The following is a 57,671-nucleotide window of genomic DNA, read 5'->3' on the forward strand; positions in this document are numbered from 1 at the left end:
AGAAATGGGTGGTTGCGCGCAGCGTTGGCCAGAAAGCGCTCGAACCCTTCGGTGCGCACAATAAAGCGGCTGGTGGCCTGGGCCGTGATCTCGCCGTTCTGAACGACAAGTGCATGGGCGACAAAGGTGCCGTTCGGTACCGCCGCAGGCAACACGACGCGGGCAGCAAATGTGGTGGGTGAAAGAAAGCTCACCCCGCGTGGATTATGGGTGAACAGGCCGGAATTTCTCATCAGACGCACCAGTTCGGGCGTGAACCGGCCGGCATTGCCTTGCTGCATGGCCTGATTGGCAATACCGGAAAGACTCATGCGTGGATCGGCAAGAATTTCGGGCTCGACAATCTCCTCGATCGGGCGGCTGGAGAGGACGGCGAAATAACCGGGTAGTCGCCGATACACTGCATAGGCGGTGTTGAGCATGATACCGAACTGGCGCTCCTGCACGCGCACAATGCGATCGGATGCTGGCCCACGCACCAGAACGATTACGTCCATAGGTGCGGCGGGATCTGCAATACCGCTGGGCTCGATGTTGCCAAACAGCGTCACGGCCTGGCCGGTGAAATTGGAATGTATCGTGACCAGTGGATCGGAATTGGCAAAGACCACGCCCTGAGCTGCGCCCTGCCCCGTGGCAAGCAGCAGGGTTGCCATCGCGATGAGAATTACCCGCAACAAACTCATAGCACTTCCCCAAAACCGATAATCGACATGGAGAATGGGTCGGCCGGGCTAAGCAGCAGCGTCAGGGCAAAGCGCGCGGCAACGCCAAGCACGATAATCGCGAGCAGTGCCCGCAACTGGTCACCGCGCAGATATTGGCCGGCAGAGGCACCAAACTGCGCCCCGGCAACGCTGCCGATCATCAGGCAGAAGGCCAACAAAATATCGACCGACTGGGTTTGTACGGCATGGAGCACGCAGGTGACGGCCATGACCGCAATAAGGTGCAGAAGCGAAGTGCCAACCACCACTGTGCCGGGCACACGCAGGATGTAAACGAGTGCCGGTACGAGGATGAAGCCCCCGCCGATGCCAAGCAAAGCGCCGATGATCCCGATGCAAAAGCCGATCCCCATGACGGGGATGATGGAAATATAGAGCTTTGATTTCTTGAACCGGGCCCGCAGGGGCAGAATCTGCACCCATGAATGCTGGCCGGGCAAATGGCGCGGCGCCGGTGGGCCTGCCTTGCGGGACTTGAGCAGCGAGCGGATCGATTCAGCCATCATCAGAATGCCGATAGCGCCCAGAAAGATCAGGTAGCCCAGCGAAATGAAAAGATCGAGTTGACCAAGACTGCGCAGGATGCCGAAAATCCAGACGCCGACAAAGGCACCGCAAATGCCCCCGGCCACAAGATACGCGCCGAGCTTGATATCGATCGCCCCGCGCCGCAGATATGACAATGCGCCCGAAGTCGATGAGGCAACGACTTGGCTTGTGACCGACGCAACAGCAACCGGTGCAGGAACACCGGAGAACAGCAGCAGCGGCGTCAAAAGGAAACCGCCGCCAACCCCGAACAGGCCGGATATAAAGCCGATGGCCGCGCCGATCCCGATAAGGAAAAACAGGTCGACCGACATTTCGGCTATGGGCAGGTAAATGGGCATGGGGCCAAGGCGTGCAAAGGGATTGATATGCCTGCAGCCCCATGACGGGACGGCAGATTAAAGCGGCAAACAATACCGCATTCGGAAAAACAAGCGTGGTCGTCGCATCAGGTCTCGCCGGTCGGTGGCAAGTCGTAAGCAACGCGGAACCCTGTGTTAGAGCCTGCGCTATCGGGCGACATCCCCATACGGGCCGCTATGCGATAACGATAACAATAGGAAATGTGACACAGGAACGAACCGCCCTTGAGCACCTTCTCGTTGTTCTGGAGGGCCTGACTGTTCCGGGCCTTGGCATGTTTGGCAACGGAGCGCACCCGAAACGCATCCCGGGTCCATTCCCAAACGTTGCCCGCCATATTGTACAACCCAAGCGCGTTGGGCTCATAGCTGCGCGCCGGGGCCGTGCGAAGGTAGCCGTCTTTTTGTGTATTGATGTCGGGAAATTGGCCCTGCCAGATGTTGCAAAAGATCGCCGCATCATCATCAGGCTCATCGTTTCCCCATGGGAAGCGGTTCCGAACAGCACCACCCCTTGCACCATGTTCCCATTCCGCCTCGGACGGTAGCCGACCCCCTGCCCAACGCGCAAATGCGTTGGCATCATTCCAGGAAACCTGAACGACCGGATGATCCATTCGATCCGCGATTGACGACGCAGGACCTTCCGGATGGCGCCAGCTTGCCTCTTCTATCCTGTGCCACCACGGCAGTTGCGCACCAACACGTGTTGCTGCTTGAAGGTGTTCCGCGTCGCCCAAAAAGACCGGCGACCAGCCGAAACGTTCTGCATCTGTAACAAAGCCAGTAGCCTCAACGAACTGAGCGAAGCGCGCATTGGTCACGGTTACTGCTTCAAGGCCAAAAGCAGAAAGAACGATGCCCCGTTCTGGCCCTTCGCCGTCAGCCGGGATCGCTGGCGAATTGGTGCCTACAAAACTCCGTCCGCCCGGCAGCCGTACGATGCTCTCACTCGACCCGCTTCCCGGATCAGGCTGCTCATTTGCGCGCCGAAGAGAATCTCCTTGCCCTCTTGAGGGCAAACAGCAGGTTTTGGACATCAGTCTACTGTTTCAAGCGCAGCTCGGCGCGCTTCTAGCGCACTGGCTGAGTCATGTTCTGGAATGTCGCCAATCTCTGCCATTTTTGTATCGAGCTTAGCGAGCATCTGGGCAAAGACATCAAAAAATCGCGGATCATCTGCAACGTTTTTCAACTCGTGCGGATCGTTTGCACAATCGAAGAGCTCCCATTCAGGTGGTTCGTCACCATCATGGGCGCCCGGTTGATCGAGAGCAGCATTGTACCAGTAGATAAGCTTGTAACGTGCGTCCCGGACGCCGTAATGCGCAAAGGCATTATGGAAATAATCCTTGTGCATCCAGTAACGATGATAGGCAACGTCCTGCCAGGTTTCATCGGTGGTTTGCTCAAGCAACGGCCGCAAGCTTGTTCCCTGCATATAGGTTGGGATCGACGTTTGCGCATAGTCGAGAAACGTAGGCGCGAAGTCGACATTTGTGGCAATGCGTTTCGAGACCGTTCCAGCTTCAATCGCGGCTGGATACCGAATGAGAAAGGGCATTTGTAGCGACTCCTCATACATGAAACGCTTGTCAAACCAACCGTGTTCACCAAGGAAGAATCCCTGATCGGATGTGTAGATCACGATCGTGTTTTCGGTCAGCTCGTTATCATCAAGGTAATCGAGCAACCGACCTACATTGTCATCGATGCCAGCGATGGTGCGCAAATATCGTTTGATATAGCGCTGGTACTTAAACATGTGCAGCTGACGTCGATCTTCGAATGTAAAGACTTCCCCTGTGTCGCGATCAATCAGGCGCAATTGGGTAACATCGTCCGGATCTGGAACCTTTCGGTCAATGGCCCCGTGTTCATTGCGCTGTTCTGGTCCACACTCACTCCCACCTTCAGGCTGCACCAACCCCAGGTCTTCATAGGTCATGTCCTGACGCACCCTCATGCGCGCTGCCTCGGCAGCCAAAGCACGATCCGAGTAATCGTCGTCATAGGTTGGAGGAACAGGTAAATCTTCGTTGGTAAAAAGCTCACGATAGCGTGGATGAGGCGCAAATGGGCGATGAGGTGCCTTGTGGTGGCACATAAGGAAAAACGGACGATCGCGATCGCGGTTATCGAGGAATTCTACACTTTGGTCGGTAATAATGTCGGTTGCATAGCCCGCCACACTTTTTGGCCCGTTCCGATCAATCATTATTGGATCAAAATAGTCGCCTTGACCTGGCAAAACACACCAATGTTCAAATCCGGTGGGTTGATGTGCGCTACCCTCACCCAGATGCCATTTCCCAAACATTGCTGTCTCGTACCCCGACGCGCGCAGATGTTTGGCCACATGAGGCAACCGATTGTCCATGTGCGTGGCCAGTGTGGTCACGCAGTTCACATGGTTATATGTGCCAGTCAGAATAGAGGCCCTGCTTGGGGTGCAAATGGAATTTGTCACATAACAGTGGTCAAGCCGCATGCCCTCGTTGGCAAGACGATCAATATTTGGCGTCGCGTTAAGACCCGATCCGTAACATGAAATCGCGTTCGCCGCATGATCGTCGGACATGATGAAAATGATATTGGGACGGGCAGTTGTCATAATGTCGACTTGCACTTTCTGAAAACACAGTGAGATCGGTCCGATGCGGAGCACGCATGGCCCCGCATCGGCGTGACCGGCCAGTCTTACTCGATATAAAAGTCGCCGAGATAAAACTCACTTGCGGGCACAGGATCTTCGATGCGCCCAAACTCTACATAAAGGTTCGCCAGTGTATCGAGCCAGCCGGCAACTGTTCCGTCGGCAGTTAGTTCTTCAAGCTCCTGGCTCGTCGGCAAATAGGCCTGAACCGCTTCTACTGCCAAAGGCTCCGCGGGCACGCCAAGGAAGTCGGCCGTTATCTGTACCGCTTCATTGGTGTTGGCCAAGCGGAAGTCCAGCGCCTCCTTGATTACGGCATTAACTTTCCGGATTGTTTCTTCATCATCGGCCCGCGCATCGCTTACGATAAATGAACTGGGAAACGCGATTTCTGGAAAGAAATCTTCATTGGCTGCCAGTTCGCCAAGTTCCGGCACGCGCTGGCGAATTGTCTCGACGAATGGATACCAGATGCCAGCTGCATCGACCTGGCCGGACGACATGGCAGCAACAATAGTGCTCGGGTCCATAAAGACGGGCTCAATATCATCAAGAGTCATGCCGGCTTCCTCTAGCGCCAGGCGCAAAAGCATGTCGCCCGATGTCCCTTCCGGGACCGCGACTCGGCGACCCCGAAGGTCTTCAATGGACTCGATGCCGGGTTGTGCAATAACGCGATCTGTATAACCAAGGGCATTGATCGCGATCACCTTGGCCTGGCCCGAGGCCGGCAACCAAAGAGCGCCAGGGCCGATATAGGCGAAATCAAGCGAGCCGGCGCCAAGGGCCTGAACCTGGATAGGCCCGTTTGTGAAAACATTCAGCGTCGCATCGAGGCCATGCTTTGACCAGAGGTCAAGCTCGGACGCTATCGCGACCATCGATGTGCCAAAGTAATCCGCGATGTAGCCCATGCGGATTTGGGTTGTATCCTGAGCCATAGCTGGCAGCGCGACAGCCGAGCTGAGTGCCACCCCAGCCATAATCTTCATCAATGTACGTTTCTTCATCATATTCACTCCTCCAGAGCTGGTTGTTGCTGGCCCGAGCGCGTGTAAACCGCGTGCCAGACCTTGTTGCGGATTTCCGCAAATTGTGGGGAAAGACGAAGCTCGTCGTTCCTGGGATAAGGGAGATTGACGTCGATAATTTCCTGCAGCCGACCGGGGCGTGCTGCCATGACAATCACACGGTTGGCCAGATAGACCGCTTCATCGACGTCATGGGTGATGAACATGACGGTACGCCGCTCTTTGGACCAGGTCTCCAAGAGCTGGTCCTGCATTCTAACTCGCGTCAAAGCGTCGAGAGCGCCAAAGGGCTCATCCATCAAAAGGACTTTGGGGTTGACGGCATAGGCACGTGCAATGGCGCAGCGCTGCTTCATACCACCCGACAGCATCTTCGGAAGGGCGTTGGCAAAATCAGTCAGCCCGACAAGTGCAATGTAATGATCGGCAATCTTGCGGCGCTCGGACTTTTCCTTGCCTTGAAGCTTGAGACCAAACTCCACGTTCTCGCGAACTGTGAGCCAGGGGAACAGAGCATATTGCTGGAATATAACGCCGCGATCGGGTCCCGGGCCCGTTACGATGTCACCATCAACGCGGCATTCACCTGCCGACACGCCCAAGAGCCCGGCAACGATGTTGAGCGCCGTGGATTTGCCGCAGCCGGATGGACCGACAACGGTTACAAACTCGCCATCGAAAATATCGAGGTTCAAGTGGTCGAGTGCGACGAAAGCAGAAGGACCATCCCCAAATACGCGACGGACGTTCTTGAACGCAATCTTGGTGTTGGGAGTGCCGGTCATCGTCATACTCTTTCCTGCCAAATTGTCAGTCTCTGTTCGGCCAGAACGACCAGGCGATCCATAATGAGACCCAGCACACCAATAGTGATCAAGGACACAAAGATGACCGGGAGATCGTAGTAGAGCTGGCCCTGCTGCATCCGGAAGCCAAGTCCGGATTGTGCGGCGATCAATTCGGCAGCAACAACGGTGGCCCAAGCAGAGCCAAGCCCAATTCGAAAGCCAACCAATATGAATGGTGTCGATGCTGGCACGACCACCTTGGTGAATATCACCCAGTCCTTTGCACCCAGAACCCTGGCGGCATTGATGAATGTTTTATCGACGCTCACAACACCCTGATAAGTGGCGACGACAGCGGAAAGAAATGCAGCAAGGAAGATGACAAAAATCTTGGGTGTTTCATCGATCCCCATTGTAACAATCGCAAGCGGAATGATGGCAAGTGGCGGTATGACACGGAAAAACTGGATCCATGGATCAATCAAACCACGCGCCACCCTATACCAGCCCATAAGAAAGCCGACGGGAACAGCAATGATCGATCCCAACAGGAAACCCGCAAGCACGCGGCCGATAGAAGCGCGTATATCTATCCAGAGCTGACCTGTCCCGATTGAACGCCCAAAGCGTTCGAGCACCTCGATCGGCCCAGGCAAGGGCGTGGCATTGGACGCTGACGCCAGCCACCAAAGTGAAATTCCCACGACAAAGGACAGTACACCAAGGCCGATACTTTTGAGATCGAACCTTAGCGCCATTGCCGATGACGCTGATTGCTCAGAGGCCATTCTTTTATCCTTCAAAAACGAACTTTTCGAGCCCGACGCACGCCGCACCAAGCGCGCCGGCGTCCGGTTGCAAGGTTGCGCGCGCGACTCTTACGCCCCGGAACTGCGGCATAAGCCGCTTAGGCAAATCAGCATTGAGAGCGTCGAGTAGCGCTGCAGGGGCTTCGCCTAAATGCCCACCAAGCAGGATCAGGTCAGGACCGAGCAGCGTTACGGTTGTGGAAAGTGCTTCCAGAAAGCGCGCGTAGGCAGGTTCCCAAACATCTGGTGAATCCATTGCGGCTGCAATCAGACCCGTGCTGGGCACTTGGCTAAGCGACATGGCCCTTAAGAGCGCTGCCTCGGAGAAAACCGTTTCGACACACCCCCTGCCGCCGCACTGGCAGGGTTGCCCATCAGGATCAATAACAATGTGGCCGATTTCTACTGGCCCGGGATGGACAAGTTCGCCATGGCGTGCGTGCACAAGTCCGGCACCAAGCCCTGCCCGCAAATACAGATGCAAAACAGTGCCGTAGCCGCGTCCCGCGCCATAAAACGCCTCTGCCAAGGCCATCGCGGTGGCATTGTGTTCAAGAACAACCGGCAGATCGAGCAACTGTTCAAGTTGATCTGCAAAGGGGATGTCATGCAGCCACTGCGTGAACTTTGAGCTGACATTGGACCGACCGGCACGGTCCACTTTGCCCGGAACGCCTACTCCCATGCCTTTGATTGCCTGCCGAGGTAGACCGCTCTTATCGATCAGCGCATTTATGGCTTTCGCGGTCTTGGCAATAATTTCATCGACGCCAACCGCATCGAAATCGAAAGTAAAGCTCTTGCGCGCGACCACGTTCAGCATCATGTCTGCGAGCACGACACCGACGCGCCCGGCACCAACATTCGCTCCAACGACATAGCAGGAAGACGGCCTGAGGTTAATCAACGTCCCCGGCCGCCCCAAACCAGACGACGAACTGCTATCGGCCTCTGCGATCAGACCGCGTTCGAGTTGCGAGCTTGCGATTTTCGTAAGTGCCGGTGCCGATACTCCGATCGCACGCGCAAGGTCAGCACGCGACATTGCTCCGTTGTCACGAAGCAGAGCCAGCAGTTGCCCGCCATTCTTGCGCACGAGTGTCCTCCCCGGCGTTTCAGTTGCCGTTCATTAATTAACTTGATTAATTAATTGAACATCGAGTGTCAATCGGATTCTGGTCAGTGCTGCGTGAAACAACGCAGCGGTGCTACCTTCTTCCTTGAAGTCAGCCCACTGCGCCGCGAGATCTCGGTGACGGTAAGTGTATTTTTCTCTGGCTTGGAACATTTTCACAAGATGACCCATCCAACGGCTTGTCCCTGCCTCTGGATTGCCGAGCCCTATTTCCCTGAGCCGGATGGCTTCCTCAACCTCTGGTTCCACGGCTACCTGCTGATCTGTCCTGAGGGCAATCCACTCATCCACACCATCGAGCACGAGCAAGATCACGATGCTATTGCCGAACTGGACGGTGTCTCACCGCAGCATCTCGCCCATGGGTATGAGGCGGAACAAGAATCGCAAAGATCCGACAACGCTTCGGGAGCACACTACTTGCTCATCGTGCGTCTCGCGGGCGCGTTGCTGCTCGAAACGAACGATGGTGGGCTGTCCAGCGCGCCCGCTATATGACACTTGAGACCATGAGCCAGATGAGCGATGATCCCCTCATCAGCCTGCCGCCCCTGGCAGGCTGGGAAATGCTTGGCGGCCCAAACCGGCCTACACCACGCGAGGGGGCACCATCCCATGGCGGCCAATATTGCAACGCGCGGTTCGCCATGTGGCCGGCGTTTTGGACGCTTTGAGTATGATGAGAGGGTCCCATTGTGGTTTCTGTCAGCAATGTAGGGCAGATTGTAAATGGCAACGCAACGTCCGTCGACCAGGCTTTCCTCAAGGCCTTTTTGCCCTCTATATCGCAATATGCGTCGGAATGTGAGTGGCTGTAACAGTGGCATCCACCGCCCATACTATCCGTGTCGTCCCTTAGAGCAAGTCAGGAAAAGTGAGAACCGGTTTTCCGTTAAGACTTGCGAGGAAACAGAGGGTTAGATCGGTTCAGCGATTCAAAGAAGAACTGAACCGATCTAGAAATCGGGGAGATCAAGGTGCTCGGGCGCCAGAGCTTCACACATATGGTTCCTGCCGTGAGATCGCCGGAGGTTCCGATCCACGCGCTGCCTGGCGGGGTGGAACGACTTGTGACAATTGCGTGCGATATTGTTTCATCGCCTTGGTCAAACGCGCTGGCAACAGCGCCCGATCGATACCGGTGCGGTGCTCCTCCCCTGCCCGCAGCATTTGCCGGACGAGGGCAAAGTCTACCGATTGCGTGTCGGATTTGGGCATCGGAAAGCCCGGGATTTGTTGAGAATCTGCGATAACGCCCCTGGCAAGCGGTCGCATTCGCTAGAGAAGGTGCGGAAACGGCTTTGACGCACCCGGTGGCATGTCGAATTACTCTGCCATTATCGGCAAAACGGACCTACGAGGCCCTGTGACCTCGGCGTTAACGCTCTGCGCTGTTCCGGTGTCACGATTGACAGTGCAACTTTGTTCTACTTCTTCAAATGCGAAATCAAATCGCATTTGCGCCGGGATATGCGGGCGCCCTGACATGATGAACCGCTGGGCTGAGTCGCGTATGTATGTCTGAGTTCGCGGTATAGCCGACCTGGCGGAATTTTGATCGATAAGGTCCCACATTGGGCTGGATCGAGGTAAATTGGTTTGGGCAGGTATGGGGCCGAAAGCTGTCTGTCGGGTTTTGCAGAGAACCCTTATAAGCTGCCTTTCTGCGGTCTTGTGCATCAAGCGCGCCAAACCTGACGACGCATTGCACCACATCCAGAAGTTATCGTATTTGCTGTTTAGCCGCGACTGGCATCAACTCGATCCTGCCATCCGCGTGGCGCAGATAAGCCTCACCTATTAGGTTTACCACGACGCACACATGGTTGGGGACAATCGTTATGCGTTCGCCGATCCGGGGATCCCACTGAGAAGCTGAAATATCAAGGATGCCATGCTCTTCCGACAACGCAACGATCTGGGCATCGGGTGCTTCCCGGATCAGTCCGAACCCCTCGAGCCCGAGCGTATCGGAACTCAACGCTTTCGATCCCGCATCGATTATCGCCCGACCTGGAGCGGGACGTGAGACCACCGTTGCGACAACGACCGCAGCACAGTCGGAAACCGAGCAGGCACCGCGCGCGATCAACGAGCGGTCGTTGAAAATGTAAGTGCCGGCGCGATGCTCGGTAGCGCTTGAGAAGGCACCCAGCTCGTCAAGATTTGGCGTACCCCCTGTCGAAACGACCGGCACCGGCAGACCCACTTCACCCAACTGATCAACCGCCGCCCGCAGCCAGCCATCGACCCGATCGGCGCCAACCATTGGGGGATAAGTCATCAGCCCGCCAAAGGTCAAACCGGGAAGGTCGGCAATTGCCGCCGCTAAAGCGGCCGCCTCTTGCGGGGTCCGCACCCCGCAGCGCCCCGCACCTGTGTCACATTCGACAAGCACCGTCAGCGGCATGCTCGCCTGGGCGAACCGTTGCGACAGTCCTTCGGCGACGGAGAGACTATCGCAGGTCACAGAGAGGCGGCATCGCTTGGCCAACGCGACCAGACGCTTCAGCTTCTCCTCGCCAACAATATTGTAGGTAATCAGGATATCGCCAATTCCGGCATCGGCCATGATTTCGGCCTCCCCGATCTTCTGACAGGTGATACCGATCGCACCGGCTTTGCATTGCAAGTGGGCGAAGTAAGGCATCTTGTGCGTCTTGACATGAGGACGCGTAGCCAACCCCGCTTTCTCTGCCAGCACCTGGAAACGCGCGATGTTTCGCTCGGCAACGCCAACATCGATCATCAGGCACGGAGTGTCCATGCGGGAACCTCTCTACACAGGCAAATCTCGGCGCGCAGAAAAATGCACCTATTGACTCGCCTAATACAACACGCTTACGCTTGATCCGCAACAACAGACTTCATTCCGCTATAACGGATTTATTGATTGCAGGGGAATGTCCCGTTTCAAAGGAGAGATGAGATGACAATTTTCAAACTGGCGACGCTCACCGCCGTCCTGGCGGCTTCGCTCAGCGCACCGGCCCAGGCCCAGACCTCGGACAAACTTCAAGAAGTACTTGAGCGCGGCTATCTGGTGTTTGGCACCGGCTCGACCAACCCACCCTGGCACTTTGTCGACGAGCAAAACGAACTCGTTGGCTTTGACGTCGATATGGGACGACTTGTCGCCAAAGCGCTGTTTGGCGATACCGAAGCGATTGAATTTGTGCAGCAGTCGGGCGATGCCCGCATCCCGAACCTGGCAACGGACCGGGTCGATCTGACATGCCAGTTCATGACCGTCACCGCCGAGCGCGCCCAACAGGTTGAGTTCACGGTCCCCTATTACCGCGAAGGCGTAGGCCTTTTGCTCATGGCCAACGGGCAATATGCTGATTATGCAGCGCTGCAGGAGGCTGGCTCGGATATCACTGTGGCGGTGCTCCAGAACGTCTATGCAGAAGAGATGGTTCACGCCGCCCTGCCTGAGGCGAGTGTGGATCAGTATGACAGCGTCGATCTGATGTATCAGGCGCTCAACTCAAACCGAGCACAGGCGGCCGCGACCGACCAGTCCGCTCTGCGTTGGCTCATGGTTCAAAATCCCGACCGCTATGTCGACGCAGGCTATGGCTGGAACCCGCAGACCTATTCGTGTGCCGTCCAGCCCGGCGATCAGCGTTGGCTGAACTTCGTCAACACCGTTCTGCGTGAAGGCATGACCGGGGTCGAGTTCCCATTCTACGCGGAAAGCTTCAAGCAGTGGTTCGGTGCCGAGCTTGAGTCGCCGCAGATCGGGTTTCCCGTAGAATTCAAATAACCGCAATCGGACCATTCCGGGGGTAGGATCGTGAACTACAACTTCAACTTCAACGTCGTCTGGCGCGATTGGGATTTACTCGCATCGGGATTGGCCCTTGGCCTTTTCCTGGCGGTCGTCTCCATCGCCATCGGCTGCGTGTTGGGTTTGATCTCTGCCTTCGGAATGGTCTCTCGGCACCGGCCTTTGCGCTGGCTCGCACTTGGATATGTTTCAGCCATACGAAACACACCCATTCTGGTGCTGATCCTCTTTACCTATTTTGCCCTGCCCCAGCTCGGGTTTGCGCTCGACAAGATCCAGTCCTTTATCTTCACGCTAGCGATTTATGCCGGGGCCTATCTGGCTGAAGTGTTCAGAGGCGGGTTGCTTGCCATCCCCAAGGGTCTGCGCGAGGGCGGGCTTTCGATCGGGCTCACTGAAACCCAGATCAAGGCTTACATCATCGTGCCGGTCATGATGCGCAACGTTCTGCCATCGCTCTCGAACAATTTCATTTCCCTGTTCAAGGACACATCGCTGGCCGCAGCGATTGCGGTGCCCGAACTGACCTTTTACGCCCGCAAGATCAACGTCGAGACGTTCCGGGTGATCGAGACCTGGATGGTGACCTCGCTCATCTACGTGTTCACCTGCTACCTGATTGCCAATCTCCTCCGCCGTCTTGAAACCAGAATCGCGCTTCCGCGCTGAGGGTAACGACCATGAATTTCACGCAAATGCTGACAAGCATCTGGAATGCACGGATGAGCCTTCTCGCAGGGCTTGAAAACACCCTGCTGATATCGCTGACCGCGATTGCCCTTGGCTCGATCCTCGGAATCGGTGTTGGCCTGGTCCTGACCTATGGCGGGATGATCTCACGCTTCTTTGTGCGAATTTACACCGATTTTCTGCGCGGTACGCCGGTCTTTGTGCTGATCCTCGCGGCTTATTACATGCTTTCGGTTTTCGGCTGGAATCTTTCCGCCTTTCAGGCAGGCGTGCTTGCACTCACCCTGTTCTGCTCCTCCCATGTGGGCGAAATCGTGCGTGGCGCGCTGAACGCCATCCCCCGAGGTCAGACCGAGGCGGCCAAATCGATCGGGTTGACCTTCAGCCAGACCTTTTTGTCGGTGTTACTGCCCCAGGCGCTCCGCCAGATGTTGCCCACCTGGGTCAACACGGCAACCGAAATCGTCAAGGCCTCCACCTTGCTCTCGATCATCGGCGTCACCGAGCTGCTCCTTGCCACACAGCAGATCATCTCGCGCACCTATCTCAGCCTCGAACTCTATCTGTTCGTCGGCGTAATCTACTTCGTTCTCAACTTCCTGATCGAGCAGGCCGGACGGGCCCTCGAGCGTCGCGTAGCAATTCCGTGAAAGGACCGGCAATGTCCCCTGTTCTTAAAATTTCCGGCCTCCACAAGAGCTTTGGCGATCTCGAAGTGCTCAAGGGCATCGACCTCGACATGGAAAAGGGCGACGTCGTCTCCCTGATCGGCTCGTCCGGATCAGGAAAAACGACGTTACTGCGATGCGTCAACATGCTTGAGGACTTCGAGGGTGGCACAATCGAGATCAGTGGCAAGCAGATCGGCTACCTCACCGAAAATGGCCAACGCCGCCGCCTGCCCGAACGCGAGATTGCCCGCCAGCGCGCCATGACTGGCATGGCTTTCCAGCAGTTCAATCTGTTCCCTCACATGACCGCGCTCAAAAACGTAACCCTTGGTCTCATCAAGACCAAGAAGTTCAGTAGGGACGAAGCCATATCCATTGCCGAGACCTGGCTCGAGCGCGTCGGCATGCGAGAGCGCAAGGACCACTATCCCGGTCAATTGTCAGGCGGCCAGCAACAACGCGTTGCCATTGCCCGCGCCATCGCGATGAACCCCGAGCTTATGCTGTTCGATGAAGTGACCTCCGCGCTCGATCCTGAGCTGGTCAAGGAGGTGCTTGCCGTAGTGCGCGACCTCGCCTCTGACGGCATGACCATGCTGCTGGTCACCCACGAAATGCGGTTTGCCCGCGATGTCTCCACCAAAGTGGTCTTCATGCATCACGGACGCATCCATGAACAAGGCCCGCCCGAACAGATATTCGGCGCGCCCCAGTCAGATCGACTTGTCGCCTTTCTGGCCGACTCAGACTAATTCCAGGAGATTATTTATGACGATTACCCGACATGGCGTAGGCCAGGCCAAAGGCAATGGACAAAAGGCACTCCCCTTTGCCAAGGCGACTGAAGCCGACGGATGGCTTTATGTTTCGGGCCAGACTCCCATGCGCGATGGCGAGGTCGTCGGCCGTGGCATAGTCGAGCAATCGGAAATCGCAATCGAGAACATGCTCAAGATCGCGGCTGATGCCGGGTACGGTCCGGAGGACATCGTACGCGTCGGTGTATGGCTTGACGATCCGCGCGATTTCTGGAGCTTTAACGGGGTGTTCGAGCGCTATTTCGGAGAGCATCCCCCTGCCCGAGCCTGCGTGCAATCCGCGATGGTTGTGGACTGCAAGGTAGAGGTTGACTGTATCGCCTATCGGCGCAAGTAAAGACGAGGGGTCCGAAAAGTCCCCGGCCATAAGGAGGGGTTCGTGAAGGACGAAACTGGGCGGCAGAGAGCACGCGGCATCGATCGCGCGTTCGACATTCTCGATTATCTGCGCGCGGCCCGTGTCCCCCAACGCCCGGCGGAAATCGCCTTGGCACTAGGCGCACCCAAATCCACGATCTACGATCTGATTTCGGTACTTTCCGAACATGGCATGATCGAACCGGTTGGGCCGGATGGACAGGTCTACCTCGGAAGGCGACTGTATTTTCTCGGCATCGCCTACCAGGAGCAGGCCGACATGATCCAGGCGGCAACGCGTGTGCTGGACGCTGTCACTGAACGCACCAAGGAAACGTCACAGTTCTGCATGCTCGACGGTGAAAAATACACCGTCGCCAAGCTGCGTGAAGGTAGCCGCCCATTTCGGATCAGCGCCAATGTCGGGGAGAGGACACCGATTCCCTGGACGGCGTCGGGACGTCTGCTTCTTGGCCATATGAGTGATACCGAGATCATCGATCTGATCCCGCCCGATGATTTCATTCTGCCGGACGGCAGCACCCTTTCACCGCAAAGCTTCATTGCGGAAATACGCAAGGCGTCCAGCGAGGGATTTTTCTCTTTCGACAGCATTGTCGATACCTTCACCCATTGCTTCGCCGCCCCAGTCACCGATCATCGCGGCGTGTGCGTGGCAACAGTCTGCATCGTAGCCCCGAAAGAAGACGCACAGAGCAATTATGAAGAGTATCGCCGCGTCCTGATCGAAGCTGGAAGCAAACTCAGCGACACGCCGCTTCCCAGGGCGCTGTCAGGTTGAGGGGCCCTTGTCAAAGTCGAACGCGACGATCTGACATGTTAATACTTGCCAGTGCCCCCAAATGGCCGGGTCGGGGGCTCGTTGCTGCCTGGCAAGTTGGGGCCGGTACCTGACGGTCCGGTTTTGGCGAAGAAACGGAGAAAGCCGACATTCTGCAGCAGACACTATTCAAGGTCCCACGTGAAGATCTATTGCTTCTTGAAAGCTGCCGGTTCCGCTGCGGGTCAGTGCGTGCCGACAACAATCAGGGGCTTGGCGAGCATCCAGACCGCCATCAGGATCATCATCAGGTTTTCGGTCAGCGAGACGAAGCCCAGCGGCACGTTGCTGTCCCCACCGACGCAGGCGCATTTGAGTTCGCGCTTGTCGATATAGACCGCCTTGAATACCGAAACAGCACCTAAAGTGCCGATAAATAGCGCAAGAGGCACCGAGAGCCACATCAGGGCGCCAGCCAGCATCAGAAGTCCGGCCAGCGTTTCCGCATAGGGGTAGATGTAACCATAAGGCACCCATTTGCGGGCCAGAAGGTCATAGTTGAGAAACATGGTCGAGAAGCTCTCGATATCGCGCAGCTTTTGCAGCCCCAGCAATACCATTGCTGACGCGATGAACCATTCGGCGGCACGGATCGGGTCTATGGTCCCCAGCGCAGCCCATGAAACCGAGAGCCCAATCAGCAGCGCAACCGAGAAAATGGCGATGACAGGGCGATAGGTCGTATCACCCTTGCGCAGCACCCTTTTGCCGAAGTGCTCACGCAATTCATCATAGCCACCAACCCGTTCGCCCTCGATAAAGGCCTGCGGCGTGGTGTCGACACCGTGCTTGGCCTTGAAAGCGTCGGTCTGCTCCCGAGTTGTCAGATGGTGGTCAACCACCGTGTATCCTCGCTGCTCAAGCAGCCATTTGGACTTGGTCCCGTAAGGACAGATATGCTCGGGCATTACCATTCTGAAAAGTTCGGCAGATTTGTGCGATGTTCGAGCGTTGCTGCTCATTGGCCATCTCCTGATACGATGCAGATCGACAGCCGCTCATGGAAAACCAAAAGCGGCTGCCGGCGTTGCGCGTCGAAAGTGTGGATTGGGCTCGGCCCTCTTTGCCGATCAATAGCCGCGTTCTGCGAGCCAGTCGCGCATCATCGTGATTTCCGCTTCCTGTGCGGCAATGACCTCCTCGGCCAGCGCGCGAACGTCCGGATCGCTGCCATACTCAAGAACGACGTTGGCCATGTCGATGGCGCCCTGATGGTGCGGGATCATGCCGCGCATGAAATCAACATCCGCATCGCCGGTGAATTCAATCGCCATGTCCGCATGCATCCGGTCGTTGGCCTCCTGATAGGCACGAATCACCGGATCGTCCGACAGTCCTGACGACATATGGGCTGCATGAGGGTCATGACCGGCGTGAGCATCGTGTCCTGCATCGCCTGTTTGGGCCTGAGCGAACGAAAGACCAGCGGCTACGATGAAAGCAGCGCCTATAAAAGTCGGGGTGAGCTTTTTCATGATTTTCTCCAGAAATCCAATAACGTAGATCAGGTTGCAGAAGTCACCGGATATCCGGCCTGCTCCAGACTGGCCGCAAACAGGCTGCTCGGCAGATCCGATAAGATCTCGACATTTCGTGTGCCGGGATCGGCTGTCACTTTCGCCGAAGGATCGACCGACTGGATTACTTTTGTGACGCTACCGGCACAGCCGTCGCACGTCATGTTTGCGATCCGCAATTGCATGAGAACCTCCTGTGTTGCGAACTCATGCACCGTTTCTAGGGCTTCCTGTCGCTGGAAGGTCAAGCGCAAGAAAATCCTGCACAGCTTGTTGACCTTCCCATGGCTGGAAACCCTACCGTCGTTCACGAATGGAAAATTCTGAACGGAGATGGGCAAGGAATGCATGGCTCCGTCGTCACACCCCTTAAGAAGGCAGAATCTCATGTTGACCATTTACACTTTCTCGTCCGAGTGCCCGGATTTCCGGGCACTCACCCAATGGCTTGCCTGGCAAGGCGTGGCCTACAACGAGCACGATCTGTCTGACCCAATGGTTATGAAACAGGTCCAGGCGCAGTATGGCGACCAGATTGCGCCAATAACGGTCAACGGTGAATGGTTCACGTCCGGCCCCTTCGAAGGTCAGAAACCGGACATCGAAGTCAGGCTTGGACAGGTCGGTTGCAGTGAGCCAATTGCCAGCGCACCAATGCAAAGCCCGTTGGTTCATTTGCCCCAAGCCGGACAGATCATCGAACTGGAACCCGGCCAGACGATCCTTGCGGGGGCTTTGGCAAAGGGTGTCCCCTTTCCGCACTGTTGCCGTTCCGGGCAATGTGGCCAATGCAAGTCGCGCCTGATCGAAGGTAAGGTTTTGCTTCTCGATCACACCGAATTTGCACTTTCGAGGGAAGAGAAGGCCGACGGGCAGATTCTGGCCTGCTGCGCGGTACCGCAAGGACCGGTAAGCGTGGAATGGCTTGATAAGCCCGATCATCCCAACCGAAAACTGCAATGCCGCGTTTCGGCCATCGAGGCGCTGACCCACGATATCGTTCGCATCCGGCTCGACCTCGGTGGCCAGCCTTTCAGTTTTTCTGCCGGCCAGCATGCCCGGATCTCGTTGGGTGGCCTTCCTGCACGCGACTATTCAATGGCCAACTGCCCTGATCAGAACGAACTTGAGTTCCATATTCGCCATGTTCCCGATGGCAAGACATCCAGTTTCATTCATTCGAAGTTGAACCCGGATGACTCTCTGACGCTCGAAGGTCCCTTCGGGACTTCCCATTTGCGCCAGGATCATTCCGGTCCGATCCTTGCGGTTGCCGGGGGCTCGGGACTTGCGCCCATCCACTCGATCGTGTCCACCGCCCTGGAATTGGGCATGGAGCAACCGATCCATGTATATTTCGGTGCGCGCGCTGAGCGTGACCTCTACATGCTGGATCGGTTCCAGTTGCTGACCGATAGGCACCCAAACCTCAGGTTTATGCCCGTTCTGTCAGAACAACCATCGGAGCACTTTCGCACCGGCATCGTCAGTGCCGCGATTGCCGAGGACCTGGATCGTCTCCAAGATTGGAAAGCCTATGTTTCCGGCCCCCCACCAATGGTCAAGGCAACGATGCTTGTGCTAGCTGCCGCCGGTCTGGAGTCACGCAATCTTCACGCCGATGTTTTCTCCACACCGGTGGAACGCTGACTACCGAGGGTGTAGCCTTGGCATAGTGCTCAGCTCTGCCCATGATCCCGGCATGCTGATCCCAGGGCCTATAAGGAGCCGATACCGAACTGACCGGTATAGGCGAGGAATTGGGTAAAACTGACGCTTGGCATCCGACCCCATCTTGGACGCTCCACATGTTGCAGCTGCGTTGATACCCTCAGAACGGCAAAATAATGGGCACCATCACCACGCACACACACAGCGCGATCAAGGCCAGCGGCGTGCCAATCTTGACGAAGTCGATAAAACGATAGCGCCCCGGCCCCACCACCAGCGTGTTGACCGGCGAGGACACCGGGGTCATGAACGCCGCCGATGCAGCCAACGCAACCGTCATCGCAAACGGATACGGCGAAGCGCCCAGCGCGTCGGCGACCCCAAGCGCCACCGGCGCCATAAGAACCGCGGTTGCGGTGTTGGAGACAAACAGTCCAAGCCCTGCGGTCACGACAAATATGCTCGCAAGGATCAGATGCGGGCCAGCCGCCCCGGCGGTATCGAGCAGCGCCTGGGCCGCGATGTCCACGCCCCCGGTGCGCTGTAGGGCAATCGAGAAGGGCAGCATGCCGACAATCAGCACCAGCGATTGCCAATGGATGGCCCGATAGGCGCTCTTGAAATCCACACAGCCGAACAGCCCCATCATCAGGCATGCGATCAGCGCGGCGGTGAGATTGGGCACGATACCCGTCACCATCATTACGATCATCAGCGCAAGCGCCGCAAGGGCAAAGGGCGCGCGGTCAGGCGCGGGCAACACCTCCGTACTTTCGCGCGGAAGATCCAGCACGATCAGATGGTTGAAATCGCCCTGAAGGCGCGTTACTGCCTTCCAGGGACCAACCACCAGCAATGTATCGCCCAGTGCCAGCTCGACATGGCCAAGACTGTCAGATATCGCATCCCGGCCGCGTTTGACCCCGATCACCGAAAGATCGTGATGCGTGCGAAACTGGCTTTCCACCAGCGACTTGCCGATCAGATCGGACCCGGCGGGCACCATGACCTCGGCCATGCCGATCTCCTGAGCATAGTCGGTGTAATAAGCGCCCGAAAGCGGCAGGTCGCGCAGCCCGAAGCGCCTCACGATGTCCCCGACATCGCCTTGGGGACCGAAATAATCGATCAGCAAAATGTCGCCCGATGCCAGTCGCTTATCGGCCCGTGGCTGGACAAGCTGGCGCCCCAAGCGCTGGCGGCGCTCAATGGCCAGAATCGTCAGCCCTTCGCTCGAGCGTAGGTCAAGTTCACCAAGGCTTTGCCCGATCATTGGCGATCCGGGCCGGATTTGCAGCCGATGTTCGCGCCCCGCCAGCGCGTACTGATCGATCCATGTGGAAAATTGCGGCCCGTTGGGCACATCGGCGGCTTTCTCTGATGTCAGGAACCGTCGGGCAAACAGCATGTACACAACGGCAAGCACCAGCATGGGAATGCCGAACGCTGTAAAGCTGAAAAATCCAAACCCCTCGAAACCACGTCGCTCGAGTTCACCGTGCACCACCAGATTGGGCGCGGTCGCCACCAACGTCATCATGCCCGAAATCAGCGCGGCGATGGAGAGCGGCATCATCAGCCGACCCGGATTGGTCCCGCTGCGCGCCGCAATCCGCAAGACTATGGGGATGAAGATCGCAACAACCCCGGTCGAACTCATTACCGACCCGACTCCTGCCACGATGATCATCAGCAGCACGATCATCCGCGCTTCGCTTTGCCCGGCAGTGGCCGCCAGCCAGTCGCCCATCCGCTGGGCAACCCCGGTGCGGACCAGCCCTTCCCCAATCACGAACAATGCTGCGATCAGAATGATATTGGGATCGGCAAACCCGGTCAGCGTCTCTTCGATGCTCACGATGCCGCTTAAAGGCAGGATGACGATCACCAGCAGCGCCACCCCATCCATGCGCGGGCGCCCGACGATGAACATCACGATTGCCGCACCGAGCAGCATCAGGACAAAACCGAGATCGGAATTCATGGAAAGGTATGCTTGCCCGTTGAGAAAACCCGGTTCGTGTTTTCACCCCAAACGTCCGCCAGTTCAATACCGTGCGGTCAGGTAGGCGTCATTCAGCCCTGTTCGCTCTTGCGCAAAGCCCCTTTCAGGGCCAGTGCGGTCACGCGCGTCTTGATATCTTTTGGCGCTACCAGATCCATGCGCTCCAGTGCCTCTTTCTCGCGGGCGGCGGGCTGGCCATTCATTCCGGCGAGCACCAGCTTGAAAAGCGCGGAGCGATGCGCGCTGGCGATCCGCAATTCGCCAAGCGGGGGGATCAGATATTGCTCGATGTCGGTGAAATCGGTACTGAACGGATAGTCCGGCAACCTGACTTGCCGATGAGGCGCAAGCCAACGTTCAAGCACTTCAGGCGTGTTGTTGCGGGCAGTATCGGGCAGTCGATAGTATTCGGACAGCTTGCCGGCCTTTTTCGCTTCGGCTTCCAGATCGCTTTGAAACCGGCTGTCGGCGATTTCCAGAAGCGCGGCAATCGTGTCCGCATCGCTTTTGCCGCGCAGATCGGCAATGCCGTATTCGGTCACCACGATATCGCGCATGTGGCGCGGGATCGTGACGTGTCCGTATGACCAGACGATGTTGGATTGCACGTTCCCCTTGCTTTCGCGGGTGGCCGAAAGCGTGATGATTGCACGGCCGTCTTCAAGCGCGAACGCCTGCTCGACGAAATTGAACTGTCCACCCACTCCGCTGACCACCTGCCCGTCGTCGGTGCCGTCGGAAACCGCCGCACCCAGCAGCGTCACCATCATGGCCGCATTGACGAAGCGTGCATCGCGCCGCGCAACTCGCTTTGCCTGTTCATCGCCATAAAGCGCATTGGTGAAGGAAACCGGCACCATTGCAATCCGTGCGCGTTCGCTCTCCGGAAGGGCGTTGAGCCGCTCATAAAAAGCACGGCTGTCGAGAAAGAACCCCGCATGGATGGCCGCACCGTCCACCTCGCGCTTGACAATGCCATTTTCGAACAGCGCCAGCAGGCCATCGACCAGCATCTCGGTGACCCCATACAGCCCGGTTTGGAACTGGTCGGCTTCCGAAAAACTGTCGCTGCGCGGGAATGGACAATCGTCCCAGATCGGGGCGATTGTCTCGCGCTCGCGCAAGAGCAGCGCATGGGCCACCGCATCCCCGATCTCTCCGATTCCGATCTGCAAGGTCCCGCCATCCTTGATCAGCCGCGAGACATGTAGCCCGATTGCGTGTTCGGGCAGGCCCACCGGGCGCTTGACCACCGAAAACAGATCATGGCTTGGGACGGAGTCGAGCACAACAGCGCATTCAGCCGGATCGACCTCGCCGGTCCCGGCCATGAACGGCAGGTCAGGGTGAACCTGCGCGATCAGTTTGAATTCGGTTTTGCCTTCCCCGCGCAACCTGATCAGGTCCGCTGTAATATCGGTGTTGCACGAGAGACTCAGTCGATCATCCTGTCCAGCAACAAGATGCAGGATCACATTGGGCTCGTGGGACAGTAGAAGGTCGAGCGCATGGGTGTAGTTGGCCGAAACATAGCTGTGCTGCATGGCGGGAACCCTAAGCCAGTTCGCGGCCTGCAGGAAAAATTCGGTGACCCGGATATTGTCGGGCAGCTTGCCCTCGTGCATCAGCCGCGCATACTCGATCTGCGGGTATTTGCCAAACAATCGGTCCAGTGCGGGACCAAGGAAACGCTCTTCCATATCCGAGGAAGGTTTGGGCCGCTCAAGCGTCAGCGCGGCAAAAATGTGCAGACGGATCGATGAGTCGTTAGAAGCGCGTTCGACCAGCGCATTGACAAGTTCGACCGGCTTGCCCAGCCCAAGCGGCATTGCCACACGCAAATCGCGTCCTACGTGCTGGAGAATCCAGTCAACGACTGCATCCTGCGACGAAAGCCGTTCAGTCATTTCTTCTGCTCGCTGTTAGGCGCTGCTGACACGAATGTCCTTTCCCGGTTCTTTGGGCCTGCCTCAATGTCCAACGTGACCGGGGTTGATTTTGTTGCGAAAAAATGCGCCGCTCAGCGGGACAGGCGACGCCACATGCCACCAAGAATGCCATAGCCCGCTAGACACAACGCCAGGAACAAAAGCGCAAGAGAAGGCGGCTTAGTTTGGATCGCTGCGCTGGTCCAGTCCCAGGGGCTCACTCCAATACCGCATCGTATTTCTGTCGCTTGAGATACGGCTTCAGATATTGCGCTGGCAGCAGCCGCACGTCGTGACCTCGAACAGTGAGTTCCCTCGCCCAATAGTGTGACGTGCTGCAGGCTTCGATCCCCACCAAGCACCGCGAAAGCTTCTCGAAAAACGCCAACACGCGGCCACAGGTCACTTTCCGGCGAACCACCACCTAACCCGCGGCATCCACACCATGCACCTGAAACACTGACTTTGCGATATCTAGACCAATCGTCGTAACATTGCCCATCATAGCTCTCCTCAGCTCTAGCCCTGCGATTATACCGCAAGAGGAAGGAGCGCCGTCCATCGCATCAATTCCGGACTGACCAGTTTCAGCGAGGAATTGCAAAAAACGGACATTCATAGTCAATCGGGAGGCGTCCGCATCTGGGTCGGCCACCAATACTTATCCCGATGCAAAGCGTCGTCCCGGGAGTGCACTCTTCCAGTTCACCGATGCACCTGGTGGAGTGCGCGGATATCGCCTCTAACCCCGGTGAAGCGTCCCGTTTTTGAAATGGGTCTGCCTGCGCCCAAGGCCATTGTCAGCGCGGCCGTCTTGCAGGAAGATGCGCCACATGATCGATAGCATATTCTATGAAATCGCCCTACTCGTTCTGATGGCCTCGGCGCTTGGTTTGCTCGGGCTGGTCTTGCGGCAGCCCCTCGTCGTTGCTTTCATAGCAGTTGGCTTGGTTGCAGGCCCGGACCTGCTGGGACTGGTATCATCTACAGATTTCATAGAGACGCTCAGCCAGATTTCGATCGCTGTGCTGCTCTTTCTGGTCGGGCTGAAACTGGATCTGACCCTGATCCGAAGCTTAGGAAGGTTGCTGTTGCTACCGGTCTTGGACAGGTGACCTTCACCGCCCTCTTCGGCTTCTTGTTGTGCCTACTCCTTGGGATCGACTGGCTGACCAGCCTGTATGTCGCAATTGCGCTGACTTTTTCATCGACGATCATCATCGTGAAGCTCCTGTCGGACAAGCAGGAGATAAGTGCACTGCACGGTAAGATCGCGTTGGGGTTCCTGATCGTTCAGGATCTGTTTGTCGTGCTCGCGATGGTACTTCTATCTGCGGTCGGAGTCGGCACCGGTGATAATGGAGGGACCTTCCAAGATATTGCTCTGGTTGTGGGTGGCGGCATAGGTCTTCTTGCTGGGGTCATCGTGTTCGCACGCTATGTCGCAACGCCACTTCTCAATCTGATGTCCAGGTCGCCGGAGCTTCTTGTGATATTCGCCGTTGGCTGGGCCGCCGGCCTCGCGGCGGCAGCTGATGCGTTCGGATTAGGAAAGGAACTTGGCGGACTGCTTGCCGGCGTATCACTGGCATCCACCCAATACCGCGACGCATAAACTCGCGACTGTCGAGCCTACGCGATTTCCTTTTGCTGTTCTTTTTCATCCATCTTGGCGCGTCTCTGTCTCTCGGTAGCTTGGGCGACCAAATCCTGCCGGCCGTGGTCCTTTCGCTGTTCGTACTTATCGGCAATCCGCTGATCGTGCTCGCGATCATGGGCGCCTTGGGCTACCGCAAACGCACCGGCTTTCTTGCGGGATTAACTGTGGCGCAAATATCTGAGTTTTCTTTGATATTTATGGCGATGGGACTAGCGCTCGGCCACGTGACTGAAGACGCGTTAGGATTGGTGACACTGGTTGGCCTCGTGACCATTGCCGTGTCCGTTTACATGATCACGTGGTCACACAGGCTCTATCAGCTTTTTGAGCCTTATCTCGGAATCTTCGAACGCCGAACGCCTTATCGTGAGAATGACAACGAGACAGTATCTATGGCCAAGCACGACTTTGTCGTGTTCGGATTGGGCCGGTACGGGAGTCGTATTGGCATACGTCTCAAGGAGCTCGGTTTTCGACCGCTGGGGGTGGATTTCGATCCTGAGGCGGTCGCTGCGTGGCGTCGATTGGGCCTTGATGCTGAATACGGTGATGCGACCGATCCCGATTTCCTGGCTCATCTGAATCTCGAGCAAGTTCGCGCCGTTGTCAGCGCTGTGCCGCGCGAACGTGGCGCACTTACGGAGGCTGATCCCCAATTGGCCCTGCTGCACGGACTGACATCGTCCGGGTATCAAGGGAAGATTTTCCTTTCCGTACAGACGATGGCTGAGACCGAGGATCTAATCAACCGAGGCGCGAGCGTCATCCTGCACCCCTTTGATGACGCAGCCGATTATGCGGTCAAGCAACTGACGACCGCATAACTCTTTGCGTCGGCTACTCAAACGCGAGTATTGCGAGCTCACACTGCCGTCGATTTCGGGGCCGGGAGCGGACTGTCCGATTCTGGCCGTGGTGTCAGATAAGCCGACGTTCGGCATCCGACTGCATTTCGGTCGTTCACGGTTGTGTAATCTGCGGGTGCTTTCGGGACATCTCGTATGCGTGATTATAGCCTTTCGCGAAGCGCCTCGTAAGGCGTTTTTCCGTTGAACGCGCCATGCGGCCTTGCGAAGTTATAAAAGCGTTCCCATTCGGCCAGTTTCTCCTCCAGATCCACGCCGCCTTTGTAGCTGAGCAATTGGTAGAATTCCTGCTGATCAGATCGATGCGAGCGTTCGACCTTTCCGTTTGGCTGCGAGGTGCCGCGCCTGACATAGGCGTGTCGGAAGCCCTGGTCCTCGGCATGCCAGTGGAACTTGGCCCGGAACTCATGTCCATAGCACGTTGGGAAAAAGCTCTGCCGATAGGTTATGGCCACGCGCGTAGCCCTCCACATAGCGCAGCGGGTGGCCATAACCGGTCTCAGGTCTCAACAGTGGTTCTGCACAACCACACCGCTGAGGAGACCAGCTATGACCGCCACCCATTCTATTGCGCCGAGCGTCCTGGTCGGGATGCCTGGCAAAACGCGCCGCCTAAACTGAAACAGAAATCGAACCAGAGCCTCCATTACGAAACTGCCTCAGTATTCTGAAAAATTCTGACGACGGACACGAACCATCGATGATGGCATGGCGCTATGCCGACAGTTCCGTCAAAACATGAAGGACTTTAGACCGTGTCAGAAACGATATGGGCAGCGTTGGGAGCGAGATTTACCCCCATGGTTTCTCCGACCTGAAACAGGCCCTCTGCGCCGGGGTTGGCTTGATCAACGATCACTTCGCCGATGCCTTCAACGTCAACCAGATATTCGGCGGTCGCACCCAAGAACATCGCTCGCAGAATTCTCCCGCGCAAAGCCGCAACGTCGCGGGTGAGGTGCAACGCTTCGGGCCGGATCAGAACGGTGACCCTCTCTCCTCTAGCCGCATCGCCGGGATATGGATTATCGAGATGCGCCGCCCCGATTTGCAACTTGCCGCCGTCGCCGACTATGGCTGGCAGAAAATTGGACCTACCGACGAAATCAGCAACGAACCGCGAAGCTGGCCGGGCATAGACCTCGGACGGAGTACCGATCTGCTCGATAATTCCTCCATTCATGACCACGATGCGATCCGAGATGCTCATCGCTTCGATCTGATCGTGGGTAACGTATAGGCTGGTTATGCCGACACGCTGCTGAAGGTCCCGGATCTCCACGCGCATCTGGTCGCGCAGCTTGGCATCCAGGTTTGACAAAGGCTCGTCGAAAAGCAGTACCTGGGGTTCCATAACGATGGCACGCGCCAACGCCACGCGCTGCTGCTGCCCGCCCGAAAGCTGACTGGGTGCCCGGCGGGCCATTCCGGTCAACCCGGTCAACTCCAGAACACGTTCGATCCTCTGGTTGGTCTCTGACCGTGAGATGGATTTAAGCTGCAAGCCGAATCCCACATTGTCGAATACGTCGAGATGCGGAAAAATCGCATAGGACTGAAACACCATAGTGGCATCGCGGCCATTGGCCGGTACGTTATTCATAAGGCGGTCGCCAAAATAAATCTCGCCCGAACTCGGCTCCTCGAACCCTGCAATCATGCGCAGCAAGGTTGTCTTGCCGCACCCCGACGGTCCTAATAGCGTGACCAATTCGCCCGGCTCAACGAACAAGTTCACATCGCGCACGGCATGAACCTCTGATCCCTTCTGATCCGCGGCGGGGAATACCTTATTCAGGCCTTTTATCTTTACTGGCTGACTCATATCAGAAACGCACCATGGAGCTATGCCGGGTCATGCGCCCGACGAAAAGACCGATCAGCCCGATTGCAGCCAGAACGATCACAATGACGAGAATGGAATAGGCTGCGGCAACGCCCAGCCGGCCCGAGCCTACCTGGTTGAGAATCTGAACCGTCATCAGATTCCAGTTTGCAGACACCAGGAAGATCGCCGCGCTGATAGCCGTCATAGCCCGCACAAAGGCATAGACAAGGCCGGTGAAGAAGGCCGGGGCAATCAGTGGCAGCGTTACCTTACGGAAGGTCTGGAGTGTGCTGGCCCCCAGATTTTGCGCCGCCTCTTCAATCGACGGGTCGATCTGGCGCAGGATCGCGATACCCGACTGGATGCCGACGGGCACATAGCGGAACACAAAGGCCAGCACCAGAATGATGAGTGTGCCAGTAAGGATGATCGGCGGTCCATTGAAAGCCAGGATATAGCCAATGCCTACCACCGTTCCGGGGACCGCGTAGCTGAGGATGGAGCCGAACTCCATCGCACTCTTGCCTGGAAACTGCCGCCGCACAATCAAGAACGCGATGATCATGCCGAGAAGGCCGCTCACCGGTGTAGATATGATCGCGATGATCAGCGTATCCGTCACCGTTTTGAAGCCGACTTGGAACACATAAGCAAAATGGTCGAGCGTGAACGTGTAATTGAAGCCCCAGACCTGGGTGAGTGCGCCCACGACAATCACGCCGTAAAACAGCACCACGATCAGGCCAAACAGCACCACAAAGGAGTAGAGAAGCCATTTCATGGCAGGGCTGACGATCTTGGACGTCGAGGTGCTAGGTTTGCCCGTCACGGTAATGTACTGGCGTTTCGACAAATAATAGCGTTGGATTGCAAACGCGGTCAGTGACGGCAGCAGAAGGATCACCGCCAAAGTGGCGCCACGCGAAAGGTTGAACGACCCTGTAATCTCCAGATACGCTTGGGGTGCCAGCATGGGAAAGGCAGCGCCAGCCAGTACCAACGGGTTCCCGAAATCCGCCATCGATTCGATGAACACAATCAGGAATGCGCTGGCAACGCCCGGCAGAGACAGGGGAAATGTCACCTTCCAGAAGGTCTGCCAGCGTGACGCACCCATGTTAAGTGCCGCGTCCTCAAGCGTCGGACTAATCGATGCCAACACGCCACGCAGCGACAGGTAGGCGATTGGGGCGAAGGTAAACACCTGACTCCACACAACGCCGTGAAACCCATAGATGTTGAAATCCTGCAAGCCCAGCATCTGTCGCGTAATCAGCCCGTTAAAGCCGAACAGGAACAGGATGGACACCGCCGACACGAAGGGCGGCGAGATGATCGGCAAAATCGTCAGGTAATGCAGCGTACGCCGGAACGGTACATCGAGGCGTGTCAACACAAACGCCGCCACATAGCCAATTACGACTCCCAAAATGCCGACCACTGCACCCACGCTCAGACTGTTCCAAAGTGCAGTGCGGTACAGCCGTCGCTCCACCATCAGCCCATAATTGTCGAGCGTCCAGTCTCCGCGAACCTGAAAACTGGCCAAGAAAACCATAACCAGTGGATAGACCACGAAAAGGGCAATCGACACAAAAATGACGAAGACGAGGGCAAGCAGGATCGGGTCGCGCGCAAGGATGCGCAACGACATTCGGGAGTCGCTTTTCACCGTAACTGGCTCCTTAGCTTACTGGCCGAGAACTTCGTCTGCCCAGCGATCCACCAGACGCTCGCGATTGTCCGAGGCGTAGGCTGGATCATAGGAGACCAGGTTGATCTCATCGAGTGTCGGGATACCTTCCCCGGCGCTGACATCGGCCCGTATCGGCAGAAAGTAAGTCCGGTTTGCTGTCAATTGCGTCTGTCCTTCGACGGAAGTGATCCAATCGACCAAAGACTGCGCATCGTCCAGATTTGCCGCACCCTCGAGGATTGAGACCGCAGCCACTTCATACCCTACGCCTTCAGAAGGAAAGATGACTTCAACCGGAAAACCCTCATCGGCAAGTTTGAGGAAACCGGGGGAAAACTGCAGGGCTATCGGCGTTTCACCAACGCCAAGTGCGCCGCTGGGGGCCGTACCGCTTTGCGTATATGTCTGAATGTTGGGGTTGAGATCGCGCATATATTCATATGCCCGGTCCTCGCCCCACAACTCGGCCAGTGTCAGAATAACGGCATAGGCTGTGCCGGAGGATTGGGGAGAAGGCATCTGAATCAGCCCGGCATAGGCTGGATTAAGCAGGTCTTCCCAACTTGCAGGAATTGGAGCGCCACGCTCTTCCAGAATATCGGTTCTCGCTCCCAGTGCCAGCGGATTGGTGTAAATCGCATGCCAGTATCCGTCAGGATCGCGGAACATCTCATCGAGATCGTCTGCATTAGCCGAAACATAGGCTTGGGTCAGCCCGCGTTCCTGAGCGAGAATATGGTTCTCGCTGGGCGCGCCAAACCAGACATCGGCCTGAGGGCGAGCAGACTCCGCTTCGATACGCGAGAGGGCTGGGCCCGAAGACAGGAAAACCATCTGTACGTCGATGCCGGTTGCCTCGGTAAACGCGCCCAGAATGCGCGTGGCATTCTCTTCGTCCACACTTGTGTAAACTACAAGTGCATGGGCCGGACTGGCCATCATGGTGCCGGCCATAAGAGCCGCGATTATCGCAATGTTCTTTTTCATTTTTTCCTCCCAGGGAACATATATGTGGAACCGATAGTATCGTCTTGGTGGAAATGACCATCAGTCCAATTATGACGATACATAACCGACCTAAAACGTCAATCGGTTCGCCGAGCGCCGAACGGGCGCAGTTGCTGGTCGCCATCTGAGGCGAAACGAGCAATTTAAGCGAATGGCTCCAGAGGCAGCGATGCCCACTGGAGCCAGGTTGAGTATTTAACGCGAGTTGACGATCCAGAAGTCTTGCCAATCCTGCAAACGGGCAAAATCGCTGTCAGCGGTTGCTGCATCAGCCATATGCAGTTGATCGACCAGGTTGATTACCCCCGAGCGTTCCATCTCCGGCATGTTGGCATCCGCGTTGGTGGAAATCTTGCCATCCTGCAATTGGGGCAACATACCTTCTTCGGTCATCATGAAGCGCGCAAACAGCTTTGCGGCATTAGGGTGCTGCGTTCCAGCGGCAATGACGGCAACACGCGGTGCAAGTTGCCCCACGAACGGCTGCATTCCCTCGCACACCGCCATGTTGTACCCATCGCGCTCGGCATGACGGAAGATGGCCGTTGAAAGAAAGCCGATCCGTGAATCGTCTTCAGTCGAGGCGCCGACGATCGGGCCAACATCGGAATCCCCACGTGCGATGGTTGGGTTGTTGCCAGCAAAGCGCTTGACCCACTCGGCTGTGGCACTGGCTTCTTCGGTTTCGAGAGGCTCGCCGAAATACGCCTCATAGGCCTGTGCCATCTGTTCGTCGCTGTTGGTTTCCATCTGATTGAACCAGAATATGGTTTCGTTGCGCAATTGTGGGTCGGGGAAAGCAACCTTGCCCGCCCATTCCGGTTCAGTAAGCGCCCACATATTGTCAACGGGACAGCCGTCGGGATGCACGTCCGAATTGTAGGCCCAGAGCCAGGGGTTATGGCTGGTCAGAGCCGGACTCTGGTGCTCAGGTGCGATAACGTCGGCGAAATCGGGCGGGAACCAGCTCACGACGATCCCCTGCGGCAGCAGCGAGGAGGTGATCGAGGGCAGGTTGCTCATATTGAAGACATCGGTCTGGACATTATTGGCAGCTGCTTCGCGGACCAGGATCTGTTCCTGTTCCTGCGCGCTCATACGAACGCCAACAGCTTCAATGCCGTACTTTTCGGTGAAGGCTTCAGCCATGTTGACGATCTGGCCGGTTGCGTCGATCACCGTGATCGGACCTTCCTGTTGCGCCGCTTCAATCAGAGCGTCCAGCGAGTAGTCAGCGTCCGAAATCCCCAGATCCGCACCATCCTGGGCATGGGCGGCGGTTGTCGCCATTACGGCGGCGATAGTGAGAACGCTTGCCCCTTTCAGGGTATTAGTGAACTTGAACATTACTCCTCCAGAGTGTTGTCGTTGGAAAGGTGAAATCACGCCGAGTGCGTGAAATCGATCCGCTCATCCGCACTGTCGAACAGATGGATGTCTTCGGGCGCAAACCCGATGCGGACGGTGTCGCCGGGCGCAAGGCGCGGCGTGCTGCCGGTGATGGCAAACAGCTTGCTTCCATCTACCGAGAGTTCGATGATCCAGTTCCCGCCAGTAGGCAGAACGTCCACAACACTCGCGTTGCGGACCGGAAATCCGGATGTATTTTCTTGCGTGCGCAGGATGGCGACCGCCTCCGGCCGGATACCCACCGAGGCGACCGTATCAGGGGCTCCAATGGCGCCCAGATATTCCGCTATCCAGTCCTCAAGCGGCCCATCGCCAGCTTTGCCGTGCCCTGCTCCGACGATATTGATGGGCAGATTGCCTACAAATTCGGCGACAAACCGGTTTGCGGGGCGCTCATAGATGTCGTCGGGCGTACCCAATTGCTGGAGCTCGCCTTCACTCATCACCGCGATCTTGGAGGCAAGCGTCATGGCTTCCCATTGGTCGTGGGTGACGAAAACGATGGTTGCACCAACCTCTTTATGAATGCGCTTGAGTTCGGCACGCATTTCAAGGCGCAGCTTGGCATCAAGGTTCGAAAGCGGTTCATCGAGCAGGATAATGCCCGGATTGAGCGCCAGCATCCGTGCCAACGCCACCCGTTGCTGCTGTCCGCCGGAAAGTTGATTGGGATAACGATCCTTGTATCGCGCGATGCCCAGCGTCTCCATGACCCGTGCGACAGTCGCTTCGCGTTCGGCCCTGGCAACCTTGTGTAGGCGCAAACCGAATTCGATGTTTTGGGTTACGGTCATATGCGGCCAAAGAGCATAGCTTTGGAAGACCAGCCCCAAACCGCGTTTTTCCGCCGGAACATAGATGCCCTGATCCACCGACACGATGGGCTTGTCCCCGATCGAGATCGTTCCGCCGGTAGGATGCTCGAGCCCGGCGAGCATGCGCAGGGTCGTGGTCTTGCCACATCCGGAAGGGCCGAGCAGGCAAAGGAATTCACCATCGGCGATTTCAAGGCTCAACTGCTCGACGGCCTTTGGCATGTTGGCCGCATAGGATTTGGAAATATTCTGTAAGCTTATGCTGGACATCACTTGCCTCCCAGCCCGTCGGAAAGATTGCTTTTGGTGAGTTTCTGAACCCCGACCGTGCCGACGAACGCGATCACGCAGATCATCAGAACGACAGCGTTGGAGGCCTGGGTGTAGCCATAATCGACGAGGCGAATGGCATAGGTGGTCAAGAGATCAGTGCCAGGGACAGCCAGTACCACCACAAGGCTCAAACCCTTGATCCCGGAGATGAATGGCAGCAAGACCCCTGACACCAAGGCCCCCTTCTGGATAGGAATGACAATGGCGGTCAGGCGCTTGAGCCAGCCTGCGCCCACATTGCGTGCGGCATCTTCGGGATCCTTGCCCAACTGCATCATGGCCGAAATCCCGGCGCGCGACGCAAAGGGCATCTGGTCGGCAAGAATGGCGAGTACCAGAATGATCGATGTGCCATAGAGTGCCGGTAGCGGACCGCGCGGCACTGCGAACATCGAGAGATAGGCAGCAGCAAAAGCGATACCAGGTACCAGATAGGGCAAGAACGTGATCTGGCGCAGCGCAACCCCGACTATCCGGATGGGCGACCGCACAACCGCAATACCTACAAGCAGTCCCAGAAGGCCTGCGCCCAGAGCCGCCGACCCGACAATCCAGAGCGTATTGGTGGTTGCCCGCCAGAATTCAGGGGTTAGCAGGATGCCCTGGCGCAAGGCGGTCGTACCCAGCCCGGTCCCGATCCAGTAGTCGAGTGTAAAATTTTCGAGCGTGAAGACACCGGGCCGGTGCATCACTGTGGTCAGCACCAACGCCAACAGTGGAATAACAGCACTGACCAGGAAAACGACTAGAACCCACGCAGAAGCAATTGGCTTCCATTTGCCAAGTGGGGAAACCCTGTTCATCGACCCCTTCGAGCCGATGGTTTGAAAGCGTGTAGCCTGGCGCAGCAATCGCATGTCGATGACCACTGAGATCACCCCAAGCAGCACGATTGTGCCCGCGAGCACAGCCGACATGCCCGCCTGACTCGTAGAAATCGCCCGGAACAGGGAAGTGGCCAGAACATCATAGCCAACCGGCACTCCAAGGATGTAAGCCACCCCGAAATCGCCCAGGCATTTCGCAAAGATCAGCGTACAGGCCGATACCAGCGAGGGCAGCATCAAAGGCAAAATGATGCGACGCGCGATATGCAGGCGGCCTGCCCCCATGATCCGCGCCGAATCCTCAAGCTGGGAATCGAACTGACGCAAAGCGTTGCCAAAAAGCAGAATGACGAAAGGCGTGTAATGAAGTGCCAGGATCAAGGTTATCGGCAACTGTCCGTATGCCAGCCAATCTGGTGGTGCAAAGCCCAGCGATTCCATCCAGCTCGGCGTACCGCCGGTAGTCCGGTTGCGGAACAGCGTGCTCCATGCCAGTGCAAAGGTCCAACTCGGCAGCATGTAGGGCACAATCAGTGCAGTCGAGTACCAGCGTTTTCCAGGCAGGTCGGTGCGGCTTAACAGCCACCCCAGGGGTGCGCCGACCACCAGTGAGACCAGGATCGCTCCAAAGGCGATGGTGGCGGTGTTGACCAGCGGTTCCCAGAAAATGTCCTGAGCAATCGGGGAAAACAGCGCGCGTTCAAAGTAGTAAGTTGTGAAGCTGCCCTGTGCCTGGCCGGTCCGGGCCTGATCGGCGAAATGCACTTGGAACGCATCGCCCAACAGCAACAGGATCGGCGCAGCAATCAGATAGACGAAAACCACGAGCAATCCGAGCGCAAGCAATGCCGTAGGGTCGCTTGCATGCACCTTGATCCAGTAGCGCCATGATACCGGCCCTGCATTTTCGCGCATTTGGGACGCAGAAGTCCCCGATGGCGATCCATATCTGGAACCCATTTTTGCCTCTATTTGTCTTGAATGTCAGCGTTCGGTCCGGCCGGACCGGTTCAATCAGTCGATCATGGTTTCAGCACGGGACATAACCTCGCGAACCGTTGCCCACGCTTGCCTGTAGTCCAGAGGGACGAAATTGGTATCGCCATTGAACTCGGCCTTCAGACGGGACGGAAAGGTGAAATCGAAAAAGCACTGTTTGAGCGCCTCGCTCAGTGCGGGATCAAGGTCGTGCGCATGGACGAAAGACGATGTCGGGAAAAGCGCACTTTCATAAAGAACCCGCAGCCCTCCCTCAGCGATCAATCCGCGCTCGACCAGGCGCTCCAAAATATCGGAAGCCACCGCTGCCATATCGTAGTCTCCTGCGATCACACCCTGAAGCGAGCGGTCATGGCTTCCTGACATTATCGGAGTGTAATCGACATCGGGAACCAGACCCTCAGCAGGGAAAAGTGCCCGCGGCGCCAGATTGCCTGAGTTGGAAAGCGGAGAAGCATGAGCCACACGCCGGCCTTCAAGCTCGGCAAGAGTCTGGAAAGGTGAGTCCGCGCGCACAACTGCGACAAGACGATAGCCGCGCATTTCGTCACCAATTCCCTTGGCTGCGAAGGGTACCGCGCCGGCCGTGTTGACCGCCTCTACGGTTGAGCCAGTGGAAAACCCAGCAAAATGCAAGCGACCGGTACGCAAAGCATCGATCTGGACATCGATCGACTGCACTGGATAGTAGACAATCTGGCGCCCCAAACATTCCTCAAGGTGATTGGTGAAGGGCTTGAACAGCTCGGCGTAAACAGCGGGGTCCTCAATCGGAGCGTAGGCCCATACCAATGTCGGCGGGTTGCGCCATTGGGCCGGATCAAGGGGGAGATCGGCGACCAGATCGTTGTTGCGGTCGCAGTAAGGTGTAGCAAGATCGGCGCCACGGCGGCAGTCATGATTGTCCTGCCCTTGTGCAGCAGGAACAAGCCCAACGCCCACGACCAGTGATGCAATTATGCCGATGCGGCGCATCATTTCCTCCTCCCGGTGTCCCGAAAACTCTATGGTTGTCTTATGGGACGGCTCATGATTGTTAGTAGTGCTTTTTCACTGTCAGAGTCCTGTCATCCAGCCACATGCGCATTTTGCTTATCGAAGACTCTTTGGATATTGCCGACGCCATCGTCACCAAATTCGAGCGCGAGGGGCATGTCGTCCAGCTCGCGCAGGACGGCAATACAGGGGAGGACTTTGCAATCGGAGGTGGCTTCGATGTCATTATCCTTGATATCAACCTGCCAGGAAAGGACGGGTTCGCAATACTGGCTTCGATCCGGCAATTGAAACTAGCGACCCCCGTGCTTGTCATAACCGCACGTAATCAGGTGGCCGACAAGGTCAGCTTGCTCGATCTGGGCGCCGATGACTACATCGTCAAACCGTTCGATCTGAATGAACTTGCGGCGCGTACCCGCGCGCTGGCGCGCCGTGGTCTGGGCTTTTCACAACCCACCGTCGGAGTGGGCCAATTGCAGCTCGACATCAACACGAGATCTGCACTTCTGGCTGGCCGACCTCTCGATCTGGGACGGCGCGAATTTGAAATGCTCGAAGTGCTGGTCGGCAGTGCAGGACATGCGGTCAACAAGGAGCATATCATGCTCAAACTGTTCGGCCATGACGATACCGGTACGCTCAATGCAGTCGAGTTGCTAGTCTCTCGCCTGCGTAAAAAGCTTACCCAGTCGGATGTCGAAATTCTCACTCAGCGTGGTGTCGGTTACATCTTGCGCTGCCAGAATCAGGCATTGGAGTGATGCTCTCCAGATTTTCCATCGAAGGCGCTATTGTTACCAGTGCGGCCGCGCTGTTCACCTTGCTTGGTATATTTCTTTATTTCATCATCAACGGCAATGCCGTTCGCGCTGCTGACGAGGCTTTCGACAGAGTGCTGGGAGCTGCAGCCCTTTCGATTGCAGATACGGTGGCGTATGAAGGTAACTCGGTAACGGTAGATATTCCCTACTCTGCTTTCGCCATTCTTGGCACTTCCCGTCTCAATCGTGTCTTTTACCGGGTAGTTGCTCCCGATCGCAGCCACGTCACCGGATCGCCTGTGCTGGCGCTCGAGATGCCGCCGGCTACCGGCTCCGAATTGCGTTTTGCAGATGGCTACTTCCAGGATGAACCCATTCGTATAGCAGCCATAGGCCGCTATCGTTCCGACGCAGCCACAGGAGAAGCCGGGTGGATCGATGTTCTCGTGGCTGAAACCAGAGAGGCTCGCGATCAGCTCGCGGCGCAACTGGCAATGGAGGCTGCTATCCCTGCCGCTACTATCGCGATTCTCGCGTTTGTGCTGATTTGGATCGGTATACGCTTTGCATTTTCGCCCTTGCGGTCAGTCGAGCGTAGCCTGCGAGCGCGATCGCCGGCCGATCTAACGCCGATCGAGGGCCGTGTGCCCCGCGAAATTGACGCGTTTGTCGTGACTTTGAACGAGTTTATGGGACGATTGGGCTCAACCCTTGATGGTCTTCACCGTGTCACCTCGGACGCGGCTCATCAATTGCGCACGCCTTTAACTGCCATTCGCGCGCAATCGGAAATCGCTTTGGAAGATACCGATCCCAAGGAAACCCGCCGCCGTCTGTTGCGTATCAATGCCAACGCCGTCAATGCGAGCCGTCTGGCCAATCGCTGGCTGACCGATGCGACTCTTCTGCATAAGCTCAAGACCCGCCGAACTGAGGCGGTCGAACTGGGGGAGCAAATTCGCGAAGCTCTTACCCAGATTCGAGCCGAGGGCATTTACGCAAAACTGCTGGAGCGGCTTGATCTGCAAATACCGGAAACTTCGGTAATGGTGAGCGCCGACCAGGTCTCGATCCGGGAGATGTTGCGCAATCTTATCGAGAACGCATTTGTTCATGGCGCGGGTCCAATGGCGGTTAAGCTCAGTCACGATGAGCATGTGGCGCGGGTAGAGGTGAGCGACTTCGGACCGGGCATCTCTCCGCTGCGTCACGAGGCGGTGTTCGAGCGGTTTGTGCGCGACACCGACAAGGTGCCCGGAACAGGCTTGGGCTTGGCTATCGCTCGTGACGTTGCCGAAGCCAATGGTGGTTCGATTGTGCTTGCGGACAATGGCGGTACCGGGCTGGTCGTAACCGTCACCCTGCCCTTGCGAACGGCCCTCCAGCTAGCGCCCCGCCGGCGAAGCGCATCGGGTGGACAGAAGCGTAGCTCCAGGCATTTGCTCTCCGGCCTCATTGCCCTTGCAATGGTACTGAGCATTGCGCCTTACCCGGAAGCCAAAGCGCAGATGCCCCGAGACCCCATCGTTATCGCCAGTACAGTATCCGCCGAGCGTTTCGCCCCAATTGTCGAACAGCTCGAAATTCTTTTGCCAGGGATAGAGATTGCCTACCAGCCGGCGCGCAGTCCCGAGATCGCGGCACGCGTTCGCGCGCGTACAGGCGAAGAGCCCGATATTGTTATTCTGCCCTCTCCCGACATGGCTGTCTCCCTGACCAACGAGGGGCTTGCGGCTCCGCTCAACCTTCCCGGAATAGCTGCGGACCGTCACTGGCGCCAAGAACTCTATATCCTCGCACATGACCCTGCCATCATCGCCTTCAACAAACAGGCACCGTACGCCACGATCCCCCAAACCCGGCTAGAGTTGGCACAGTTGCTGGAACAATCGCCCCCGCCGCTATTCCAACGCATCGGCATCGTCAATGTCGGAATTGATAGCGTTTCCTATACCCTTGCCTATCAGGACTCGTTGCGATCTCCCCTCTATTGGAGGCTGGCACGGGCCTTTGGGGCCGCGCAGGCGCGCATCTACGACACAAGTGACGACCTTATTGCTGCGATCGAAGCAGGACGGATCGATATCGCTTATAATGTGCCGTATTCGGTGATCACCTCGAATCCAAACTTATCGTCGGTCGGCTATCTTCATCCTCAAGATTATGCAATCGCCGTTCCCTGGGTGGCGTTTGCCCCCAAATCCAAGTTCCATCCTCAGAGTCGCGACCTGATCGCAGCGTTACTTGGTGCCCAAATGCAACCCGCTATCGCCCAGGCGATTGGCGGGATTGCCATGGGCCCGGGCCAACCGGCAAACATACAGAGCCCGGACCTTGGGCCCGAACTTCTCGTATTCTCGGACACGATAAAGCGTGGAACTTTTCTCGATACCTGGTTTCATCTCGTTACCAGTCCGTAAGAGCTCATCGCTGAATGACCATGGAACACATAGGCCGTAGTGGACCTTCAGCGCTGATCCAGCGTCTTGGCCAAACAGCGACAGTGCGCCTTAAAATGCAGGCTTAAGGTTCCGTGCGGCAAGCATCCTTACGTCATCAAAACTCGAGAGAACAATCCAAGCCCGTAGCGTATTTCCAGTAGGTGTGGGGATCTCGGTAGCGATCCTTCGCTACAAATTTTTATTATATTTGATCCGGCTAAAGCACGTCAGATTTTGATTGAAGCATACCCTGCGTTTTTGAAGTAGTTGCGGCATTCGTCGGGTTTGATTGTTGTGACGAGGTTTCCAACGCGCCGCCATGTGTCTTCGAGTGTTCGTTCTTGTGCCATTCGCATCCAACGCTTGATCTTGGCGAACACCTTACGAGGCGCTTTAGGAGAAACTATAATCGCTCACAAAGATGTCCCCAAAAGTAACCACAGCTTACACGCTTCACCCTTCAATGCTTCCAAGGCGACCTTCGCTTTGAACGCTGGCGAATGCTGCTTGCGTTTCGACATCTCTGATCTCCATCGTCAAAGACCAGCAGACAACAATTTGTAGCTTACGTCAGCGTCCCATTTTCGCGGAGTAGCCCAAATTTACGCGTCGCGCCGGTCGTAGCCACCGAGATCGGTAACAAGCTGGGGCTGAACCAGAATTGGTTCCCGGGCGCTGAAATCGCCCGCATCGATCAGGGAGAATGCTCCCGTGACGAGCTTTTCAACGTCCTGTCGCACCATGATGAGGGGGAAGTCAACAAGTGTCGCAAAAGGGTCCCAGTCATAACAGCCAACAACCAGAGTGTGCAGTTCATTACGCGGAAGCGTGCGAAAAAACCGGATCACACCTTCGAATGCAATGGTAGAGTTTATGAACAGGCCAGAAGGCAGCTTTCCGTGAGTTTCGTAGAGTTTGCGAATTGTGGCCTCGGCGAGTTCAGGAGCATAGCCTCTAGCTTCGATTTGTTCAGGATAAAGCGGCATTCCCCGGTCGCGTGCGGCATCGGAAAACCCCTCGATGCGCCGCGCTGTGGCGTGATCCTGAGCGCGCCCACCGAGAAAAGGCACCCAGGGGGCCTTCTCACCAGTTTCTGCGAAGATCCGGTCATAAACCGCGTTAGCCAGATCATAGGCACCCTGATAGTTGTCGCTGATGATGGAGGGCGCGGTGCGGCCGGGAAGGTCGAGATTGACGTGGCGCACGCCAGCCGCATCGCAGACACTTCCGATGCCGTCCGGATCGGTAGCACCGGTGACCAGAAGGTACTCAATCCTGTAGCTCATCAATGTCCGTGCGGTTGAGATCTCCATTTCTGGGTCGCGCAAGGTGCTGACCACGATGGGCCAGAAATCCCTGGCCCGGGCCTCGCGCTCGAAAACCTGTGAGATGGAGCTGAAAAACCTGTTGTCGTGCAGGGGGATAATCATCCCGATCAGGCCGGAACGATGTTTACGCAATCCACGCGCCTGCATGTTATGGAGATAACCCGCTTCCTCGGCGATTTTCTGTATGGCTTCGGCCGAAGCCTTGCTGATCCGGCGCTTTTTCCAAGTACCGTTGAGTACCGCACTGACTGTCGAGGCTGAAGTACCCGCCAGGCTGGCGAGATCATAAATCGTCAGTTTTCTTGAGCTTGGCATATTTTGAGGTTCCCCGACAGCGGATCCGTTGGCATCTGCCGTTGCCCAATGATGGCTTGTGTCTTGACAAAAGGCAAACCTTCGGTCATCTAAATAGCGTTAGCACAATCGATTGCGCAAAACTTGCGCACAATCGATTGCATCAATGGCGACCCCAAAAGCGTATCTAGCGCCGGGAAGCCAGCCCAACTGCGGAGGAGACACATATGAGCAGATTCTCAAAAATGGCGGCATCACTGTTGGCCGCGACTTCGGCGCTCGCGGCACCTGCCCTGGCACAGGACGAATTGACCATTGGTGTTGTGGTCAAAATCGGCGGCATTCCCTGGTTCAACGCAATGGAACAGGGGATCGTCAGCCGAGCAGACGAACTCGGCGTCAACGCATTCATGGTTGGGCCTACCAGCGACGACCCCGCACTTCAGGTGCGCGCGGTGGAAGATCTGATTGCCCGCAATGTCGACGTCATCGGAATTGTACCGAATGATGCCTGGGTGCTGGAACCCGTTCTCGAACGCGCCCGGGAAGCCGGAATCGTGGTGATCTCCCACGAGGCTGACAATTTGGTCAATCGCGACGTCAATTTCGAACTGGTGTCGTCGACTGATCTAGGTAATGCTCACGCCAATCTGTTTGCTGAGGCAACGGGGTGTGAAGGGTCTTACGCTGTGTTTGTAGGTGGGTTGACCGTCCCGGCCCACAACGCCTGGGCCGATGCCGCGGTAGATCACCTGCGGGAATTGTGCCCCAATATGCGTCAGGCTGCCGACCGTTTTGGCGTAGCGGAATCCGTCGATGATTCGCGCAACACAACACTTGACCTGCTTCGGGCCCATGACGACCTTGCTGGTATCATTGCCTTTGGCAGTCAGGGGCCGATCGGAGCCGCACGGGCTGTCGAGGAGCGTGGCGTAGCAGGCGAAGTTGCTGTTGTCGGATTGTTTTCAGCTGGGCAGGGGCAAGCGCTGGTGCATCGCGGTTCGATCACCGGGGGCTACGTTTGGAGCCCGATCGAGGCAGGAGAGGCCTTTGTCACGCTCGGAGCGATGCTGGCCAATGGAGAAAGCCTTACCGATGGGGCTGAGATCGACGGCCTGGGGACAGTGTCGTACAATGACGGACTGCTCTTTGCAAACATGCCGCTCGAACTGAGCGTCGACACTGTGGACGGTCTGGCCGAACTCGGCCTCTGACGTTTTGCCAATGCTCACAGGCGGTCCTCCCGCCTGCGAGCTCCATACCGCATGGACGATGCATCGATTCCGCCGTTCAGTCTTGCTGCATTGTCAGTGCTACGGCAGGTTTTCCGGTATCGAACTGCCTTTGGCATTCGTCATTTCCGGCCTTCATTCAGGTATTCCAGATGTTAGACCAAACTCAGTCCGATTATGCCCTGCGTGTGAAGGGTGCGACCAAGCGTTTCGGTAATCAACTTGCACTTGATGACGTGGATTTCGAACTGCGCTCTGGCGAGGTGCATTGCCTTGCGGGTGAGAACGGGTCCGGTAAAAGTACGCTGATCAAACTGATTAGCGGCGCCTATTCCGCCGATCCGGGCACACGGTTCGACTTCGGAGATGGCAAGGGGCGTGACAGGATGACGCCAACCGAGGCGCGCGAACTTGGCGTGCATGTCATCTGGCAGGACCTCTCACTGTTTCCCGACCTGACAGTCGCCGAAAATATCTGCTTTGAACATTTCGTTGCCGACGCGCTCAAACGTTACGACCGCGGCGCAAGTCGGGCGCTGGCCCGCACCGCGCTCGACCGGCTGGGCGTTCCGCTTGATGTCGATACCCATGTGCGGGACCTCAGCATTGCACAGCGTCAGATCGTCGCCATTTGCAGGGTGCTTACGGGGAACCCACGCATCGTCTTCATGGACGAACCGACGGCATCGCTGACGCAGGCGGAAACCGACGGATTGCTAGTCATAGTGCGCAAGATGTCGGCGCAGGGCATCTCGGTGGTTTTTGTCAGCCACCGCCTTGCAGAGGTTCTGGATATCTCTGAGCGGGTCACAGTCCTAAAGGATGGCGCTCTGGTCGGTTGCTTTCCGACAGAAGGCATGACCCAAGGCGAGTTGACTCGCTTAATGACAGGTCGGCTTCTGGAAACCAGAGTGCAGGACAAGTCGCCGCAGGGTGACGTAGTATTGCGCACGCAGGGCTTGTCCCGCGCCGGCGAATTTGAGGATGTTTCCATCACAATCCGCAAGGGAGAAGTTCTAGGGTTGATCGGCCTGTTGGGCGCAGGTCGCACCGAACTGGCCCAAACTCTATTCGGGCTGTCCCGGCCAGACGCTGGGCGCATCGAGATCGGCGGCGAATCCCAGCATTTCCGATCCAACCGTGACGCCATACGCAAAGGCATCGCCTATGTTTCGGAAGACAGACTCAATCTTGGACTGATTCAGGCCCAGTCGATTACCGACAACACGGCCATGACCGTACTCAAATCGCTCTTGCGGTTCGGTTTTTTGCTCACCGAAAAGGCCAAACGCCGCCTGACGCAGGACTGGATCGATCGGCTTAGGACAAAAGCGGCCGATATCGACTTACCGGTATCGGCGCTGTCAGGTGGCAACCAGCAGCGGGTCGTTCTTGCCAAATGGCTCGCGACCAGCCCGGACCTGCTGATACTCGATGCGCCCACTGTGGGCGTGGATGTTGGTGCGCGTGCCGGAATATTCGAGATCATCCATGAACTTGCGGCATCGGGCATGGCCATTTTGCTGATTTCCGACGAGGCCAGCGAGGTCCTTTACAATGCACATCGCATTGCCCTGATGAAATCGGGTTCAATCACAGACTATTTCGACCCTGCTGCGATAACCGAAAAGGAACTGGAGGCAATTGTAAATGCGTAGGTTCCTGTTCACCGCCCTTCAGCCAATGGAATCCAAGATCGCGCTCCTGCTCGTGGCGATCATGATCGGATTGTCAGTTGCAACCGACACGTTCCTGACCATGCAGAATCTTTTTGATCTGATCAACAACAACTCAGTCAACCTGATCTTTGCACTCGGACTTCTCGTCGTCCTGGTCTTTGGCGGGATCGACATATCGTTCGCTGTCGCTGCCTCGGTAGTGCAATATGTTGTAGTTCTGTTGCTCATGCAGTTCGGAGGTGGCAACTGGATATCCGGCCTTGTGCTCAGTATCGGTGTCGGCGCCGCCCTCGGCGGGATAAACGCCTTCTTCATCCATCGTTTCCGCATCATTTCCATCATCATTACAATAGCGACCTTCAATATCTTTTTTGGCCTGCTGATGTATTTCTCCGCGGGCCGGTCGATCTACATGCTTCCCGAGTGGCTGTCGGCGAGAATTATCTTGCTCAGGTTCGATACCGCACAAGGCTTTGCGACACTTTACCTGCCTGCGCTTGTTATGGCGCTGGTGGCGTTGGCCACCTGGCTCCTGTTGCATGGTAGCGGACTTGGTCGCCAGATCGTCGGCTATGGTAGCAATCCCGAAGCAGCGCGGCGTTCGGGTGTAAATGTCGGCTTACTGCATTTTCTGGTCTATGGCTGGCTGGGTGCCTGCGCCGGAATAGCAGGTCTGATGCAAGTCAATATCGTGCAGGAAGTCGTGCCCAATGCGCTTTATGGGCGCGAACTCGACGTGCTCGCTGCGGTTGTGCTGGGAGGAGCGATGCTTGGCGGAGGTCGGGGAAGTGTGCTCGGCGCCGTGCTTGGCGTCATACTGCTTGCCGTGGTCCAGAATGGCCTCAACCTGCTCGGTGTCAGCCCCTATGCCTACAAGGCCATCGTCGGAATGATCATTCTGGCGGCTATCTCCACAACCAACCTGTTTTCGGCGCGCGAGGTCAGACGCGCAGGTGCCAGCCCGCGAGGAGCAGCTTCATGACAACACCAGACATTGCCATGAAAAAGTCACGGGTTCCCGCTGATCTGATCGAGATAGGTGCCATGTTTGGCCTGCTCGTCGCCACGGTATCCTTCTTCACGGTGATGGCGCCGGGTTTCTTTTCGCCAGGCATTTTCACCTCTATGGCATATCAACTTCCTGAACTTGGTATCCTGACCCTGGCCATGCTCCTCCCTATACTCTCAGGCGGCCTCAATCTTGCTGTCACCTTTACGGCCAATGTCGCCGGACTGGTCGCAGCATGGATTTTGGTGCAGGTCACCGGCGATGCGAGCGCGGGCATTATTATTGTCGCAATCCTGGCAGCTCTAGCAACCGGCGCTCTGATCGGCGCCGCCATCGGTGCCCTGGTTGCCTATACCGGCGCGCATCCGATTCTTGTTTCGCTTGGCTTCATGATCCTTTTGCGTGGAGCCGGTGAATGGTTTACCCGGGGGGGCGATATATCGGGCATGCCCGAATTCTTTCGCTTCGTCGGTCATGGAACGCTGTTATATGTCCCGGTTCCCTTGATCATTTTTATTGCTGCTGTGGCGCTGTGGGTACTGGTCCTGCACTATACGCGTCTGGGCTTTTCCATCTACATGATCGGCTCGAATGCCAAAGCTGCACTCTACAGTGGCATAGATGTGGCGAGGGTTCAGATCACACTTTATGCGCTATCAGGGCTGATGAGCGCCGTCGCCGGAATTGTCATGCTTTCGCGGTTCAACAGCGTTCGCATCGGGCATGGGGAATCCTATCTGCTCATCATGATCCTTGCGTGCTTTCTGGCCGGCGCCAACCCGTTCGGCGGATTTGGCAGGGTGCTACCGGTGGCGCTGGGCCTTGTAAGCCTCCAGGTCATATCCTCCGGTCTCAACCTGATGGGAGTCAGCCAGCATTTTGCGACCGCCACCTGGGGTATTTTCCTGATCCTTGTAATGGTGATCCGTGCGCCCTTCCAGCAGCGATAGATTTCGACTTTGAACCCGAGGGCCAGTTTAAATGATACATGAACCCCAGAGATATGTGGTCGCTGTCGATGTCGGCACGGGAAGCGCGCGAGCCGGCGTGTTCTCCGGAAACGGCCAGATTCACGCGCATGCCAGTCACGCCATTGCACTCGAGCGGCGCGGGGATCATATCGAACAGGATTCCGAAGACATCTGGTCGGCAGTCTGCCATGCGGTGCGCGAGGCTGTCTCTGCATCCGGCGTGGCATCCGAAACCATTGAGGCCATCGCATTCGACGCCACATGCTCGCTTGTGTTGCGCGACAAGGCGGACAAGCCGCTGACGCTGTCGGAGAAGGGAAACTGGGACATTATCGTCTGGATGGACCAGCGCGCCACCAAGGAAGCGGAGGACTGCAACAAGACGGGGTCACAAGTTCTCGACTATGTGGGCGGAGCGATTTCTCCGCAAATGGAAATCCCCAAGCTCACATGGCTCAAGCGCCATCGACCGGACCTTTGGGCAAGGCTCGGAGCCGCCTATGACCTTGCCGACTTCCTGTCTTGGCGGGCGAGCGGATCCAATGCACGGTCAGTCTGTACACTAACCTGTAAATGGACTTACCTCTCCCATAGCGAACGGCCCTGGGACGAAGCGTTTTTCAAGGCAATCGACATGGCGGATCTCCGTTCAAGGACCAGTCTGCCCGACCGCGCCACTCCCGTTGGCAAGCGGGTCGGAACGCTGACACCGAATGCGGCCCGGGAGTTGGGTCTGAGCGAGAAATGCGTGGTGGCAGCCGGACTTATCGATGCTCATGCAGGCGCACTGGGCACCCTTGCCAGAGAACTGGAGGGTGAAACTTCCAGCCGGATGGCCTTGATTGCTGGCACCTCCAACTGTCACATGGTGCTTTCGCGCAATCCAAGGACGGTGCCTGGCGTCTGGGGGCCGTACAAGGGGGTTATCGGAGGTGCTTGGTGGTTGCACGAAGGCGGACAGACCGCAACCGGAGCCTTGCTCGACTTTATCGTCCAGACCAATGCGCAAGCCGCGCAACTCAAGGCGCCGCATGACGAAATAGGCACGGAGATCGTCAGGCGCATCAGTGCTGGGGACGCCCTGGACGATCGCATGCATGTCATCCCGGATTTTCTTGGCAACCGCTCGCCTTACGCCGATCCCGATGCAACAGGGGCAATGCTCGGCTTGCGGATCGAGGATCCGGTCGATCACATGGTTAAGCTCTATTGGGCCAGCGCCGTTTCGATTGCCTATGGCACACGCCAGATTATCGATAGGCTCAACACGCATGGCTACGCCATCGACACGATAGCCCTTTCCGGCGGTCATGCGGCCAGCGAACTTTTGCGGCACCTTTATGCCGATGTCACTGGCTGTAAACTCGTGCTGGCCGAAGCGCCCGAGCCGGTCCTGCTCGGAACCGCGATGACGGCTGCTGTCGCGGGCGATCTTTTTCCAACCCTGGAGGCGGCAGCCAGCGGCATGGCGCAATCAGAACGAACCTTGTCTGCCGACCCCCGACAACATGCCCTTCATAACAAGCGGTACGGCACATTCGAGAACTGGTACCGACCCGCTACACCCGCGATTGATGGAAGGACGGCTGTAGCTACGGTGCCAGTCGGCACCATTTAAGCGTGGATAGCTAATCCGCCAGACGTCGAGAAAACAGTCTGAGCCTGTATCGGATTTCCGGTAGGTGTAGGGATCGACGGTAGCGGTCCTCCGCTACCAAATCGTACGCTGTGGCGCGATAAGGCACTGAAATATGACGACTTCTACGATATCCCGCGATCATGTCGCGCTCTGTGGTAGCGGTTCGTCGGGACCATGGTTTGCGGTCGTAACTGGCGAGCGGGCCACAATGCACGTCCAAATTGGGAGCCAAAGGTTTACGATTAGCCCCAGTCAGCGGACGCTCCGGCCCGTGGCATAGAATATCGTGCAATCAAAAAGTTACAATCGCGGCCGCAGTCTGTCAGCGAAAGTCTGCTGCGGTCAAAGTGTAATAGGTGCGGCGGGAATTGGCGTGAGCTTCGCGCGCAACTTCGAGAATTGAAGCACGCATCGCGTCGAATGCGGCAAGCCAACGGGATTCAGGTGTTGTAGGGGTGTGCGGCACGGCTCCAAGACTGGCCAACGCATCGACCTCGACGAAGAACTGTATCTCAAACACGCCGTCATAGCCGGTAAAGCCGACTGCATTGCGCGCCTCCTGGAAAGCGCGGCTCGGGTTTGAAAATGTCAGTGGCATGGTGTGCCCCCCAGCACGTCAGACCATGCCGAGGACGTTTCGGCTTCTGGTGCGGGAGACAAATGCGCACCATCATGAATGCCGAGCGCATGTGCCAGTTTGGGATACTCAGCGGAGCTGAATCTGGCTAATGGCGCGACACGGGTGGGGAACGGGATGACTTTGCTGAATAGGCGCATGATAAGGTCCTTTGACTGTCTGAGGTTCAGTTGAGCGGATAGGCCGGATGCTTATAAAGGGCAGTGATTTCTGCGGGCCCGAAACGTTGCTCATCGATTTCAAGAACGGCACCAGCCAGATTTTCGCGCGGCATGGCTTCGACGGCGTACTGAATCGCCTGCGCAGCACTTTCGAACCTTTGATAATGAATTTTGCCTAAACGCCTGTAACGCTTGCCCGTAAAGAGTTCTGCCGGGGCGGAATAGTCGAACGCAGGGGCTTCACTCGTCATAACCGCTGATCCATTTCGTTGGGGAGCGAGGCCCGTCGCTTGTCAAGCTGCGCCGCCCTCTGTGCGGCTCTTAGAAAACGTCTGCGATCGTCCAGAACCTGGCGGATAGCGGCAAGTCGATCATTTCCCTGCGTATGCAGGATCGCCTTGACCCGGTTTTCGGCCGTCTCGAGATGTGTCTTTGTCATCAAACGTGCCTTTGGCATTGGAGGAGCCGGAATCGCGTGGTCGAGCCCGATTGCAGGATCACGGAAGCTGGAGATTGACTGCCGCAGACTTGCCGTCGCGACTGTCTTCCAGCTCATAGGTGATAGCCTGACCTTCCGCGAGGGTAGAAAGACCGGCACGCTCCAGGGCCGAGATGTGCACGAATGCGTCCTTGCTTCCGTCGGAAGGCGTGATGAATCCAAAGCCTTTGGTGGCATTGAAGAATTTGACGGTACCATTGATCATAAGGATGTCTTTTCATCTAGCCCGGTCCTTTGGACGCGCAGGCATGTTTCCGGGCCGCGACACGCGGATCGGATCGGCAACATTAGCAAAATCAAGAGTTGGTTCCGTCACGGTAGGCCGGTCGGGAAGCAGCCGGTGATCGGCCAAGAACGAAGCTAATATATGGGTACTCTGGGCGCGACAAACAAGGCTCGAACCAATTCAGACGAGAGAACGCATTTGCGGGGCCTTTCGTTCGCGTCACGACCCGAACAGATGCGAGAACTCGCTATACCTTGAGATCCGGTGCCGAAGGCGCTTTCTTGTGGCGTTTGGACAAATGAACGTCTTGCGCGTCAGTTGCAGGCGCTGACGCCGGTTTACCCTGGCGTTGCATCCACGCCTGGACGTCGGATTGCGATTGAGAATTGGTTATTCCGCTTCGGTCCTGCACCATCGTGACAAGCTTATATTCCGAATCGATCATCGTGAGGTCGAGCGGCGTCAGGAACGGCCATTGCTTGCGCGCATTTGTGCGCAATCGCGTTTTCGCTCTGGACACGTCCAGAGGCTCACCGGATTGAAAAGCAAACATGGAAGAAACTCCCGCGAGAGCGGATGGGCAAGACACCCTGAAGGAACGGCAAACACTGCGTTCCAAGTCTGCACTCTCACCTATGGAAATGGCCCTCGTCTGACGCAGTAACAAGGCAACGCTACTATCGCATCAGGCGGGAATGCCCGAATTACTTACTTGCGTCGAGGCTGAACTGTTCTGGCGCCCTTTTGCTGCTTATGCAAATTGTTGCCTGTGTTCATATGCGCAAGTCGCAAGGCCTGACGGTCTTTTTTTGGCATTTTGGCTTCAGCTTTCGTTGGTCCCGCGCGGCTCCTCTCGGAGCGAGCGGATACGTTTCGTTGATAAATTCCAGTCTGTGTCAGTGCTAGAGCCGTTCAGGATTTGATGGAACCAAATCCCTGGCTTTAAGTCTTTATTTTGTCGCGTATCCGAACCGCCAAGCAGTTGACTCGACATGACTAGGGACAACCTATTGAGGCTACACAGCTAGTTGTGGCCCTGCGAACGACCAGAGCCGCCTTCATCTTCCCAAGTGTCGGTCGCCCACGTCCGCAAGGCATCGGCCCGAGCATCGATCGGGGGCAGACCCTGCCGCTCCATCCAGTTTCGAACGGCTTCTCTTGCCTCGACCTGCGTGCGGCCCGTGGAGGAGGCAACTGCATCGACCAATTCTGTTTCAGTCGCGATGGTGTTGATGTTTGTCGAGACAAGACTTGGCCATTCGTCCATCAGTGCATTTCGCAACTCCGACCGGGCAAGGATCGTCATTATCGACGCACTCATATTGTACTTGAACATGATGGTTCTCCAGCCATTCGACGCTCCAGGGACAGGAGGGGTGGTGGCGTACTTGAAGATGGTGAGCGCCACTTCATCAAACAATGCAGCGGCACTGCCCTAAACAAGGCGCATCAAAAAGCCAGACCGGAGAACCTGCCTATTGGGCATCCGCCGCGGTCGAAGTTGGAAACCAGCCAAAATTGTTAGCCACGCCTGTGCCGGAGAGCGCAAGCACCACGATCAGGAGCAGCATTCATTCTGAGCAGACGGCTCGTGACGCGCGGGCCGGGCCGCGAATGCTGCCTTTGGAGATGCGCAACCTAGACCGGGCCGGCAACCCAAAGAAATCGATGCTGTTTGGACAAGTCAGGGCTTGTAGAGCTTGTGCTGGGCGAACCAAAATACGCCGGCGGCCAGCGCCCCAGCAGCCATGCCTATGGCAATACTGACAAACATGTCGACGCCAAAACTGACGCCAACGGCGATGCCGCCCAAAAAACCGGCAACGATACCAATTTGAAGCTGAAAGAACATGTCGAGGATCCTTTCGCTGGTTCCTCAGTTCCGAATTATTATACAGGATAATCAGCGCTGTTCATAGCGCATTCGGAACGCGCTATCGTACTGGCTCAATAAAGAGCGGCGCGGACAAGCGAGTTCCAATGTCCTTGGTTCTGATCTCAACAACCGTTAGAGGCGGGCGCCAGACTTGGCAGGTCTTCGCCTGGTAACCTAAAAATCGATATTATGCATGGGCGCGCCAATGTGATACGATAATTACTCCCAAGGCAAACTGCCGCCGCCGTTTTACTTGGTTGCCGGGCTTAAGACTCGCACGGAAAGTCTCCGCGCCTTGAGAGCCCAGCCATGCAAGGCGCTCCAGACGAGCATTTCGAAGCGGCCTCTCTTGTCGGGCAACCAGAAGGTCATCGTTGCGAGTGCATTTTGCTGGAAGGCCCTTGGGATCGCTTCTAGGACCGTTTCGGGAATGCAATTCAGCGAACTGGGAGACGGCGAATAGCACTGAAGCCGGATTCTTTCGGTTCGAAACGGTCATCCGGCCTCTTGAGCGTCGGTCGCTAATGTCTCAAACGTTGTCCGTTCGCGCGGTTGGGCGCATAGCATCTTCACAGCACCCTTGCCGGAAGTGATCACATGACCACCCGTACGACGCAGACCATCGTCAGTTTCTCGATACCCTTCGCTTTACCCGGTTTTTCCTCCCCCCTGCCTGCCGGTGATTATCGGGTTGATCATGATGAAGTCATGATTGGCGGCAATGTTCAGGTTGGCTGGGTGCGGACGGCCACATATGTTCATCTTCCTGCCATAGGTGTAAGGGCCTCTACGCATCAGATGGTTCCGATTGAACGCGAAACCACGGATGCCACTGTGTGGAATACAATTCATCCCGAATGAACGCATCTTGCCTTCGCGACATTTGCGGATAAGCGGCTTTGGTGTCGCATACGACCGCGTTCGCGGTGCAAGAGAGGTCTCGCGATGAGGGTCACCGTTCTATTCTATCGCGTCAGGGATCGTGATGACGCTCACGCCGTGGTTGGTAGCGAAGTTATCGAAGCGGAGAGCCGGACGATTGCAATTCGGGATGCGCGGCTTCTGGCGCGAACCCTCAGCATGCCTCAATGTGCCGATGAGATGTCGCTGTCCGACCCCGACGGCGCCGTCTTTTATACAGAAAACCTTCGAGAGCCCGACAAATGAAGAAAAAAGATTGATGGCCGACAAGAGCGAGCCGGTGCGTAAAATGGAACTCGACAACAAGACTGGTGTCGACAAGAACTTGAATATGTTGAATTTTGCGCACCGCTGTTAGGCGCAAAGTGCTTGATGAAGTTATCCGGGGCGCTCCAAGTTCACCTGTCGCGGATGCACACTGAATGTTGTGTCTGGCCTCAGGTGATGAAGCCAGTAGGTGTAGGTCGAGGCTACGAGGTGAGGTTCGGCGCTCCCGCCAATGTCGAGCGCATATTCAAATGCCGGACTGCCGGCAATTGCAGCATAAGCGCCGTGCCAAATCGTATGTATGGGTTGGTGAACATGGCCGCACAGTAGCCGAACCTGTCCAGGTGCTTGTTCAATTAACGCTGCAAGTTCCGCCCCCCCTGCGGTCAGGTTTGTGCGGTCCCATTGTTTGTGGCCGGTGGAAAACGGCGGATGGTGCATCATGACGAATGTTGGACTATCCACGCCCGTCAAGGCCTTTGCCAGCCATTCGAGCCGCGCTTGACAAAGCGCGCCCTCCACCTTGCCCGGTATTGTTGTATCCAGTCCGATGATAATCCCCCCTGCCGCCGAGACCCGGAAATTCAGATGCTCACCCGGCGCGAAGTCTAAACGATCGGAAAATGCAGCCCGCATCGTATCCCGACGATCGTGATTGCCCGGCACCAGAAGAAAAGGCATGGGCAGCTTTTCGAGGATGGAGCGTGCCAGGGCGTAATCGTCCTCACTTCCACCGTCAGTCACATCACCGCTTATCAGCACCAGATCGGGCAAAGGGCGCAGTTCCGTCAGATCGGCGACAATCTGGCAGACCCGCAAGGCGATATCGGGACGCGTATGCGCGGTCTCGGGACGATGGGCAAACAGGTGCAGATCGGAAAGATGGGCAATAAGCATAGATGTTCCGGGGTTCATCGTCCGATCCGTGCAAGTACATCGGACTTCAAAAAGCGTTCGATGATCAGCATGAAGCCGACCGAAGGAATGAGCAGGATCAGCGCGGTTATGGCCGCGATCTGGTAATTGCCACCCATCGCCGCATTGAACATGAGGATGGGCAGAGTGGTGATATCGGGTGTCCCAACAAAGAATGTGCCGGTAAATTCATCGATGCTGTCGAGAAAAACGAATATGGAGGCCGCCATCAAACCGGGCGCCGCCTGCGGCAGCGTGATGTCCCGGAAGGTGCGCAAAGGTGATGCTCCCAGATTGCGGGCCGCCTCCTCCATGGCGATATCTGTCGCCGCAAATGCAGCGGTTGCGATCCAGACCGCATAGACCAGACCGGGCAGGCTATGGACCAGTATCACGCCGAAATAAGTGCCATTTAGACCCAGCCCGTAGAACATCGCAGCGATATTGACGAAAATGGGCAGGCTGGGAAAGGCCTGCGGCAAGAGAAACACCAGCATGATCAGATGCCGGAATGGCAGTACCAGCCTTGCCAAGGCATAACCAGCCGGAATGGCAAGGGCCATCGAAAAGACCACCGTCGCAAGCGCGATCCCAACTGAATTGCCTAGCGCTTCCCAAGCGCCTGCCCGCGGCCTGAACACGCGTTCCCAGAACATGAAGCCCCATTGCGAGGGCAAGCGGTTGGGAAAGAACCACTGCTCGGCGAACGCCCATATGACGAGGTTGATCAGGGGGCCGAAAACCGCAAAGGCAACAAGCCCGATGAGAACGGCTACGCCCAACCGGGGGAAAAGCGCCCTCATTTCCCCGCCTCCTTCTCAAGAGTGGAGCGCAGATAGAACCACGCGACAAGCGCCGTCAACAGATAGGAAAACAGCCCCAGGGCGTTGGCAACGGCGTAATCTCCGTAATAAGTCACACGATGCGCCATCATCGTCGTCATCATGTTTGGCGTGCCCGCAATGATCATCATGGGAACCGAAAGCACGGACATGATTGTGACAAGCGAGAGGATCAGCCCCACAAAAAGGGTCGGCCGCACCTGCGGAAGAACGATCTCAAACAGGCAGCGCAGCCGGTTCGCGCCCAGATTGCGTGCGGACTCGATGGTTGCCCGGTCGAGCGAGGCCATCGCGCCCGCAAGCAGCAAGGTCACAAAGGGCACCTGCTTCCATGCAAAGGTCATGACCAGCCCCCGCCAGTCGAGAAAGCTTTGTGCCGCCACAGGTTCAAGCAGCCCCGCTTCCATCAGCATGGAGTTCATCAACCCGTTGCGCGCGAGAAAGGATCTGGCCGTCTGCCCTGCAACGATAAATGGAATGAACAAGGGCCAGCGGTAAAGCCAGCGCAACGCGGCAACCGCCCATGGGGTAGAACCGAGCGTCAAATAACCGGCAATCGCAATCGATATTGCAGCGATAACAGCCAGCGAGAGGACCGCGATTACTATAGTGAATACGACATCGCGACCATAAAATTCAACGGCACGGGATATGTTCTCAAGCGTCCATCCGCCATCGGCATCGATAAAGGCCGTCACCACCGAGCGTATCAGCGGCACCGCGAAAAGAAAAACGATTGCCGCCAGCGCAGGTGCAACAAGGGCAACAGAATACCATTTGGTATGGCTTGCGTTTTGCAGCGGCGATCGGGAAACGCGCGAGGCATTGGATAGGGACATGGTGATCGGCCAAATAATCGACCCGCTGCCAGCCTGATGGCGTATGGCAACGGGCCTGAGTTTGCATCGGAAGGATCGTTAGTTGCTCACAGAGCGCTCATAGGCTTCGAGAATGGCCTGAAAATAGTCCGCCTGGGGCATGGATATGCCGCGCTCCGCCATGATCTCCGGTGAAACATCCGCATAGAGACGGTCCCACGCGTCCTGATCCATCTGATCTCGCACATGTTCGGCATCGATTCCAGGGAACCAGTTGAACTGGCCGACAATGCCTTCCGCCTGGATTTCCGGGCTGGTCGCAAATGCGATGAACTCGCGCGCAAGCTCGGGCTCTGCGGCACGCTCTGCAACCGTATAGTACATGGGTTGTCCCGGCATTCCCGGCTCAAGGATCAACAACTGCAGGTTGGGATTGAGGCGGCCATCGGCGACCCATGTGTAGAACATGTCCATCCAGACCGGGCCCATGGCAATCTCGCCGCGGTTCATCGCATCGAGCGTTCCAGCATTGCCCGGCGTGATGGTAACATTCTGGTTGAAGGCGCGCAGGGCCTCAAGGGCGGGCGCCCATTCTTCCACGGCGCCATCGTCCCAGGGGCCATTGGCGATCTGATCGGCCATCCCCGAAAAGGCGGAAAGCCAGCCAAAGACGAAGCCAACCCCGGCCATGCCGCCGGTGATGCCATTATAGCCGAATTGGCCAGGATTCTCGGCTGCCCACTGCACGAGGTCTTCGTAGCTTTGCGGGGGCTCGGAAATCAGGTCCGGATTATAGGCAATCGCAATCTGGCTGTGGAACATTGGCATCACATAACCCGACACATTTACGCCCAAAGCGTTTTCTGCCGTGGACCGGGTTACAAGATGGCCTGTTTCAATGTCATCGCGATAATTGGCAAGCATGCCCTGCTCGGTCATCTGGCCGGCCATGCGCTGGTGAATCACGGCAACATCGACGTCCCACGTGTCAGCGTCCGCCTGCGCGACAATCTTTTCGTAAATGGCCTGACTGCCGGCATCGCCCGGACCGGTTCCCAGTGCCCGCACCGAAACGCCCGGATGCAGTTCTTCAAAACGCGGCGCGAGAAAATCGTTGATGTAGTCGACCATGTTTGTGTCGCCAGCAGTAACGACATTGAGGGTCTGGGCGTGGGCAATCGAAGTGAACGCGGCAGCCGCAAGCAGGCTTACACTGATTAATTTGAGAGTCATGACAAAGTCCTTCCAGGAGTTCGATAGTCTGTTGGAATCAAGCAGTTTTTATCTGCCCCGAATGGGATCAGGGCGTCCGCAGGCACACACAGGATCACTTGCGCGCCTGCAAGCTGTGGAGTCGAGGATCTGGCCGAGAACAGTTCGCCGTCGGATTTGACGAGCACCTGATAGCTGTCGCCGGCATAAGCGCTGTCGATCACGACCGCTTTGCGGTTCAGATGGCCGGCCAGCGGATGCAGACAAATCGATGCCGACATGCTTCGGAAGCCGAAACAGGCAGCGTCACTTGCGACGCCCATTTCGCCACTATCGGTCGTGATAAAATTTTCGACGCCCATGAATCGCGCGGCATCGATGTCGACAGGAGCGGCATAAAGCGCTTCGGGAGCGGCAACCTGGGCAATCTTGCCGCTCCGCATGAGCACGATCGTGTCGGCCATCGAGAGGGCCTCCTCCTGATCGTGTGTCACCATGATCGTCGTAATGCCCAATTGCCTCTGGAGCTGACGCAATTCACTGCGAAGGTTGCGCCGGATCGCTGCGTCGAGGTTGGACAAAGGTTCGTCCAGCAGCAGGATCGGGGGATCGATAACCAGGGCGCGGCCAAGAGCAATTCTTTGGCGTTGCCCGCCCGAAAGGCTTGCGACGGATCGAGCGCCAAATTCGGCGAGATCGAGCAAATCGAGAATGCGGGCAACCTTCCGGGCGCGCGAAGCGCGGTCGATGCCGCGCAGCTTGAGCGGATAGGCAAGATTTTCCGCGACGCTCATATGCGGCCACAGCGCATAGGATTGAAAAACCATCGCGGTTTGCCGCTTTTCAGGGGGCAAGGCCGCGATAGAGACCGCATCAATGGCCATATCCCCGGACTCAAGCGGCGCAAAGCCTGCAATCGCACGCAGCAACGTCGTCTTGCCACAGCCCGATGGACCAAGCAGGCAGGTGAAGCTGCCCTGGGGCACCGAAAGCGAAATGCTGTCCAAGATGGTATTCTGCCCCATCCGGACTGTGACATTATCGAGAGTAAGAGACGTGCTTTGCATGGCGCCATCGTTTAATTTGAATGCGCGTGCAAAGTAGCAAATGCATATAAAACTTTTATGTCATAGGGAAAAGATGATAAAATACACCCATGTCATCAAACTGAAATGAACGCGCTTGCATAAAGGTAGCATGAGAGTCACTGCTGATGATGTTGCACGGGCCGCAGGCGTGTCACGCGCCATGGTTTCGCGTGCATTTACCGATGGCGCATCGATTTCTGTTGCCAAGCGCACCCATGTTCGCGCGGTAGCCGAAGAGCTGGGTTACCATCCCAATCTCATCGCGCGCGGACTGACGGGCAGTCGCACCGGACTTGTGGCTGTTGTCGTCGGCGCCGTTGCGCGCCCCTATGAGGCTTGGCTTCTCGAACATCTGGGGCAGGCCGTGCGCAAGACTGGAAGCTGGCCGCTTCTGATCCAGGTTGGCCCTGACGACGAGGTGGATTCGGCACTGGAGAATGCACTGGCCTATCAGGTCGATGGCGCAATCGTTGCGGCAGGGTCCGTCAGCAAAAGACTTGCTGAAAGATGCAAATCGGTTGGAGTGCCAGTCGTTCTTGTTGGGCGGATTCTAAACGACGAAAGCGCGGATTCGGTTTGTTGCGACAATCGGCAGGGCATGGCCGAAATAGTTGATTTCCTTGTCGCGCGCGGTCGCCGCAAGATTGCCTGGATCGGCGGTACTGCGGATACATTTTCCAATCTCGAACGCTTTGCCGGCCTGAAGATTGGTCTCGCGGCCCAGGGTCTGGAGATCTTTGACATACGCCAGGGCGACTACTCGCTCGATAGCGGATTGGCGCAAGGGCTTGCTTTGCTGACATCGCCACAATTGCCCGATGCAATCGTCTGCGGCAACGACGCAATGGCGATGGGGGTCGTGGATGCGGCCCGGCGCCTGAAAATTGCAGTACCGGACCAGCTTTCGATTGTTGGGTTTGATGATATCCCGGCGGCCGCCTGGGACCCTTATCTACTGACGACCTCGCGTAACCCCGTACAGGAAACCGTCGACGCCGCTCTCGAATTGCTTGTGAGCAGAATTGCGGATGACACCCAACCATTCAGGTCGGTGCGACTGGCGGCAAAGCTGGTCGTTCGCAGCAGCGCCTGAGCTTACTCTCCCGGTTGAATGGTTTCCGCTTTCACCGATCAAGTCAGCGATCGCTAAGGCGCTACATCCACCACCGCTCGGGCAAGCCTGTAAACCTCCTCGCCGGCGGGAGAACGACGAAACTCCTCGCTGCTCCTTATAATGAGGCGGGCCTTGAGGTGCCCTGATGCTCGACAATATGCACAAAGAGGCGAAGGTCATTTAGATCCAGCATGCAGTTCCTCCCCGGCCCGGTCCGATCGGATGCCGTTCCTAAATTGAACAATTGCATGACAGTTCCGTGACAGCTGAGACTGTCGGCGGAAGACGCGCCACTCTCCTCAACCGCCGCTTCGGGCTTTGAAAGACAGAGCCGATCCGGCGAGTTGTCACCGTCATCGTTCCGTTATGCTGATGGGATAGACAAAGCCGATTATATTCGGATCCCACAATGGTTTCAGTTAGCCTGTCTGGCGTCACAAAGCACTTTGGTGGCGCCCCCGTATTGGATGATGTCTCGCTTGACATCCGTGAAGGTGAGTTCGTTGCGCTGTTGGGCCCGTCCGGCTGCGGCAAGACTACGCTCCTGCGCCTTATCGCCGGCCTTGAACGCCCCAGCGGCGGCATCATCGCTATCGGCGGAAAGGCCATGGCGGGTCAGGGAACGTTCATCGAGCCCGAAGATCGCAATTTGGGCATGGTGTTTCAGGCCTATGCACTCTGGCCGCACATGAGCGTCAAGGACAATGTGGGCTTCGGGCTGTCCGTGCGCAAAGTATCCAGACCCGACCGCGCCCGCCGCATTCAGGCAGCCCTCGATATCGTGGGACTGTCCGGTCATGCAGATAGACGCCCGCATGAATTGTCCGGCGGTCAACGCCAACGCGTCGCGCTGGCGCGCTGTCTTGCACTCGAGCCAGGCTTGATACTGCTCGACGAACCCCTCGCCAACCTCGACGCCAACTTGCGCGCCAGCATGCAGGAAGAGTTCCG

At 56.9% G+C, this 57,671-nt stretch carries 54 protein-coding genes and 4 pseudogenes (1 of these 58 running past the window's edge); 21 read left to right on the forward strand and 37 right to left on the reverse strand.

What is annotated here, in order from left to right; translation table 11 throughout:
- The 8 genes from EO133_RS08375 to EO133_RS08410 all read right to left on the reverse strand — a co-directional run.
- On the reverse strand, positions 1-686 hold a 686-nt coding region (locus EO133_RS08375), incomplete at its 3' end, for a TIGR02186 family protein (protein WP_127072206.1).
- A complete protein-coding gene (locus EO133_RS08380) occupies positions 683-1,618 on the reverse strand; it encodes a sulfite exporter TauE/SafE family protein (protein ID WP_127072207.1) in 936 nt (311 codons plus the stop codon). The genes EO133_RS08380 and EO133_RS08375, both read right to left, overlap by 4 nt.
- 107 nt (positions 1,619-1,725) lie before the next feature.
- The gene (locus tag EO133_RS08385) at positions 1,726-2,583 is read right to left on the reverse strand and encodes a formylglycine-generating enzyme family protein (protein ID WP_248297996.1); all 858 of its coding nucleotides are present in this window, start codon (positions 2,581-2,583) and stop codon (positions 1,726-1,728) included.
- 95 nt (positions 2,584-2,678) lie between these two features.
- Entirely contained in the window at positions 2,679-4,253 is a 1,575-nt protein-coding gene (locus EO133_RS08390; protein ID WP_127072209.1) for a sulfatase family protein, read from the reverse strand.
- A gap of 86 nt (positions 4,254-4,339) precedes the next feature.
- Positions 4,340-5,305 carry an aliphatic sulfonate ABC transporter substrate-binding protein gene (locus EO133_RS08395; protein WP_371870945.1) on the reverse strand — a complete coding sequence of 322 codons (966 nt, stop codon included), beginning with the start codon at positions 5,303-5,305 and terminating at the stop codon, positions 4,340-4,342.
- Between the two features lie 5 nt (positions 5,306-5,310).
- Positions 5,311-6,111 (reverse strand): ABC transporter ATP-binding protein, encoded by an 801-nt coding sequence (locus tag EO133_RS08400; RefSeq protein ID WP_127072211.1) that lies wholly within the window; start codon positions 6,109-6,111, stop codon positions 5,311-5,313.
- 2 nt (positions 6,112-6,113) lie between these two features.
- The gene (locus EO133_RS08405) at positions 6,114-6,902 is read right to left on the reverse strand and encodes an ABC transporter permease (protein ID WP_127072212.1); all 789 of its coding nucleotides are present in this window, start codon (positions 6,900-6,902) and stop codon (positions 6,114-6,116) included.
- A gap of 4 nt (positions 6,903-6,906) precedes the next feature.
- On the reverse strand, positions 6,907-8,019 hold the full coding sequence (locus tag EO133_RS08410; RefSeq protein ID WP_127072213.1) for an ROK family transcriptional regulator: 1,113 nt from the start codon (positions 8,017-8,019) through the stop codon (positions 6,907-6,909).
- 465 nt (positions 8,020-8,484) lie between these two features.
- On the opposite strand from EO133_RS08410, the pseudogene EO133_RS08415 reads away from it, so the two are divergent.
- Positions 8,485-8,615, forward strand: a pseudogene (locus EO133_RS08415) (IS256 family transposase); the annotation flags it as partial.
- Between the two features lie 439 nt (positions 8,616-9,054).
- Here EO133_RS08415 and EO133_RS08420 read toward each other — a convergent pair.
- Both EO133_RS08420 and EO133_RS08425 read right to left on the reverse strand, forming a co-directional pair.
- Complete coding sequence (locus EO133_RS08420; RefSeq protein ID WP_127072214.1) at positions 9,055-9,276, reverse strand: hypothetical protein; 222 nt, start codon at positions 9,274-9,276, stop codon at positions 9,055-9,057.
- 505 nt (positions 9,277-9,781) lie between these two features.
- Positions 9,782-10,825 (reverse strand): alanine racemase, encoded by a 1,044-nt coding sequence (locus EO133_RS08425; protein WP_244640887.1) that lies wholly within the window; start codon positions 10,823-10,825, stop codon positions 9,782-9,784.
- Between the two features lie 162 nt (positions 10,826-10,987).
- Here EO133_RS08425 and EO133_RS08430 point away from each other — a divergent pair, with 162 nt between their 5' ends.
- The 6 genes from EO133_RS08430 to EO133_RS08455 are packed head-to-tail and all read left to right on the forward strand — an operon-like array spanning position 10,988 to position 15,189.
- Positions 10,988-11,827 carry a transporter substrate-binding protein gene (locus EO133_RS08430; protein ID WP_127072215.1) on the forward strand — a complete coding sequence of 280 codons (840 nt, stop codon included), beginning with the start codon at positions 10,988-10,990 and terminating at the stop codon, positions 11,825-11,827.
- A 30-nt stretch (positions 11,828-11,857) separates the two neighbouring features.
- On the forward strand, positions 11,858-12,520 hold the full coding sequence (locus tag EO133_RS08435) for an amino acid ABC transporter permease (RefSeq protein ID WP_127072216.1): 663 nt from the start codon (positions 11,858-11,860) through the stop codon (positions 12,518-12,520).
- Between the two features lie 11 nt (positions 12,521-12,531).
- Positions 12,532-13,191 (forward strand): amino acid ABC transporter permease, encoded by a 660-nt coding sequence (locus EO133_RS08440; RefSeq protein ID WP_127072217.1) that lies wholly within the window; start codon positions 12,532-12,534, stop codon positions 13,189-13,191.
- An 11-nt stretch (positions 13,192-13,202) separates the two neighbouring features.
- Positions 13,203-13,964 carry an amino acid ABC transporter ATP-binding protein gene (locus EO133_RS08445; RefSeq protein ID WP_127072218.1) on the forward strand — a complete coding sequence of 254 codons (762 nt, stop codon included), beginning with the start codon at positions 13,203-13,205 and terminating at the stop codon, positions 13,962-13,964.
- A 16-nt stretch (positions 13,965-13,980) separates the two neighbouring features.
- On the forward strand, positions 13,981-14,367 hold the full coding sequence (locus EO133_RS08450) for a RidA family protein (protein ID WP_127072219.1): 387 nt from the start codon (positions 13,981-13,983) through the stop codon (positions 14,365-14,367).
- A gap of 42 nt (positions 14,368-14,409) precedes the next feature.
- Positions 14,410-15,189, forward strand: coding sequence for an IclR family transcriptional regulator (locus tag EO133_RS08455; protein WP_127072220.1), 780 nt, complete (start codon positions 14,410-14,412; stop codon positions 15,187-15,189).
- A 224-nt stretch (positions 15,190-15,413) separates the two neighbouring features.
- Here EO133_RS08455 and EO133_RS08460 read toward each other — a convergent pair whose 3' ends face one another.
- The 3 genes from EO133_RS08460 to EO133_RS08470 all read right to left on the reverse strand — a co-directional run bounded on the left by EO133_RS08460 (position 15,414) and on the right by EO133_RS08470 (position 16,930).
- Positions 15,414-16,190: a MauE/DoxX family redox-associated membrane protein gene (locus tag EO133_RS08460; protein ID WP_127072221.1), complete on the reverse strand. Its 777-nt coding sequence runs from the start codon at positions 16,188-16,190 to the stop codon at positions 15,414-15,416.
- A 108-nt stretch (positions 16,191-16,298) separates the two neighbouring features.
- Complete coding sequence (gene copM / locus EO133_RS08465) at positions 16,299-16,703, reverse strand: CopM family metallochaperone (RefSeq protein ID WP_127072222.1); 405 nt, start codon at positions 16,701-16,703, stop codon at positions 16,299-16,301.
- A 29-nt stretch (positions 16,704-16,732) separates the two neighbouring features.
- Positions 16,733-16,930, reverse strand: coding sequence for a heavy-metal-associated domain-containing protein (locus EO133_RS08470; protein ID WP_127072223.1), 198 nt, complete (start codon positions 16,928-16,930; stop codon positions 16,733-16,735).
- A 202-nt stretch (positions 16,931-17,132) separates the two neighbouring features.
- Between EO133_RS08470 and EO133_RS08475 the strand changes: the two genes are divergently transcribed.
- Entirely contained in the window at positions 17,133-18,395 is a 1,263-nt protein-coding gene (locus EO133_RS08475; RefSeq protein ID WP_308788799.1) for a 2Fe-2S iron-sulfur cluster-binding protein, read from the forward strand.
- Between the two features lie 181 nt (positions 18,396-18,576).
- Here EO133_RS08475 and EO133_RS08480 read toward each other — a convergent pair whose 3' ends face one another.
- The 3 genes and pseudogenes from EO133_RS08480 to EO133_RS20515 all read right to left on the reverse strand — a co-directional run.
- On the reverse strand, positions 18,577-20,400 hold the full coding sequence (locus tag EO133_RS08480; RefSeq protein ID WP_127072224.1) for an SLC13 family permease: 1,824 nt from the start codon (positions 20,398-20,400) through the stop codon (positions 18,577-18,579).
- Between the two features lie 92 nt (positions 20,401-20,492).
- A complete protein-coding gene (locus tag EO133_RS08485; protein WP_127072225.1) occupies positions 20,493-22,328 on the reverse strand; it encodes an acetyl-CoA hydrolase/transferase C-terminal domain-containing protein in 1,836 nt (611 codons plus the stop codon).
- A gap of 250 nt (positions 22,329-22,578) precedes the next feature.
- Positions 22,579-22,851, reverse strand: a pseudogene (locus EO133_RS20515) (IS110 family transposase); the annotation flags it as partial.
- 373 nt (positions 22,852-23,224) lie between these two features.
- Here EO133_RS20515 and EO133_RS20520 point away from each other — a divergent pair.
- Together EO133_RS20520 and EO133_RS20680 are read left to right on the forward strand one after the other, a co-directional pair.
- Positions 23,225-23,964 (forward strand): annotated as a pseudogene (locus tag EO133_RS20520) (cation:proton antiporter domain-containing protein).
- A gap of 32 nt (positions 23,965-23,996) precedes the next feature.
- On the forward strand, positions 23,997-24,833 hold the full coding sequence (locus EO133_RS20680) for an NAD-binding protein (protein WP_206513486.1): 837 nt from the start codon (positions 23,997-23,999) through the stop codon (positions 24,831-24,833).
- Between the two features lie 185 nt (positions 24,834-25,018).
- Here EO133_RS20680 and EO133_RS08500 read toward each other — a convergent pair.
- From EO133_RS08500 to phnD, 8 genes and pseudogenes are all read right to left on the reverse strand, one after another.
- Positions 25,019-25,288 (reverse strand): annotated as a pseudogene (locus EO133_RS08500) (integrase core domain-containing protein); the annotation flags it as partial.
- A gap of 335 nt (positions 25,289-25,623) precedes the next feature.
- Positions 25,624-26,622, reverse strand: coding sequence for an ABC transporter ATP-binding protein (locus tag EO133_RS08505; RefSeq protein WP_244640888.1), 999 nt, complete (start codon positions 26,620-26,622; stop codon positions 25,624-25,626).
- Between the two features lie 79 nt (positions 26,623-26,701).
- Complete coding sequence (locus tag EO133_RS08510; protein WP_127072227.1) at positions 26,702-28,357, reverse strand: ABC transporter permease; 1,656 nt, start codon at positions 28,355-28,357, stop codon at positions 26,702-26,704.
- A 36-nt stretch (positions 28,358-28,393) separates the two neighbouring features.
- Complete coding sequence (locus EO133_RS08515; protein WP_127072228.1) at positions 28,394-29,386, reverse strand: ABC transporter substrate-binding protein; 993 nt, start codon at positions 29,384-29,386, stop codon at positions 28,394-28,396.
- Between the two features lie 216 nt (positions 29,387-29,602).
- Positions 29,603-30,754, reverse strand: a complete 1,152-nt coding sequence (locus tag EO133_RS08520) for an ABC transporter substrate-binding protein (RefSeq protein WP_127072229.1) — start codon at positions 30,752-30,754, stop codon at positions 29,603-29,605.
- 35 nt (positions 30,755-30,789) lie between these two features.
- A complete protein-coding gene (locus EO133_RS08525; protein WP_127072230.1) occupies positions 30,790-31,902 on the reverse strand; it encodes an ABC transporter ATP-binding protein in 1,113 nt (370 codons plus the stop codon).
- Positions 31,902-33,707, reverse strand: coding sequence for an ABC transporter permease (locus EO133_RS08530; RefSeq protein WP_127072264.1), 1,806 nt, complete (start codon positions 33,705-33,707; stop codon positions 31,902-31,904). The genes EO133_RS08525 and EO133_RS08530 overlap by 1 nt, the downstream gene beginning before the upstream one ends.
- Before the next feature lie 99 nt (positions 33,708-33,806).
- Positions 33,807-34,769, reverse strand: a complete 963-nt coding sequence (gene phnD / locus EO133_RS08535) for a phosphate/phosphite/phosphonate ABC transporter substrate-binding protein (protein WP_127072231.1) — start codon at positions 34,767-34,769, stop codon at positions 33,807-33,809.
- A 101-nt stretch (positions 34,770-34,870) separates the two neighbouring features.
- On the opposite strand from phnD, the gene EO133_RS08540 reads away from it, so the two are divergent.
- The gene (locus tag EO133_RS08540) at positions 34,871-35,551 is read left to right on the forward strand and encodes a response regulator transcription factor (RefSeq protein ID WP_127072232.1); all 681 of its coding nucleotides are present in this window, start codon (positions 34,871-34,873) and stop codon (positions 35,549-35,551) included.
- Positions 35,551-37,971, forward strand: coding sequence for a sensor histidine kinase N-terminal domain-containing protein (locus EO133_RS08545; RefSeq protein WP_127072233.1), 2,421 nt, complete (start codon positions 35,551-35,553; stop codon positions 37,969-37,971). Before EO133_RS08540 ends, EO133_RS08545 begins: the two co-directional genes overlap by 1 nt.
- Positions 37,972-38,594: 623 nt before the next feature.
- Here the strand turns inward: EO133_RS08545 and EO133_RS08555 are convergent.
- Positions 38,595-39,635: a LacI family DNA-binding transcriptional regulator gene (locus EO133_RS08555; RefSeq protein ID WP_127072234.1), complete on the reverse strand. Its 1,041-nt coding sequence runs from the start codon at positions 39,633-39,635 to the stop codon at positions 38,595-38,597.
- 206 nt (positions 39,636-39,841) lie between these two features.
- Here EO133_RS08555 and EO133_RS08560 point away from each other — a divergent pair, with 206 nt between their 5' ends.
- The 5 genes from EO133_RS08560 to EO133_RS08580 all read left to right on the forward strand — a co-directional run bounded on the left by EO133_RS08560 (position 39,842) and on the right by EO133_RS08580 (position 46,123).
- Positions 39,842-40,828, forward strand: a complete 987-nt coding sequence (locus EO133_RS08560; RefSeq protein ID WP_127072235.1) for a substrate-binding domain-containing protein — start codon at positions 39,842-39,844, stop codon at positions 40,826-40,828.
- 170 nt (positions 40,829-40,998) lie between these two features.
- Complete coding sequence (locus EO133_RS08565) at positions 40,999-42,504, forward strand: sugar ABC transporter ATP-binding protein (protein ID WP_127072236.1); 1,506 nt, start codon at positions 40,999-41,001, stop codon at positions 42,502-42,504.
- Entirely contained in the window at positions 42,497-43,507 is a 1,011-nt protein-coding gene (locus EO133_RS08570; protein WP_244640889.1) for an ABC transporter permease, read from the forward strand. Before EO133_RS08565 ends, EO133_RS08570 begins: the two co-directional genes overlap by 8 nt.
- 17 nt (positions 43,508-43,524) lie before the next feature.
- The gene (locus EO133_RS08575; RefSeq protein ID WP_127072266.1) at positions 43,525-44,484 is read left to right on the forward strand and encodes an ABC transporter permease; all 960 of its coding nucleotides are present in this window, start codon (positions 43,525-43,527) and stop codon (positions 44,482-44,484) included.
- A gap of 31 nt (positions 44,485-44,515) precedes the next feature.
- A complete protein-coding gene (locus EO133_RS08580; RefSeq protein ID WP_127072237.1) occupies positions 44,516-46,123 on the forward strand; it encodes an FGGY-family carbohydrate kinase in 1,608 nt (535 codons plus the stop codon).
- 343 nt (positions 46,124-46,466) lie between these two features.
- Here EO133_RS08580 and EO133_RS08585 read toward each other — a convergent pair whose 3' ends face one another.
- From EO133_RS08585 to EO133_RS20230, 7 genes are all read right to left on the reverse strand, one after another.
- Complete coding sequence (locus EO133_RS08585) at positions 46,467-46,742, reverse strand: DUF1488 family protein (RefSeq protein WP_127072238.1); 276 nt, start codon at positions 46,740-46,742, stop codon at positions 46,467-46,469.
- 205 nt (positions 46,743-46,947) lie between these two features.
- The gene (locus EO133_RS08590) at positions 46,948-47,193 is read right to left on the reverse strand and encodes a hypothetical protein (protein WP_127072239.1); all 246 of its coding nucleotides are present in this window, start codon (positions 47,191-47,193) and stop codon (positions 46,948-46,950) included.
- Positions 47,190-47,381, reverse strand: coding sequence for a hypothetical protein (locus EO133_RS08595; RefSeq protein WP_127072240.1), 192 nt, complete (start codon positions 47,379-47,381; stop codon positions 47,190-47,192). The genes EO133_RS08590 and EO133_RS08595 overlap by 4 nt, the downstream gene beginning before the upstream one ends.
- Before the next feature lie 58 nt (positions 47,382-47,439).
- Entirely contained in the window at positions 47,440-47,646 is a 207-nt protein-coding gene (locus EO133_RS08600) for a cold-shock protein (protein WP_127072241.1), read from the reverse strand.
- Between the two features lie 268 nt (positions 47,647-47,914).
- A complete protein-coding gene (locus EO133_RS08605) occupies positions 47,915-48,220 on the reverse strand; it encodes a CsbD family protein (RefSeq protein WP_127072242.1) in 306 nt (101 codons plus the stop codon).
- A gap of 471 nt (positions 48,221-48,691) precedes the next feature.
- On the reverse strand, positions 48,692-49,003 hold the full coding sequence (locus EO133_RS08610; protein WP_127072243.1) for a hypothetical protein: 312 nt from the start codon (positions 49,001-49,003) through the stop codon (positions 48,692-48,694).
- 348 nt (positions 49,004-49,351) lie between these two features.
- Positions 49,352-49,519, reverse strand: a complete 168-nt coding sequence (locus EO133_RS20230) for a hypothetical protein (RefSeq protein ID WP_164734939.1) — start codon at positions 49,517-49,519, stop codon at positions 49,352-49,354.
- Between the two features lie 621 nt (positions 49,520-50,140).
- Here EO133_RS20230 and EO133_RS08615 point away from each other — a divergent pair.
- Positions 50,141-50,404: a hypothetical protein gene (locus EO133_RS08615; RefSeq protein ID WP_127072244.1), complete on the forward strand. Its 264-nt coding sequence runs from the start codon at positions 50,141-50,143 to the stop codon at positions 50,402-50,404.
- 84 nt (positions 50,405-50,488) lie between these two features.
- Positions 50,489-50,710 (forward strand): hypothetical protein, encoded by a 222-nt coding sequence (locus EO133_RS08620; protein WP_127072245.1) that lies wholly within the window; start codon positions 50,489-50,491, stop codon positions 50,708-50,710.
- Positions 50,711-50,842: 132 nt separating this feature from the next.
- Here the strand turns inward: EO133_RS08620 and EO133_RS08625 are convergent, their stop codons facing one another.
- The 5 genes from EO133_RS08625 to EO133_RS08645 form a co-directional block, all read right to left on the reverse strand.
- Positions 50,843-51,628 (reverse strand): metallophosphoesterase, encoded by a 786-nt coding sequence (locus tag EO133_RS08625; RefSeq protein ID WP_164734940.1) that lies wholly within the window; start codon positions 51,626-51,628, stop codon positions 50,843-50,845.
- A 14-nt stretch (positions 51,629-51,642) separates the two neighbouring features.
- A complete protein-coding gene (locus EO133_RS08630) occupies positions 51,643-52,449 on the reverse strand; it encodes an ABC transporter permease (RefSeq protein WP_127072247.1) in 807 nt (268 codons plus the stop codon).
- Entirely contained in the window at positions 52,446-53,327 is an 882-nt protein-coding gene (locus EO133_RS08635; protein WP_127072248.1) for an ABC transporter permease, read from the reverse strand. Before EO133_RS08635 ends, EO133_RS08630 begins: the two co-directional genes overlap by 4 nt.
- Positions 53,328-53,405: 78 nt before the next feature.
- Positions 53,406-54,539, reverse strand: a complete 1,134-nt coding sequence (locus tag EO133_RS08640; RefSeq protein WP_127072249.1) for an extracellular solute-binding protein — start codon at positions 54,537-54,539, stop codon at positions 53,406-53,408.
- Positions 54,536-55,585 (reverse strand): ABC transporter ATP-binding protein, encoded by a 1,050-nt coding sequence (locus EO133_RS08645; RefSeq protein ID WP_127072250.1) that lies wholly within the window; start codon positions 55,583-55,585, stop codon positions 54,536-54,538. The genes EO133_RS08640 and EO133_RS08645 overlap by 4 nt, the downstream gene beginning before the upstream one ends.
- Before the next feature lie 130 nt (positions 55,586-55,715).
- On the opposite strand from EO133_RS08645, the gene EO133_RS08650 reads away from it, so the two are divergent.
- On the forward strand, positions 55,716-56,699 hold the full coding sequence (locus tag EO133_RS08650) for a LacI family DNA-binding transcriptional regulator (RefSeq protein WP_127072251.1): 984 nt from the start codon (positions 55,716-55,718) through the stop codon (positions 56,697-56,699).
- A gap of 430 nt (positions 56,700-57,129) precedes the next feature.
- Positions 57,130-57,671 carry the 5' portion of an ABC transporter ATP-binding protein gene (locus tag EO133_RS08655; protein ID WP_127072252.1) on the forward strand. The gene runs 529 nt beyond the window's last position, so the window shows 542 of its 1,071 coding nt (coding positions 1-542); it begins with the start codon at positions 57,130-57,132; its stop codon lies off the right edge, out of view.

The organism is Pelagibacterium lentulum (genome assembly GCF_003992625.1).
Lineage (GTDB): Bacteria > Pseudomonadota > Alphaproteobacteria > Rhizobiales > Devosiaceae > Pelagibacterium > Pelagibacterium lentulum.

Excerpts from the sequence above, each read along its gene's own strand:
- EO133_RS08380 (WP_127072207.1), bottom strand. The coding sequence starts at position 1,618 with ATGCCCATTTACCTGCCCATAGCCGAAATGTCGGTCGACCTGTTTTTC.
- EO133_RS08390 (WP_127072209.1), bottom strand. The coding sequence starts at position 4,253 with ATGACAACTGCCCGTCCCAATATCATTTTCATCATGTCCGACGATCAT.
- EO133_RS08395 (WP_371870945.1), bottom strand. The coding sequence starts at position 5,305 with ATGAAGAAACGTACATTGATGAAGATTATGGCTGGGGTGGCACTCAGC.
- EO133_RS08400 (WP_127072211.1), bottom strand. The coding sequence starts at position 6,111 with ATGACCGGCACTCCCAACACCAAGATTGCGTTCAAGAACGTCCGTCGC.
- EO133_RS08405 (WP_127072212.1), bottom strand. The coding sequence starts at position 6,902 with ATGGCCTCTGAGCAATCAGCGTCATCGGCAATGGCGCTAAGGTTCGAT.
- EO133_RS08420 (WP_127072214.1), bottom strand. The coding sequence starts at position 9,276 with ATGCCCAAATCCGACACGCAATCGGTAGACTTTGCCCTCGTCCGGCAA.
- EO133_RS08425 (WP_244640887.1), bottom strand. The coding sequence starts at position 10,825 with ATGGACACTCCGTGCCTGATGATCGATGTTGGCGTTGCCGAGCGAAAC.
- EO133_RS08430 (WP_127072215.1), top strand. The coding sequence starts at position 10,988 with ATGACAATTTTCAAACTGGCGACGCTCACCGCCGTCCTGGCGGCTTCG.
- EO133_RS08440 (WP_127072217.1), top strand. The coding sequence starts at position 12,532 with ATGAATTTCACGCAAATGCTGACAAGCATCTGGAATGCACGGATGAGC.
- EO133_RS08445 (WP_127072218.1), top strand. The coding sequence starts at position 13,203 with ATGTCCCCTGTTCTTAAAATTTCCGGCCTCCACAAGAGCTTTGGCGAT.
- EO133_RS08450 (WP_127072219.1), top strand. The coding sequence starts at position 13,981 with ATGACGATTACCCGACATGGCGTAGGCCAGGCCAAAGGCAATGGACAA.
- EO133_RS08460 (WP_127072221.1), bottom strand. The coding sequence starts at position 16,190 with ATGAGCAGCAACGCTCGAACATCGCACAAATCTGCCGAACTTTTCAGA.
- copM (WP_127072222.1), bottom strand. The coding sequence starts at position 16,703 with ATGAAAAAGCTCACCCCGACTTTTATAGGCGCTGCTTTCATCGTAGCC.
- EO133_RS08470 (WP_127072223.1), bottom strand. The coding sequence starts at position 16,930 with ATGCAATTGCGGATCGCAAACATGACGTGCGACGGCTGTGCCGGTAGC.
- EO133_RS08475 (WP_308788799.1), top strand. The coding sequence starts at position 17,133 with ATGTTGACCATTTACACTTTCTCGTCCGAGTGCCCGGATTTCCGGGCA.
- EO133_RS08480 (WP_127072224.1), bottom strand. The coding sequence starts at position 20,400 with ATGAATTCCGATCTCGGTTTTGTCCTGATGCTGCTCGGTGCGGCAATC.
- EO133_RS08485 (WP_127072225.1), bottom strand. The coding sequence starts at position 22,328 with ATGACTGAACGGCTTTCGTCGCAGGATGCAGTCGTTGACTGGATTCTC.
- EO133_RS08510 (WP_127072227.1), bottom strand. The coding sequence starts at position 28,357 with ATGTCGTTGCGCATCCTTGCGCGCGACCCGATCCTGCTTGCCCTCGTC.
- EO133_RS08515 (WP_127072228.1), bottom strand. The coding sequence starts at position 29,386 with ATGAAAAAGAACATTGCGATAATCGCGGCTCTTATGGCCGGCACCATG.
- EO133_RS08520 (WP_127072229.1), bottom strand. The coding sequence starts at position 30,754 with ATGTTCAAGTTCACTAATACCCTGAAAGGGGCAAGCGTTCTCACTATC.
- EO133_RS08525 (WP_127072230.1), bottom strand. The coding sequence starts at position 31,902 with ATGTCCAGCATAAGCTTACAGAATATTTCCAAATCCTATGCGGCCAAC.
- EO133_RS08530 (WP_127072264.1), bottom strand. The coding sequence starts at position 33,707 with ATGCGCGAAAATGCAGGGCCGGTATCATGGCGCTACTGGATCAAGGTG.
- phnD (WP_127072231.1), bottom strand. The coding sequence starts at position 34,769 with ATGATGCGCCGCATCGGCATAATTGCATCACTGGTCGTGGGCGTTGGG.
- EO133_RS08540 (WP_127072232.1), top strand. The coding sequence starts at position 34,871 with ATGCGCATTTTGCTTATCGAAGACTCTTTGGATATTGCCGACGCCATC.
- EO133_RS08545 (WP_127072233.1), top strand. The coding sequence starts at position 35,551 with ATGCTCTCCAGATTTTCCATCGAAGGCGCTATTGTTACCAGTGCGGCC.
- EO133_RS08555 (WP_127072234.1), bottom strand. The coding sequence starts at position 39,635 with ATGCCAAGCTCAAGAAAACTGACGATTTATGATCTCGCCAGCCTGGCG.
- EO133_RS08560 (WP_127072235.1), top strand. The coding sequence starts at position 39,842 with ATGAGCAGATTCTCAAAAATGGCGGCATCACTGTTGGCCGCGACTTCG.
- EO133_RS08565 (WP_127072236.1), top strand. The coding sequence starts at position 40,999 with ATGTTAGACCAAACTCAGTCCGATTATGCCCTGCGTGTGAAGGGTGCG.
- EO133_RS08570 (WP_244640889.1), top strand. The coding sequence starts at position 42,497 with ATGCGTAGGTTCCTGTTCACCGCCCTTCAGCCAATGGAATCCAAGATC.
- EO133_RS08575 (WP_127072266.1), top strand. The coding sequence starts at position 43,525 with ATGAAAAAGTCACGGGTTCCCGCTGATCTGATCGAGATAGGTGCCATG.
- EO133_RS08580 (WP_127072237.1), top strand. The coding sequence starts at position 44,516 with ATGATACATGAACCCCAGAGATATGTGGTCGCTGTCGATGTCGGCACG.
- EO133_RS08585 (WP_127072238.1), bottom strand. The coding sequence starts at position 46,742 with ATGCCACTGACATTTTCAAACCCGAGCCGCGCTTTCCAGGAGGCGCGC.
- EO133_RS08590 (WP_127072239.1), bottom strand. The coding sequence starts at position 47,193 with ATGACGAGTGAAGCCCCTGCGTTCGACTATTCCGCCCCGGCAGAACTC.
- EO133_RS08595 (WP_127072240.1), bottom strand. The coding sequence starts at position 47,381 with ATGACAAAGACACATCTCGAGACGGCCGAAAACCGGGTCAAGGCGATC.
- EO133_RS08600 (WP_127072241.1), bottom strand. The coding sequence starts at position 47,646 with ATGATCAATGGTACCGTCAAATTCTTCAATGCCACCAAAGGCTTTGGA.
- EO133_RS08605 (WP_127072242.1), bottom strand. The coding sequence starts at position 48,220 with ATGTTTGCTTTTCAATCCGGTGAGCCTCTGGACGTGTCCAGAGCGAAA.
- EO133_RS08610 (WP_127072243.1), bottom strand. The coding sequence starts at position 49,003 with ATGTTCAAGTACAATATGAGTGCGTCGATAATGACGATCCTTGCCCGG.
- EO133_RS20230 (WP_164734939.1), bottom strand. The coding sequence starts at position 49,519 with ATGTTCTTTCAGCTTCAAATTGGTATCGTTGCCGGTTTTTTGGGCGGC.
- EO133_RS08615 (WP_127072244.1), top strand. The coding sequence starts at position 50,141 with ATGACCACCCGTACGACGCAGACCATCGTCAGTTTCTCGATACCCTTC.
- EO133_RS08620 (WP_127072245.1), top strand. The coding sequence starts at position 50,489 with ATGAGGGTCACCGTTCTATTCTATCGCGTCAGGGATCGTGATGACGCT.
- EO133_RS08625 (WP_164734940.1), bottom strand. The coding sequence starts at position 51,628 with ATGCTTATTGCCCATCTTTCCGATCTGCACCTGTTTGCCCATCGTCCC.
- EO133_RS08630 (WP_127072247.1), bottom strand. The coding sequence starts at position 52,449 with ATGAGGGCGCTTTTCCCCCGGTTGGGCGTAGCCGTTCTCATCGGGCTT.
- EO133_RS08635 (WP_127072248.1), bottom strand. The coding sequence starts at position 53,327 with ATGTCCCTATCCAATGCCTCGCGCGTTTCCCGATCGCCGCTGCAAAAC.
- EO133_RS08640 (WP_127072249.1), bottom strand. The coding sequence starts at position 54,539 with ATGACTCTCAAATTAATCAGTGTAAGCCTGCTTGCGGCTGCCGCGTTC.
- EO133_RS08645 (WP_127072250.1), bottom strand. The coding sequence starts at position 55,585 with ATGCAAAGCACGTCTCTTACTCTCGATAATGTCACAGTCCGGATGGGG.
- EO133_RS08650 (WP_127072251.1), top strand. The coding sequence starts at position 55,716 with ATGAGAGTCACTGCTGATGATGTTGCACGGGCCGCAGGCGTGTCACGC.